This is a genomic window from Corynebacterium sp. HMSC069E04, assembly GCF_001813175.1.
GTDB lineage: Bacteria > Actinomycetota > Actinomycetes > Mycobacteriales > Mycobacteriaceae > Corynebacterium > Corynebacterium aurimucosum.
The window spans coordinates 1-57,479 of record NZ_KV811642.1 but is presented as its reverse complement, the minus strand read 5'-3'; the positions used below and the strand labels follow the sequence as shown (position 1 = coordinate 57,479).

Below are 57,479 nucleotides of genomic sequence, written 5' to 3'. Positions count from 1 at the left end.
GGCTGTTCTTCCTTCTACCGTACATGGGCAAAGAGAAAGGAGAGAGGATATATCCTCTCTCCTTAAAAGACGCGTAAGACCTAGTGGAGGTCGCGGTCAATCACGTTGCGAGCAACGCGCTGCTGCTGGGTGATCTCCAGATTGCCGCGGTCGCGCGAGAAGGCGTTGAGCAGCCAGTGCAGCGCAACGAGGGTGCGGCTGCGGAAGCCAACGATGTAGAAGATGTGCAGACCAAGCCAGGAAATCCAAGCCGGGAAACCAGCGAACTCAGTCTTGCCCAGCTTGACCACTGCGTTGAAGCGGGAAATGACGGCCATGGAGCCCTTGTCGAAGTACTCAAACGGCTCGGCCTCGTTAGCGGTGGACTCTTCATCGATCTTGGCCTCGATGAGCTTGCCCACGTGGTTGCCACCTTGGATGGCCACCTGGGCCACACCCGGAAGGCGGTTGAGGGAAATCATGTCGCCGACGATGTAGACGTTCTTGTACTCACCAACCGTGAGGTCCTCGTTGACAGAGACGCGGCCGGCACGGTCCGCCTCCACGCCTGCCTGGTCAGCGATAAGCTTGCCCAGCGGGGAAGCAGCGACGCCGGCAGACCAGATCTTGGTCGCGGCCTCGATGCTGACCTCTTCCTCGGTCTTCATGTTCTTGTAGGTGACGGCGTCAGCGGTGACGTCGGTAACCATGGCGTTGAGGCGCACGTCAACGCCCAGCTTCTCCAGGGTGCGCTGAGCCTTGCGGCCGAGGCGCTTGCCAAACGGAGGAAGGACCTGCGGGGCACCATCCAGCAGGTAAATCTTGGCGGAGGAAGAACCGAAGTTGGAGTATTCGCCAGCAAACGTACGCTGTGCCAGCTCAGCAATCTGGCCGGTGAGCTCAACACCAGTCGGGCCAGCTCCGACGATGACGAAGGTCAGCAGCTTCTCACGCTTGGCAGGATCTTCTTCCAACTCAGCCTTCTCGAAGGCGGAGATGATGCGGGAGCGGATCTCGAAGGCGTCGTCAAGCGTCTTCATGCCCGGTGCGTGCTCGGCAAAGTGGTCGTTGCCGAAGTAGGATTGACCAGCGCCGGCGGCGACGATGAGGGAGTCGTAGCCGTAGGTGCGAACCGCGCCGTCAAGTTCTGCGGTGACGGTCTGATCCTTGATGTTGACGTCGGTAACCTCACCGTTGACGAAGTTGACGTTGTCCTGGTGGCGCAGGATCTGACGCGTGGACGGGGCGATCTCACCGGCGGAGATGACGCCGGTGGCGACCTGGTAAAGCATCGGCTGGAAGAGGTGGTGGTTCTTCTTGTCGATCAGGGTGATCTCAACATCCGCGTCCTTGAGCTTCTTAACGGCGTTGATGCCGCCGAAGCCGGCACCGATAACAACGACGTGGTGGCGGCCGTTACTAGGACGGTAGGGGGTGTGCGCCATGGTGATTGAATACCTTCCTTAAGAAAGCTAGATTATTTTACCCGAGTTAGTCTAAACCTTTCTAGCGGTACATGCATACTTTATGGGTTATTAACTGGCTTTTTAGGCCGCGCCTCCACCTGTTCGTGGCCCGCCCGTTTTAGTCTAAGAAAATACGTGTGTGCGATGAGGAAGGCTGGCTAGAGCGTGTATTCCCACTTGGCTTCGATTGACGCTGCGGCGTGGCCGGGCGTGGCCACCGTACCTTCTTCACGCCTGCTGCGTTTCAAAAGCGACCGGTCGGAGGCGGAATTTGCGCAGGCGTGTTCCAAAGCTGGGGTCGAGTTGGACGGCGAGGACCCAGATCTAGCCGTGCTTCACGACGCCCTCTTCTCCCGCATCGCCGATTCTGGCTGGCTGGGCTTAGCCGAGTCTTATATGGCAGGGGAGTGGACGACGCCCGATTCCGATCGTTTGGTCAACGTTCTCCTGCGGCTGCTGGGGGTGGGCTACCGGCCGAAGGCGAAAGAGCTTGCGGTGGAGACTTCGAGCCCGGGCGAGCTGCCTCTTGATGTGGTGAAACTGTATGCGGGTGATTCCCTCAGCCATTCGGGCGGCATCTTTGCTAGCGGCGTTCCCACAACGGTGCGTGAAGCGGTGCGCAGCTATAGTGCGCGGGTGGGGAGCAAAGAACCCAAAGAGCACTTCGTCGATGTGACAAGTGTGACCGAGCCGACGCACACCGACCGTGAGGACTTGGGCGATGCGCAGCGCCGCGCTGCACAGTGGCTTCTCGACGCCACCCGCACCGGCGCCGGCACACATCTTCTGGTTTATCCGGCGACTGGTCTGCAGGTAGCAATTCAAGCCGTTGCCCGGCGCGCCACCGTTGACGTCCTTACGGGGGATGCTGAGCAGCAGGCGCTGTTCGACGAACAACTACTCCTTGAGGGAGCCGCTGATTCTGTCCATGTGCAGGGCATCGAAACGGCGTTGCCCAATCCGAAGCAGTGGCGCGGGCGCTATGACGCGATAGTGAGCGTGGAGAAGCTAGAGACGCTATCGGCTCCCGAGCGCCGGCGCTATGTGCAGATGCTGGATCGCTCGCTGGTCAGCGGTGGGCGAGTGGCCATGGGATCGCTCTTTGCTACCGAGGCGATGACTCCGGCCGCCCAGTCCGCGATTCAGGTTCTGCGAGCTTATATATGGCCTGGCCTGGATTACCCGACGCTGGAGGAGACCCACCGACTCTTCGATAGGCGCTCCAACCTGCGCATCATCGCTCAGACCCACACCGGAACCCACTACCTGGAAACGCTTCGTTACCAGCGCAGCTTCTTCGACGGGCGGCACCGCGAAGCTGCGGCAGCGGGCTTCGACCAGGTTTTCCGCCGCCTTTGGACGTTCCAGTTTGCTCTCCGCGAGGCGCTGCTCACCTTAGGGATGCTGGATGCGGTGCACGTGGTGGCGACCCACCGCAACCGCGGAGGCCGCCGTTAGCGGTCTACACTGGGCGGCGCCAGAAGCACAACCACTTTGCGGCTCGGAGGAAGAGAGTATGGCAGACCGCACAGGTATTATCGCGCACCGAGGTTATAACGGGTGGTACCCGGAGAACACGTACCGTGCCTTCGAGAAGGCTCTCAAGCTTGATGTGGCCGGTGTGGAGTGTGACGTCAACCTGACCAAGGACGGGGAGGTTGTGGTTATCCACGACCAGACTGTGGATCGCACGTCGGATGGCACCGGCTCTGTCGGTGACATGACACTGGAGGAGCTGCGCGGACTCAACTTTGGTACCCACGAGGATCCTCAACGCATCCTGCTTCTCGACGAACTTGTGGACCTCATCGAGTCATACCCCGGAAAGCAGCTGCTTATCGAGACGAAGCACCCGTCTCCTTTCGGGGCGCGACTCGAAGAGTCGGTGGCCGAAGTCCTGCGCAACCGACATCTCGATGCCGATCCACGGTTCAGCCTGATTTCCTTTAACCCTGAAGCAATTGCGCGCTTCCGAAGCCTATTGCCATCCCTGCGATCCTTTCTTCTCTTGGAACCGGATGCGGGACTACCAGATTCTCTCGAGGGCGCTTCGGGCTTCGGGCCTTCCATTCGCCAGGCGCGGTTGGAAGCTGATTTCTTTGCAGGCGTCGACAGTCAGTCCTACGTATGGACGGTGAATTTACCGAAGGACATGGAGTGGTGTCGTAACAACGGGGTAGAGCTCATGGCAACGGACTTGCCAGAGCTAGCACTCGACGTTGTGCGCGCAGCGAGTTAGCGCCAAGCTACGCTCGGAGCCGTTGTGTTCATGGCCGCAAAGGTCTAGCTATATCGACGGTGGCACTCCCGTATTCAGGAGTTTCTATAGATTCCTCTCCTGTGCGTTTATGTGATGTAACCCACGCGTATGGGGTGCTTTTGTGGGTGCGGCCCCGGGAATTTTCTTTTTGTTTATTCAATCAAAACGTCGAGTAAACTTTTTGTTTACTGACTTGGTCTAGTTTTTTCTGCATGGCAAAAACCATCCCCGCGAGCGGGCGAACGGCTACGATCCCTCCTGTTACCGAGAAGCCGATCGTCTCCGAGGAGTACGCGCGCCACCCACGCAAGCGAAAGCTCGACTGGCGCCAGATCGGCCTAGCGGCATTGCTGATTGGCCCGAACCTTCTCCTTCTCATTCTTTTCACCTATCGACCACTGGTCGATAACATCCGCATCTCTTTCTTTAACTGGAATATTTCATCGCCGACGATGACTTTCGTCGGTCTGCAGAACTACATCGACTGGTTCCAAGCGCCAGATACGGGACGCGTGGTGTTCAACACTGTCGTCTTCACCTTCTTCGCGGTGGTCGGTTCGATGGTGCTGGGGCTAGCGCTGGCATTGCTTCTGGACCAGAAACTGTTTGGCCGCGCGGCGGTGCGCTCAATTGTTTTCGCGCCCTATGTCATCGCGGGCGCGGCGATTGGCGTTGCCTTTCAGTTCGTCTTCGATCCCAACTACGGTCTTATCCAATACTTCCTGGGCTTAATCGGGGTCGATGTGCCGAACTTCTACCAGCAGCAGAACTGGGCATTGTTCATGATTACGGTGACCTACGTGTGGAAGAACGTCGGCTACGTTTTCGTCATCTATCTTGCTGCTCTGCAGGGGCGCCGGCGCGACCTCGATGAGGCTTCGGAGATTGACGGCACTCCGGCCGCGCGCCATTTCTTCCGTGTGGTCCTGCCGCAGCTTCGCGGCACCACGTTTTTCTTGTTAATCACCGTGCTGCTCAATTCCTTCCAAGTCTTCGACATTATCAACGCGATGACCGGCGGTGGACCGTTTGGTTATGGAACCTCCACGATGGTTTTCCAGGTGTACCAAGAGACGTTCATCAACAACCGTGCCGGCTATGGCGCTGCCGTGGCCACCATCATGTTCCTCGTCGTGCTTGTCATTACGGTGCTGCAGATCAAGTTGCAGGAAAGGATGGATAAGTAAATGTCCGAAAAACGCGCAATTCCGGCTTCCATCAAGGTGGGGCTCCCGCAAGCGAAAGGTGAGCTTCCACCGGTTCCTGGTTCGCAGTCCCTCGCAGCCCCAGTCATCACCGAGGCCCAGCGCAACCGTAAAGGTGAGCCGGCTGATCACGGCCATCCAGCAACGAAGGTCGTCGGCTATATTGCCTTGGTTCTGACAGTGCTGATGATTGTGGTGCCGCTGTACTTCATCTTCATCACCAGCTTTAAGTCCTTCCAGGATGTGTACTCGGATCCGATTTCTTTCTGGCCTAATCCTTTCAAGGAAGAAAACTATTCCTATGTCTGGCAGACCTCTGGCTTCTCGAGTTATCTGAGAAATTCCATCATCATCACGCTGATTCTCACGGTGGTGGAGGTAGTCCTCGGAGTGCTGACTGCCTATGCCTTCGCTTTCATTCGCTTCCCCGGCCGGAATCTGTTGTTTTTGCTCATCATCGCCTCGTTGATGGTGCCCAACCAGATCACCATTATTTCGAACTACTCGTTGGTTGCGTCATGGGGTTGGAGAGACACCTACGCTGGAGTCATCATCCCGTTGGCGGGCGTGGCGTTCGGTGCCTTCCTCATGCGCAATCACTTCCAATCGTTGCCGCCGGAGATTCTCGAGGCCGCGCGCATGGACGGGGCAGGATTCTTCACCACCTTGTTCCGAGTGGTCCTGCCCATGTCGTGGCCAACGCTGTCCGCGTTCGTCCTGATCACCGTGGTCAATGAGTGGAACCAATACCTGTGGCCCTTCCTGATTACGGATACACCGGCTGCAGCCACCCTTCCGGTGGGCCTGACCCGCTTGCAGGATGCGGAAGGCGTGACCAACTGGGCGCCGGTGATGGCCGGCACAGTGCTGACAACCCTGCCCATGATCATCATCTTCCTCATACTCCAGAAGCCGATGATTAAGGGCCTGACTGCTGGAGCAGTCAAGGGCTAGCCTGCCTGCCATCCCGAGGCCCAACTCGAACAAGTCCACCCAACTCTTCACTTCTCAAGGAGAACCTCCCCATGTCTCATAAAATTTCTACTCGCATCGTTGCCGCTTGCGCGGCGCTTGTCACCACCATGTCCTTGACCGCCTGTGCAGGTGGTTCGACCACCGCAGGGAACGACTCAAAAGACGGCGGCGACGCCAACACCATCACCTTCTGGTCCAACCACCCGGGTTCCTCCCGTGACATAGAGCAAGAGCTCATTGATGAATTCGAGAAGGAGAACCCAGATCTGAAGGTCGAACTGGTCACCGCAGGCTCCAACTACGAAGAAGTTGCACAGCGCTTTAACGCTGCCCTCGCAGGTGGCGACCTTCCCGACGTTCTCGTTGCTTCTGACGTCACGTGGTTCAACTTCGCACTGAATGAAGCCACGACGCCTCTCGATGAACTCTGGGAGATGAACAACATCAACTATGAGAGCTACGTCGACACCCTGCGCGAAGACTACAAGTACAACGACAAGCACTACGGCGTTCCGTATTCCCGCTCCACGAACCTGATGTACTGGAACACCGATGACCTCAAGGCGGCTGGCCTTCCCACCGACCGTGGCCCGAAGGACTGGGAAGAATTCGACGAGTGGGCCACCAAAATCAAGGACAAGCTCGACAAGCCGGCCGTCACCGTCCCGGATGGCTCTAGCTATCTCGACTGGTACTTCCAAGGCATGATTTGGGCCTTTGGCGGTTCTTACTCTGATGAGTGGGAACCGAACTTTACCTCGAAGGAGTCCATCGAAGCCGGCAAGTTCTTGCAGGACCAGGTCAAGGCCGGTCACATCGAAATCTCCACCGACCCGACTGTAGCCTTCGGCTCTGGCAAGGCCTCTGGATTGCTGGAGTCCACCGGTTCCCTGGGCGGCCTGAAGGAGACGGCGACGATTCCATTCATCACCACCTACTTGCCAGGCCCCGGTCCTTCGGCAGCCACCGGTGGTGCTGGTCTGGCCGTGCCTGCTGGAATTTCTGACGAGCGCAAGGCTAACGCGGTCAAGTTCATTGACTTCCTGACGAACACCGAGAACACCATCAAGTTCTCCCAGAAGACGGGTTACATGCCGGTGCGCAAGGACGCCCTGGATGATCCAGAGGAGAAGAAGTTCTTGGAGGAGAACCCGAACGCCCAGACGGCAATCGAGCAGCTCAACGAGAACACCAAGCCGCAGGATTACGCTCGCGTCTTCGTACCGGGTGGTGGACAGCGCATCGGTGGCGTTCTTGATCGCATCACTGTGGGCAATGAGGACGTGGAGTCCGCATTCGGTGACCTGCAAAAGGAGACGCAGAGCGTTATCGACCGCGACATCACCCCGAAGCTCAAGTAACACTTCGGATCGTTTGAAAGGACACCATGGCTACTGTTGAATTCCGCCAAGCTTCCAGGATTTATGATCCGAAGAAGCCCCCGGCGGTCAGCCGCATTAACCTCGATATCAAAGACGGCGAGTTCCTAGTACTCGTCGGACCGTCTGGTTGCGGCAAGTCTACGACGTTGCGTATGCTCGCTGGGCTTGAGCCGATCGACGAAGGCCAGATCTTCATCGACGGGGCCGACGTTACCGAGACCCGCTCGCGGGACCGCGATGTAGCCATGGTGTTCCAGTCCTATGCGCTGTACCCCAACATGACAGCGCGCCAGAACATGGCGTTTGCATTGCAAAATGCCAAGGTGGATAAGGCAACCATCGAAGAGCGCGTGAGCTTCGCTGCGAAAATGCTGGAGCTGGAGGACCTTATTGATCGCAAGCCCTCCGCAATGTCGGGTGGTCAGCGCCAGCGTGTGGCCATGGGACGCGCTATCGTGCGCCAGCCCAAGGTCTTTCTCATGGATGAGCCCCTCTCCAACCTGGATGCGAAGCTCCGCGTATCCACGCGTGCGCAGATCCTTCAATTGCAGCGCGAGCTCAACACCACCACGGTCTATGTCACCCACGACCAAACTGAGGCAATGACCATGGGTGATCGCGTGTGTGTCCTCAAACAGGGCATTATTCAGCAAGTCGACGCGCCTAAAAAACTGTATGAGAACCCCGGTAATTCCTTCGTCGCGACGTTCATCGGTTCGCCGGCTATGACTCTCATCGACAATGTACCTTTCGTTGACGGCCGTGTTGTCAGCGGCAAAGATCATGCGTTGGACTATTACATGCCACGGGAGCAGGCCGCGAAGGTGGGAGCGGAGCACGTCCTCGTTGGTGTTCGCCCAGAGAATTGGGAAATCATTGGCGTCAACCAGCCAGGTGAACAGTATGGGATACTGGTTCGGGTCGGTATTGTGGAGCACTTAGGCTCCGAGCTGTACGTCTATGGTGCGCGCGAAGAGTCGGCCAATGACGGAACCGTGGTCCGCGGTGGCCGGATCACAGTGAAGGTGCCGCGCGGCATTGACGTGCACCAGGGCGACACGATCTACCTGCGCCCAATGAAGGGCGGGTGCGTGTTTTTCGCCCCGGACACCGAAATCAATTACGACTATCTCTAACCCGGCTCCACCACATCTGTTGCGCCGGTGGCAGAGCTCCCGACGAGGAGTATTGCCACCGGCGCGTTGCTATGGAGTGACGACCGGACGGGAGGCCCGCTCCAGCAGCACTGCGATTGATTCATAGGTCCGCCCGGAGATCATCTCCAGGCCCATTTCGCAGGTGCGGTTATCGGAGACGAAGGCGTCGAAGTGTTCCGCGTCGAGAGAAACGCGCTCCTCGCGTGTGGCGGACTCGACAAGCTCCGGGTGCAGCATGACACGGTCACCGGCGGAGCCACAGCACATCGCGCCCTCCGGGACTTTGGCAGAGCCGCAGAGGTTTGCCAGGTCAACGAGCGCTTGGCTCATACCCATGTGGTCAGTCGAGCAGGTTGGGTGTACGGCGATGCTGCCCATGTTTTTCACGATGGGCAGGTGTGGGGCGATTTCATCGCGCAGCCATTCCACGACATCGAGGATGCGCAGATCCTCCCAAAGCTTGCGGTCAGCAGGGGAGAGCACCTCAGGAACGGAATCTAGCAACCCGTGGGTGCAGCTGGCAGCATCGACCACGATGGGCAGCTGGCCGTGCTCCGACCAATGCCAGAGGTCGCGCACGATCTTTTGAGCCTGGTACTCAAATCCTTCCTTGTAGCCCTTGGACGACCACGGTGTACCACAGCAATCGCCCGCGACGTCCTCCGGAATCCACACTGGCTGGCCAGCGCGGCGTCCTAGTTCCACGATGGCGCGCGGGAGGTCGACTGAATCCTTGGCCGCGCCGGCTGGGCGGCCGAAGATGCGGTTGATGCAGGCAGGGAAGTAGAGTGCGCCAGCGCCCTCGCGCGGGGTTTCCGGCAGACGCGATGCGGCCTTCGGAAGCGGCCCCGGGACGGTGGGCAGCAAGTCGGGAGCTACCACGTTGCGAGCCATGTTGGCGCCCAGCTCGAGGGGCTTGTGGGGAATCTTGTTGGCGGAGATGATGCCAGCGCGGGCAAGCTTTTCCACCAGTTCCCAGCGCTGCGCCGTCGTCAGTGCCACCTTCTCGCGGGCCGGGGTAGCCTGTTGCGCGCGCAGCTGCTTCATGACCGCACCTGTATCGATGCTAATCGGGCAGGGGATAGAACAGGTGCCGTCTGCGGCGCACATGTCGACTGCGTCGTACTGGTACTCCTTCTGTAGCTGCGCCAGCACCTCCGAGCCTTCTTGCTGCCGGGCCATCTCGCGGCGCAGCACGATGCGCTGGCGTGGGGTCACCGTGGCGTGGCGCGAGGGGCAGACAGGCTCGCAGAAGCCGCACTCCACACACGGGTTGATTTCATTCTCGACCTTCGGGAAGGACTTGAAGTTGCGCAGGTGGATGGTTTGGTCGCGTGTAAGCTTCACGTTCGGCGCCAGGATGCCCTTGGGATCGATCATGTTCTTGACTTCCCAGAACAGCTCGAAGGCCTCTGTGCCCCACTCGTGCTCCAGGAAGGGAGCCATGTTTACGCCGGTGCCGTGCTCGGCCTTCATTGAGCCCTGGTACTTATCAATGACCAGCTCGGCCAGATCATCCAAGAACGCGGCATAGGACTCGCGCTCTTCCTCGACATCAAAACGCGGGGTGAAGAAGAAGTGCAGGTTGCCAAAAGCAGCGTGCCCCATGACGGATTCCGGGTAGCCGTACTTAGCCTGCAAGTCCAACAGGTCTGCTGCGGCTTCGCCAACCTGAGAGGGCGGGAAGCAGACATCCTCGGTGATGTACGCCGTGCCGTTCGGGCGGTCTGCGCCCAGCAGGCCATAGAGGCCGTTGCGCAGCTCCCACGCACCGCGCATACCTTCCGCGGTGGTGAGGAATTCGAGGGGGCGGAGTAGTGGGGCGTCGGCAAGCACGGTGCGTAGGCGATCCATGGCCTTGTCCAAATCTGCCTCGTCGCTGCCGCCCACCTCGACGAGAAGTGCCGCGGCATCATCATCAAGGTTGCGCCAGGATTCCGGCGCATGCGCATAGTGCTCGGCGGAGCGGCGCATCACGGGGGCGACGAGAAGCTCGCAGGCTTCCGCGCCGGTTTCCATGATGGGGTGCACGTAGTTTGCGGCATCACGCAGGTTGGGCAGCTCGACCCACGTCGTGGCCTTCACACGCGGTAGCTTCACCGTGCGGATGACGGATTCCGTGATGGCGCCGAAGATGCCCTCGGAACCGATGAGCAGGCGCTTGAGGATGTGCACGGGTTCGTCTTCATCGAGGAAGGCGTCAATTCGCAGCCCATTGGTGTTGCGGATGGAGAACTTAGTGCGCAGGAAGTCCACCATCTCGGTATTAGCGCGCAGCTTGTCGCGGAAGGCCAGTAGATCGGCGTGGAGCTTTGGCTCCTGCTTGCGGAAGGCCTCGTCCCCACGGGACGTATCCACGATGGTGCCCGAAGGTAGGACGAAGATGAGCTCTTCAATGCTGTGGTAGCTATCGCGCTCTAAAGAGCAGCGCATGCCGCCGGAGTTATCGGCCAGCACGCCACCGATGGTGCACACGGACGTGGATCCCGGGTCCGGCCCCAGCATGAAGCCGTGGCGGGAGAGTACCGCCTGGGCATCGCCCAAGATGACGCCGGGGCGGGACCACAGCTTGCGGCCTTCTTCGCGCACCTCCATGCCGCCGAAGTGGGTTTTGACATCGACGAGGATGTCATCGCCCATGGCCTGGCCGTTCAGCGACGTTCCTGCTGCGCGGAAGGTCATGTGGCGATCGTGAGTATCGCAGTACTTCATCAGCGCAGCGAGGTCCGTGGCGTTGCGCGGGGAGACCACGATGTTCGGGATGGAGCGGTAAGGGCCGGCATCAGAGGAGAAGCGCACGAGGTCGCTGAGACGTCCGTGCACGTTCTCGTGACCAACGATGGCTTCCATGTCCGCCACCAGCTCGGCGGGGGAGCCGTTCTTGTAGTGTGCAGAAACCGCGTCGGCCTGGCTCGTGGTGCCGGCTGGGCGGGAGAAACGAGAGGAATCGGGGCTTAAAAGCTTGGACATATTTCTAATCTATCGCGTGACAGTAAATCTGGACCAAAACGGGTACGTGAGGTTCATCATATGGGATACTCAATTCATCTAGTGAGACATACTCTGGAAAGGAAACACCATGACGAACCCGCGTACAGAGGGGGAGACCGGCGAGAAACTCGCCGTCTACATCTTTCCCATCGTTATTATTGCCTGCGCCATTGTCGCCTTTGTGAGTCCCAGTACCTTTGAACCGGTGGGGCAGTACACCTCGCAGTTGCTCATGGTCATCATGTTTTCCATGGGCCTTACCCTGACTATTCCGGACCTGGCCCTAGTGGCGAAGCGCCCGCTGCCCATCTTCTTGGGCGTTATTTGTCAATTTGCCATCATGCCGACGAGTGCTGTGCTCGTGGCGAAAATGCTAGGGCTTTCCGACGCCGCCACTGTCGGCCTCATCCTCCTCGGGTCTGTGCCCGGCGGTACTGCCTCCAATGTGATGGCTTACCTGGCTAAGGGCGATGTAGCGTTGTCGGTGGCGATGACTTCGGTGTCAACCCTCGTCTCGCCGATCATGACGCCGGTGCTCATGCTGTGGTTGGCGGGACAAACCGCAGAGGTTGACGGTGCCGGCATGGTGTGGTCGCTGGTCCAGACCGTCCTCATTCCGGTGGGCCTGGGCCTGTTGCTGCGCGTGATTGCTACTAAAGCTGTGGACAAGGTTCTGCCGGCCTTGCCGTGGGTGGCCATCGCTGGCATCGGCGGCGTGGTCATGGCGGTGGTGTCAAAGTCCCAGGACAAGCTCGTGACCGTGGGGCTCGTGGTATTCGTGGGCGTGGCTATCCAGAATCTCATCGGATTTCTTTTCGGCTACTATCTGGCGAAAATTGCTCGCCAGCGCGAGGCAGCGGCACGCACCACGGCAATTGAAGTGGCGACCCAGAACTCCGGTCTGGCCTCGGCATTGGCGCTGCAGTTCTTCACTCCGGAGGCGGCGATTCCGGGTGTGGTCGCCGCGGTGTGGGCAAATATTACTGGTGCGCTCTTCTCCGCCATCGTGCGCCGTAAACCCATCGAGGAAGATGCGAAGGCTGCTGAAGCTGCTGTTACTGCGTAGTTTCTAGGCAGGCTGAGTAGATTAAGGGCTCGTGATAGGTGGTTGGCACTTTTGGCAGCAGTGGGGCACAACCACCTATGAATGGCGCCCGCAGGCGGTGTCAGGTGAAGCGTGACGTGAGTAGAGCCCGCAACGCCGCAATAAAAATCTCCCCGACCTTGGTGCTTCAGACCAGAAAGAGTCGGGGAGATGTTTGTATTTAAAGACCTAAACCTGGGACAGGTCCTGATCCTTTAGCTCCTACATCATGAGGATGGCGATGAGGGAGATGAAGCAAACGATAACCAGGTAGTAGCCCACGTAGCTCACGTTGTATGTGCTTACGAGCCACGTTGCGATGAACGGGGCCACGGCGGCGCCGAGGATAGAGGACACGTTGTACGCGATGCCGGAGCCGGTGTAGCGCACGTTGGTGGGGAAGAGCTCTGGGAGAACGGCGGACATAGGGCCGAAGATGAGGCCCATGATGAACATGCCAACGACCAGGAACCCAAGGACGGAGTTGCGGTCAGCGTGCGCAATGCCCAAGAAGTACGGGAAGCTGAAGCCGAAGGCAATCATGATAAGCGAGGTTATGGTCAAGATCGGCTTGCGTCCGTACTTGTCCGAGAGCATGGAGGACACCGGAATGCCGATGATGAACATGAAGATAGAGATCAGTTGGATCTCCAGGAACTCCAGGTAGGGGATGCCCAAACCCAGCTCCTTGGTCTTATCGCCAATACCGTAGGAAAGGATCCAGGTGGTGACCAGGTAAAATAGGGTGTAGCAAGAGACCATCACGAAGGTACCAATGATCATCGGCTTCCATGCTGTGCGGAAAGCCTCCACCATAGGGGTCTTGACCTTCTTGCCTTCATCAACGGCCTGCTGGAAAACCGGTGTTTCTTCCAGGCGCAAGCGGACGTAGAGACCGATGAGCACCATCACAGCAGAGGCGAGGAAGGGCAGGCGCCAGCCCCATTCCATGAAGGTGCCGGTGGTATCGCCGCGCGAGTAATCCATGGTGGCTACGAGCGTCAGGAAGAAGCCATTGGCCAGTAGGAAGCCGAAGGGTGCGCCAAACTGCGGCCACATGGCGGCAAAAGCTCGTTTACCTTCCTTCGCGGTCTCGGAGGCCAGCAAAGCTGCACCGGACCATTCGCCGCCCAGGCCCAAACCTTGGCAGAAGCGCATCAGGGCCAGCAGGGCCGGCGCGATAATGCCTGCGGTTTGGTAGGTAGGCAGGATACCAATGATAAAGGTGGCAATGCCCATCGTCAGGAGTGCGCCAACGAGCGTGGCTTTGCGGCCGATGCGATCGCCGAAGTGCCCAAAGAGCAGTGAGCCCAGTGGTCGAGCGATAAAGGCAAGGCCGAAGGTTGCAAAGGACTGCAGCAGGGCAACGGTCGGATCCTCAGTCTTCGGGAAGAAGAGGAAAGGAAAGACGGCTACGGCTGCCGTGGCATAAATGTAGAAATCATAGAACTCGATGGTCGTGCCAATAGTTGAAGCCACGGCCACACGCACACGGTCACGTTTGGTGAGCTGCTGTGCTGGGGCCGCTGCGTTTGGCGGTGTTGTGCTGACGGCGGTCATGTGAGAGGCGCCCTCCTTGATTATTTCGATAGGTCGATTGGTTGTGAGGGAAACACTACCGTTCCACGCAATGAAATAAAAGTCTCAATGGGTGAAAAATTTTTCTTGGGTAAGTTTTTGCATTGGGCGGGAAGTGGGCACGTCGATTATCTGACATAATGTACATTATCGGACAATGTTTAAAGCAGTGGGCCAAGCGTGGTCTTTTAGCTAAACCTGGCCGGGTCCAGTGCGGGCCTTGACCGTGAGGTGTCGGTGTCCGTGGATTGTTGTGGCGCTGTGACGGGTGTGCTGTCCCCATCTTGCCGCCGTTCGGTGCTTAGGTGTCGAGACGTCCGCCTTGCAGTTTCTGGAATGCTTACTGTTCCTATATTGCGCTGTTGTTGTGGCATGACACTTTTCTGCTGATGCGCGGCTTCCTGCTTTTGTCAGTTTCCGGGCAGTCCATTTGCGTGCTCTTTATTGGCCTCAAGCAATGCACTGTACGCGTACGGGGTTAACCGCTGACAGCTCGTGACGTTCCCAATTTGCATCCCCTGTTTGCCGTGCGGCCGAGTCCCCTTATCGCCCAAATATAGTCACAGTTACGTAATTGGCCTATGTTCCTCTGTGGCTGTACCGAGTGCGAGTTTTAGCGCTGACGGTAGGCGATCACCAGCTGTACCGCCGTAAGGACTACGAGTAGCACTGAGAAGGCAGCGAGGAGCTTCATGTCTTGGGTCCAAATGAAGATGCTGAAGCCTGCGAGCACGACGAGCCGGATCCACAGGACTGGAATGAGATGGCGAGATTTCATAAGGAACCGTAGCTATTTCTTCTCAAAAGTTACGCGGACATTGATCTCGCCGGTTTCCGAGATTCGTGCGGCGATCATCTCTGGAGTCTCAATTCCGTAGTCGAGACGGTTAACCGGAATATCGCCGCCCAGGATGATGGTGCCACCATCGCGAACCACCTGGAAGTCCTGCGTCACGCTCTTGGTTTGACCGTGGATGGTGAGGTCACCTGTGAGTGGGATGGTAACCAGTGAGCCGTCGTCAGGCACGGCGGAGACATCAGCCGGCTCGGTCAACGTAAAGGTGGATTCTGGATACTTTGAGACCTCAAAGAGCTTCGTCTTCATGTTTTGGTCGCGCACCTTTTTATCCGTGGTCAAGGAGGACATGTCCACGGCGATGCGCGCCTTCTCGACGATGCCGTGCTGAATGGTAGCCTGCCCGGTGACGTGCTTGGTGGAACCAGACGTCGTGCGCTTATCTGCCGGGAGGATTTCGTCGATAGTAAACCCTGCTGAGGTGTGGTTATGTGCCGAACCTTGCGCCACCTGCCATTCGCCGTCGATGTCCGTTGTTGCGGCTTGGACCTTATCCGCGTTGATCGGCTCGGTCTGGACGCCACGGCCCATGATCAAAGAGAACGCTAGCGGTCCAAGGGCCAGTGCCGTTGAGGCCACAATCAGGATCACGAAGATGCTGACAATCAGTTTGCGGTTGCCTAGTACAGATTTCATGTGCTATCTCAATTCCTCAAGCTTGCGAGCCAATGTGACCAGTTCGGCACACAGTTCTTCCATTTCTTCAGCGCTGGCGCTTTCCGACGCCGCCGTGGCGACGTCCTCGGCACAGCATCGAAGCTCGAAGAGGCCGTCACGAAGTCGGTCGGCCTTCTCCGGAGTCAAGATGACAGCGTTGGCTGGAATAGGCGTCCCTGCGACGTTATGGCGCTGTTCGTACGCGCGTTGCTTGCACGAGGGCGAGCAAAACTTGCGAGGCCTTCCTCGGCCGCCCTGGGCGATCTCTTTGCCGCACCACTGGCAGGTAGCCGAGCCGCGCCTTGTTGGCTTTCCGGGCTGCGGATCCTGTGTACCAATCACCTCACACACCTTAGCCCATTAAACCGAGGGTGGGAACAAAGGCAGTGGGCCGTTCGTTATAATGATTGTTCTCTGGGTGATATGGGTCGACCCTGATCACTTCCCTACCTCAACACGTGAAAAGGATGATGTTGCATGGCAGATCGCGTACTCCGTGGCAGCCGCATGGGCGCAGTGAGTTACGAAACCGACCGCGACCACGACTTGGCCCCACGCCAAATGGTGAAGTACCGCACCGAAGACGGCGACATCTATGAGGTGCCCTTCGCTGACGATGCGGAGATCCCCGAGGAGTGGATGTGTAAGAACGGAAAACTCGGCACCCTGGTTGAAGGCGAAGGCGTCGAGTCCAAGCCCGTGAAGCCACCGCGGACCCACTGGGACATGCTGCGCGAGCGCCGCTCCATTGAGGAGTTGGATGAACTTTTGACCGAGCGCATTGAGAATCTTCGTTCTCGTCGCCGCGCGGCCGCCCGTCTGCTCAAGGAACAGAAGGCGCAGGAAGAAGGCGAAGCTTAGAGGGCTTCTAGGAAGCCCACAAAGACCACAGGGTAGCGGATCCACGATGATGTGGATACCGCTACCCTATTTTCGGCTTTAGGCCAGCTGGCGCGCACCGCGTTAGGAAGAAGAGCTATCGGGTGATTGCGAATTGAGTTCGGGCCATTGCAGCACTAGCTCGGCGAGATAGACCGCGAGAGCTGGGCCCAGCACCGCGAGGAAGAACAGGTAGCCTCCCCACTGCGCTGGGAAAAAGACGGGATACAGAACAAGCACTATGCCAGGCAATACTGCCAATAGAGTACGCGGTAGGTGCCCTACCGCCTTCATTATGGCCTGTGTGCTTCTTTGACGGAATCCGAGCCCCGGCGCATCGAGATGGAAGAACCATACGCTGACACAGCCCAATACGATAAGCCCCGAGATCAAGGCTGCACGCAGTATCAGGCCCATTGAACCCAGATCTGCCTTGGCAATAATGGCGAATTCATACGCGGCTAAGGCGGCGACGGCGAGGCAAATCAACCACCATGCGGTGTTGACCCCGGGACGCGTCAGAAGGCCCCGAACGAAGGCTGAGCCGCGGCGAGAACCTTCCTCCCGGACCATCTGCCCGGTCACCGCATGGGCGGTGCGCAAGGACATTCCCCCGGTGAACACGGGAAAGCACGTGATCACCAAGAGAACATTCACGATGACTAGGTCAGCGAAGAGGCTCAGAGCAGCGTAGAACTTCGATTCGGGGCCGAGCATGCGATTCATGGTTTTCTAACCTATCGCACCGGTTTAACCCTTCACGGCACCGGCAGCCACACCTTCGATGATGTGCTTCTGCGTGGAGAAGTAGAAGATGACGATGGGGATGATGGCCAGTACCAGCATGGCCATCATGGCACCCATATCGCGGTTACCGTTGGAGCCAACGAAGGACTGGATGACCACCGGGATGGTCTTGTATCGCGTGGACAGACCGATGACCAAGTACGGCAGCAGGTAGTCGTTCCACACCCACATGGCGTTGAGAATGGCCACGGTAATGGCAGTCGGCTTGAGCATGGGCCACACCACACGGAAGTAGTTTTGGATCGGCCCACAACCGTCGATCATCGCGGCTTCCTCGACATCCAGAGGGATGGACTTGACGAAGCCCGCAAACATGAACACCGACAGACCGGAACCGAAACCGAGGTAAAGCACCACGATACCGATCGGGTTGTTGAGGTGAAGCATGTCTGCAATCTTGACCGTCGGGAACATGACCATCTGGAAGGGGATGATCATGGAGACCACGAAGAGGTAGTACAGAAGGTTTGTCCACCACGTCTTGACGCGCGTGATGTAGTAGGCGGTCATCGCGGAGAAGAACACGATGACGATGACGGACAGGATCGTGATGATGAAGGACCACAAGGTCGCTTCCAAGAATCCCTGCTTGGTCAAGCCCACCATGAAGTTCTCGAAGCCGACCCACGTTTCACCGATGGGAAGCGAGAAAGGATCGGAGGAGATAGCGAACTTGGACTTAAAGGAGTTGATGAAGATGAAGAGGATCGGCCCAAGGAAGACGATGGTGAAGAACACCAGAATGGCGTAGACCACGAACTTGGCGCCACCAGACATCCGAGTCTTATTATCCGAGGGAAGCTGGTGGTCCTTCTTCTTCGAGGCCGGAACGGCCTGCGCTGAAGTGCTGGTAGTCATAACTTAAGCCTCGATTTCCTTGGAGCGGGTCGCGCGCAGCTGGAAGTAAGCGATGACGACCACAACGACGACGAAGATGACAGCCTTGGCCTGGCCGACCCCCTCGACATTCATACGGTTAAAGAGCGTGTTGACGATGTTGAGCGCCACCATCTCAGTTTGCCCGCCAGGAGCGCCATTGGTCAGCGCCAAGTTCTGGTCGAAGAGCTTGAAGGAGTTCGACAAAGTCAAGAAGAGGCAGATGGTAATCGACGGCATGACCATCGGAATAGTGACGTGGCGCAGCATCTCCCACTTATTGACACCGTCGAGCTCGGCAGCCTCGATGAGCTCGGGCGGGACGTTCTGGAGGCCGGCGATATAAATGATCATCATGTAGCCGATCAGCTGCCAGTTAAGCAGCATGATGAGGCCGGCGTAGCCAAACTTCCAGTCCGCACTAATCGTTGTGGAATAGTGCGAGAGCACGGCGTTGATCATGGTCTGCCAGGTATAACCCAGCACGATGCCGCCGATGAGGTTCGGCATGAAGAAGACTGTGCGGAAAAAATTGGTACCGCGAAGTTTGCGGGTCAGCATCCACGCCAGGAGGAAGGCGAAGACATTGACGGTGATCACGGAGACAATGACCACGAGGACAGTGAAACCGAAGGCTGAAACGAAACCTTCGCGTTGGGAGAAAGCTTTGGCGTAGTTGTCGATGCCAACCCACTTGGCGTTGGTGATGGTGGTGAACTTCGTAAAGGAAAGGAAGAAACCCACGATGAACGGCACCAAGAAGGCAATCATGAATGCCAGAAGGGTGGGCAAGACAAAGACTGGGAAGTACTTCTTCAGCGTTGCTTGCATGGTGGTGAAACCTTAATTTCTGGTGGTGCCACACGTGTCCTAGCGGGAAGGCGGCGAGGAGAGGAGGCTGAGGATGCGGAGAACCAGTCGCGCACGTGCTACCGGCGTGGGCCACAATCCCCACCTACTCCCCTCCCCGCCCTCCATTGCCGGAAGACGTTTGGCGAGGGGATTGGGACTTTAAAGATTTAGCCCCAGTTGGATTCCTTCTCAGCAGCCCAGTTGTCCTTGAACTGCTTGACGACGTCCTCCCACTTCAGCGTTCCGGAGGCGTATTGCGACAAGGCCTGGCCGAAGTCATCCTTGAATTGCTGCGACGGGAAGTACTGGAAATTCCACGGGTAGGTGGTCAGATCCTCGTTAGCGATAGCTTCCGCGACCTGCTCAGCAAGGGGATCATTCGGGGTGTCTTCAGCGGTGTAGCTTTCGAACGGTGCGATGAAGCCCAGGTCCTTCACCACGTGCTCCTTGCCAGCATCAGAGGTAAACAGCCAATCCACGAAGTCCTTAGTGGCTTGCTGGTCGACCTCAGAGGCCTCAGAGTTCACGCCCAAGTAGTTCTCGGTGCCGACGTTGATGCCGTACTTTTCTTCGTCTGGCAGACCCATGTACATCGGCAAGAACTTGATCTTGTCTTCCTTGACCACGTTGCCAGAGGTCTCGGAAATCTGGGACCATGCCCAGTTACCGTTCTGAACCATGGCGGCCTTACCCTGCGCAAACTCAGCCATGGAATCAGACACCGTCTTAGAAGGTGCAAGAGACTTTTCTACGGTGGAGTTATCAAGGTAGAGGTCGAAGAGATTCTTGTACTCCTTGTTGTAGGAGAACTCGATATCGTTGGTGTCCTCGACGTTCTTGTCCTGGTACTCCTGCCAGATCGGAGCGTTAGCCAAGTGGGTCTGCCAACGCCAGTCTTCACCGGAGGTCAGTGAGGTGGAGGCGAAGGCGCCCTCGATACCGAGCTCGTCCTTCTTTGCCTGCATATCCTCGGCGACTTCCTTGAGCTTTTGGTAGCTCTTGATTTCATCCGTGGACTTGATCTTCGCGCCGGAGGTGGCGATGTACTTGTCGAAGATCTCGTCGTTGTAGATGATGCCGAAGCCTTCGACGGCGAACGGGACGCCGCGTACCTCTCCGTCCTCGGTGGTTAGCGGTGGGATGTCGTCGGTGAGCTGCTTAGCTACCTCAGTGTCCGACATATCCGCCATGTAGTCTTGCCAGGTGATGAAGCCAGCAGGTCCGTTGACCTGGAAGAGAGTCGGGGCTTCATCCTTACCGATTTCCGCCTTGAGGGTCTGCTCATAAGAGCCGGAGGCGGCGGTAACGACCTTGACCTTGACACCGGTTTCTTCAGTGTAGGCCTTTGCGATTTCCTGGTATGCCGCGTCCTGTTCAGGCTTGAAGTTCAGGAAGTAAACATCGCCTTCCTCGTCGGTGGAGCCTGAGCATGCGACGAGACTTGCGGCGGCGAGCATGGATGCCATGCTGATGGATGCGATGCGAGTAAGACGCTTCATGAGGTCCTCATCTTTCTTGATGAAAAGCGGGATGGTGGGCCAGGGATAGATACCCGGCTCGTATTCGGTTGTGTCTGGGAGACCTCCCGTAACGAAGGCTTCTTCCCAGCGCCACCAAGTGCTTCATAGCGGATCGCAGTCCGACTATGAACTGGTTAGCCTGCCCTCCATCTTAGTGAGGTAGTCCACATATTCAAAAGAATTCGGACATAAAACACCCGATTGTGACCATATCCATATTCGGGCATGGAAACCCTCCCCATTTATGGGGCAATCGGGCTTAAAACTTACAAAAACATATAAAAAGCAGTTGAAAAAGTCTGGTTGGATTTGAGATTGCGGGCGTTGTTGGGACACGCGAGAGGTTATGACAAGTCTTCGTCTGCCGGGGGCGTGTTGAGGAGCCGGGCCTCAGCACGGCGGGCTGGTAGTACAGACGCCAGATAGGATGCCGTGGCCTCCGCGAGCGTGACGGCCTCTCCCCTTTCCTGGGCGAGGAACCAACGGTGATCGACTATCTCGTGGAAGATTTGTGCCGGCTCAAGCTTGTCTAGCATCTCTTCGGGCACGGCAGCGATAGTCGGCTCATACTCATGCGTCATCCACAAGTGCGCGGCCTGGGTAAGGCCGACGTGAGGCCCACATTCCACGGCCTGGTAGGCCTGGATGGAGCCCAGAAGGCGTTGGGCTTGATGCTCTTCGACGCTGAGTCCAGTTAAGCTCAACAGCTCTGCACGATAGTGACCCGGATCCACCACTACGGGCCGGATTCGTACTACCTGCCGAGAATCGTCCTTGGTTACCTTGAGCTCCCCTACATCAAAGCCCAGTTGGTTGAGGCGGTCGATTCTCTCGGAGACGCGCCAGTACTCACTGGCATCCACGGCCTCCTCAGCGGTGAGTTCTGTCCACAGCTCAAGATAGGAACTCTCGACAAGGCTGCCTAGTGTAATGACATCGATAGACCCATCCAAGCATTCACCCGCCTGTAGGTCCATGAGCTCGCCGATGATGTTGACGCGGGCAATGTCGACGTCGTAAAGCCTGCGTGATTCGGAGAGGTTGGGTTGGAACTCGCCCGTCTCGGCATCGACAAGATAGGCGGAATAGGTCTCAGCATCGCGCCGAAAGAGAGTGTTGGACAGTGACACATCGCCCCAGTAGAAGTTGAGCAGATGCATCCGCACCAACAGCACGGACAGGGCGCGGATGAGCTTCTCCGCTTCCACGACCGTGAGGTGCCGAGAGAAGATCTCGCGATAGGGCAGGGAGAACTCCAAGTGCTCGGTTACCAAAGCTGCGGTGAGTTCCCCGTAGTCTTCCTCTGCCGGATGGCGGCCGGTGATCACGGCTACGGGGCGCACACTGGGGGCGCCAAGGCGCTGCAGTTCACGCAGCATCTTGTACTCGTGGTGGGCGGTACGCGCACCAATTTCTTTGACCGCGACGATGCCACGGTTGATCCCCACGAACCGCACGATATGCCGGGAAATACCCCTGGGCAATGCGGCGATGAGAGCATCGGGCCACTGCTCTAAGGGTGTGTCCCAGGGCAGCGTCAGCAGTGCCGACGCGTACGTCGACGAGGTGATGCTCATGGACTCTTTCATGGTGAATCACTCCACCTTTTCTGCTGACTATGGCTGAAACTGTCCTATTCATTACGTGCCGCGGGGCAGCCGGCACGGGGCTTAAGGAAGGCGCTTGCCGGTCGACGCCGAGAAGTTGTGCTGGCCACCCTCCACGATGCGCGCGTGGAAAATGCTGCCCGGGGCCGGCGCGGTGTTCGGCGCAGCGCGGACGACGATTTGGCCGGACTCGGGGACGTCCTCGCTTGAGGAACCAAGGTCGCCCTCGCCCACCAGCTTGCCGTAGAGGAAGGAATCAGAACCAAGTTCCTCCACGAAGTCGAGCTTGATCGGGATGGAAAGATCTGTGGACTCGCCCTCCGGAATGATCTCCAGTGCTTCCGGGCGGAAACCGATGGTGATGCGGTCATTATCCTCGGGCGTCATCGCGGCAAGGGTTTCCGGGGAAAGCTCGATGCGAGCGTGGCCAGAGGTGGCGTCACCATCCTTGACTGAGAAGGTGCCCAAGTTCATGGCTGGGGAGCCGATGAAGCCCGCGACGAAGACGTTGGCGGGGCGGTCATAAAGCTCGCGGGGCGCGCCAACCTGCTGCAGGTAGCCATCCTTCAGCACCGCGATACGGTCACCCATGGTCAAGGCCTCCGTCTGGTCGTGGGTGACGTAGACGGTGGTAACTCCAAGCTTGCGCTGCAGGGCTGCAATCTGGGTACGCGTCTGAACACGCAGCTTGGCATCGAGGTTAGACAGCGGCTCATCCATGAGGAAGACCTGCGGGTTACGAACAATGGCGCGGCCCATGGCCACACGCTGGCGCTGACCACCGGACAGGGCCTTCGGCTTGCGCTCCAAGAATTCGGTCAGGCCCAAGGTAGCGGCTGCTTCGTCGACGCGCTTATTGATCTCGTCTTGGGACTTGCCGGCGATCTTCAGTGCGAAGCCCATGTTCTCGCGCACGGTCATGTGTGGGTAGAGAGCATAGTTCTGGAAAACCATGGCGATGTCACGGTCACGCGGTGCAACGTGGGTGACGTCCTTGTCTCCGATGTAAATGGCACCGTCAGTAACGTTTTCCAAACCGGCCAGCATGCGCAGTGTGGTGGATTTACCACAGCCGGAAGGGCCGACGAGGACGAGGAACTCGCCATCAGCGATTTCCAGGTTGAATTTCTTGACGGTGGGTTCCTTTGCTCCCGGGTAGGTCAGGGATGCATCTTTGAACGTTACGGTTGCCATAGCAAAATCTCCTCCATCGACAGGTACGTGCCGAACGATCCGTAGTGTGAGAAACAGTGAAGTAAATCACTGCGCACCAGCTACAGTGCTATTTACGACATTAGCACTAGTACTGGTAACTACGGCAAAAGCCCGGAAACCATAACGGGCTTCCGGGCTGGTTCTTATTCCTCACGCGCGTGTATGAGGCGCCATGAGCATCAAATTAACGCTTGAGGGTGCCTTTCACCAGGTTGGAGACTTCGGAAACAAAGTCGGCCACGGCATTCTTTGCCGTGTTGACTTTCGGGCCAAGCTCCAGGTCCTTGACCGTGCGGGAGCCGATCTTCGAAACCTCCGAGGTGAAATCGCTGATCTGCTCGGAGCGGTGAGCCACGCCCCACTTGGTTACTTCGAGCAGGGAATCCTTGACAAAGGAGCCGTCCAGCTTGGATTCGCCAAGCTCGCGCTCGGTAAAGGTGATTGGAACCTCGCGGACATCGAAGCCATCCTTAATGGCGCGGAAGGCAACGTCCACCTGGAAGATATATCCGGCGTTGGAGAGCTCTTCAAAGTCGAGGTGTTCAAGCAGCTCGCGCCGGAAAGCACGGTAGCCAGCAGTCATGTCATTGATTCCGGCACCCAGGGCAACCGAAATGTACTTGTTGCCCAAGCGGGAAAGCAGCTCGCGGTTGGCAGGCCAGTTCACTGTCTCTCCGCCCGGTACGTAGCGAGAGCCAATGACCAGATCTGCGCCCTTCTCGATTTCCTCAAGCAAGAGGTGGAGCTGCTCCGGCGCGTGGGAGCCGTCGGCGTCCATTTCGCACAGAACCTGGTAATCCTTCTCCAGTCCCCACTCGAAGCCGGCGATATAAGCGCCAAGAAGGCCGCCCTTGCCTTCACGGTGTAGAACGTGCAGGTGAGAATCCTCAGCGGCCAGCTTGTCTGCGGCCTCTCCGGTGCCATCCGGGGAATTATCGTCCACGATCAGGATGTGAACCTCGGGAGTGGCCTTGCGCACGCGGCCGGTGATCAGCGGCAGGTTCTCAATCTCGTTGTAGGTGGGGATGATGACCAGAGTAGATTCGTGGGTCGAGCTCACTAGTTCCTTGCTCCTTTAGGTTTCTGCTTTAAGACGCGCTGCGTCTTCCGGACAAGCGGGTGGAATAGATCGCAAGCAGCGCGCAGACCGTTCCAATAATAGTCATGAGCCACTGCAGGAGCGAACCATAACGCACCGCAAATGTACGCCCTTCTCGCAGCGGAAGTTCCTCTTCGAGATAAGCCGGTTCAAAGATACCGCTGTCTTGGCTCACTGAACCATCGGGGTGCACGATGGCTGAGACTCCAGATGTGGCGGCCACAACCACGGCTCGGTCCGCTTCTATCGCGCGCAGGCGGCTCATGGCCAGCTGCTGGTAGGTCATGTCAGAATCACTGAACGTGGCGTTATTTGTCGGCGTCGTGAGAATCTGTGCGCCGTTATCGATTGCCGTTCGGAACGCCTGGTCAAAGCTGACCTCATAGCACGTAGCAACGCCCACTGCAGTCCCGGCCATGGTCACCACGCCTGACCCGTCACCGGGCTTCATATCGCCCGCTAGGTCTACCAGATCAGTGATCTTCCTAAAGAAATCGCGCATCGGCATCGTCTCACCAAAGGGCTGCAAGTACTTCTTGTAGTGGTGTTGCCCCACCGAGCCGTCCGGGTTGAATACCTGCATAGTATTGCGCGCGCCGACCTCATCTCGGGTGAGAGTTCCGACCAAGATGGGGGCGTCGATGTCGTGGGCGGCGCCGTCGATAAGCGCCCGTGCGTCCTCGTTGGCAAAAGGATTGATGTCGGAGGAGTTCTCAGGCCAAATGACGATGTCTGGCTCAGCGCCATCCTGGGCTGCCTGCTCAGTGACGCGGACGTGGTTATCCAACACTGCGCGGCGTTGCGCTGCAAAGTCAAGGCCCAGCCGCGGGACGTTTCCCTGGACGGCGGCTACCGTGACCGTGCCTGTCGTGTGCTTAGGTCGATTCACGCCTTGCGCTGCGATGAGCCCTGCAAGAAGCGGCACCGCCAGCAAGGCACAGGCCAACCGTGGTGCGCGCGCAAGTCCCACCACACCCGCGGCGACGCAGACGACCGCAAAGCTAATGAGCGCAGGCCCACCCCATGGGGCAAGGTTGGCAAGCGGCCCTTCAATCTGTCCCCACGCCAGACGTACCCAGGAAAACCCTCCAAAGGGCACGGAGGAGCGCAGCATTTCCACCGCCACATAAAAGAAGGGAAAAAGTGCGAAGCCATAATTCAGGCGCAGCAACGCTGCCCCGCCGACGCCGAGGAGGATGCTGTACAAGGACAGGAAGATAGCGAGCGCAATATAGGGCATGTTGCCCACGAGCTCACCAATCCACGGCAGGGTGAATAGATACAAGACAGCGCTATGGACCACAGCGATGAGCGCCGCCCACCCTAAATGCAGGGGCTTTCGCCAAGGAGATAACGCAGCCACCAACATGGCCACCCCAATGATTCCCGCAGCCCACCAGCCGCGCGGCTCCACCGACAGATACGTGACCGCGCCCGAAAGAGCTGCGAGGACAAGCCGGGCACACACAGCGAGCACTATTTATTTCCGTCCTCAAAGTCTTCGGGCTTGACGTGTTGGGTCCATGTGCGGATTTCATCTTCATCGAGGACTTCGTGCGTTTGGTCCGCTTGTCCCCTGCTTCCCATGGCGCTGCCGGCAGCGCCCGCACCGAAGTTTCCAAAGGATCCATAGGAGTCGCGGTGCTGCGCCATGGGTGAGGCCTCGTAAACGCGCACGCCCATGTCTTCGATTTTCCGGAACATCGACGCAGCAAGAAGCGTGCGGATGATGGAACGCGTTGGCGCAAAAATGAGCAGAACCCCGATGATCGTGGAGACGAAGCCGGGCAGCGAAAGCAGGATTCCGCCCACCATAGTCAGGCCGACGTTGCCGGCTGTTTTACCTGGAGTGGGATCCTCCATTACATAGACTCCGTCTTCGGTTTGGCGGATGCGGCTGACCATCATGCGGCGAACTTCCCAGCTGGCTATCGTCATACCGAAGAGCATGGTCAGCGCCAAAGCGAGCAGCGCCCACAGCACACCAATCCACTCGGCAACTGCCCAGAAAGCCAGGGTTTCGAGGAGGATGTACGCGATGAACAGAAGAAACGGCATGCAGCCCACCATACTTGCTGGACCTGCCGGTTCGCTGGAGACCCTCCCGGAGCGATTAGACTGACCTACCATGTCCCTCCCCGAGTCGAAGCATCCCGAATCCGATACCTTGCGCTTCCATCCCGCCGGCGGTGTTGTCACCCCCGAGCAGTGGCTTGCCCTAGGCCAGGCCGCCAGGGAATGTGGCGATGGCCATGTGTACCTTGAGGAGCACAGCGTCATCAGCCTGCGCGGCATCCGCGATGAGCAGGTGCTTGGCGACGTCCCCCTGCCCACCACCGACGCCCACGTGCTGGCCTCTCCCCTCTCCCTTCATGCACGCCGTGTGGCGCAGCGCGTTGCTGATGTCCTGGCCGAAGCTGAAGGAGCCTCCGCCGCTCTCGACCAGGATGCAGTCTTTGGTATCGATGGTGGCGCGGGCGATCTCATCTCACACGGTGTGGCGGCTGGGCTCCAACTATCCGGTGCTAGCACTGGAGAAGACGAGGACGCCAGCTCCGCGCGCCTCATCCGAGAGGGGGCGGTTACCGGTCCGGTCCTAGAACTAGACGATGCGATTTCTCAGCTCGTCGACTACGTGCTCGAGCTATCTGCTCAGCGCCCTGAAGCCATCGATGGCTTCCCCTCACCGACGCGTGCTGCCTTTGCCGCGCCGACCTTGCCCATCGGCTGGCTGACCGAACACACTGAGCCCGGCCGCGTCGATCTGGGTGCGGGCCTGCAGGATGGCGTGCTGCCTGGGGAGTACGCAGGACTCATCGCCCAGCTGGACGCGTCGATTTCAGTAACGCCGTGGCGGGGTTTGGTCATCCACGATTTGCCCGAAGGCGATGCTGACGTCGTCTTGCGAGTCCTTGCCCCGCGCGGCTTCATCTTTGACGCTAACTCTCCCGCCCTCAACTCTCCCGCCCTCGGGCATCACTAGCGCGGCATGTGCCGCCAGATTGGCCGTGGGACCAGCTTCATGATCCAAGCCAACACCTGAAGCCTCCGAGGGATCCATAGCGTGCGGGAGACCGGCCGTGAATCCGACGGGGACCCGGTACCCGACGAGGACTCGATGGCCTTCACCACAGCTTGTGCCACGACGTCTGGGGTCACCGACAAGGGCGCGGGTTTCATCCCCTCAGTCATGGATCCGATGACGAACCCGGGGCGCGCGGTGATCAGGGCTAGGTCGCTGCCCTGCAGCCGATCCGCCAAACCCTGGCAGAAAGCATCCAGGCCTGCCTTGGTCGAGCCATAGACATAGTTGGCTCTGCGCGCACGCCAGCCGGCAATGGACGAAAAGGCCACGATGTGGCCCGTGGTCATGACATCAGCGAGCACGGTGAGCATGGATACCTGTGCTGCATAGTCCACCAGTGCTATGTCGAAGGCGTGGGCCTCGTCGTGCTCGGCGCGTTCCTGATCACCCAGGATTCCGAAGGCGACGACTGCTGTTGTAATGTCCTCACCCGCGAGTGCTGAGGCTTGTTCGATGACCGCGCGGTGGGAGGAGACATCCGCAGCGTCGAAAGATAGCGTGTGCACGGAAACCGCCCCTCTGCGGAGAAGCTCTGTGGTGAGTTCCTCCATACCGTGCTCACCCCGTGCGGCAAGTACCACTGGGCGGCCTGCGCACAGCCGACGCGCAAGCTCGCCGCCGATATCGCTGCGCCCGCCAAGAATCAACAGCGCACCAGTGCGTCTCATTAGCGTAACCCCCGCGGTGCCTGGTTCAGGGACTCACACCCGGATTCAGTGGTCACCACGATGTCTTCCAGACGCATGCCCCACTTACCCGGCACGTAGATACCCGGCTCAATAGAAAAGGCCATGGACTGGGAAAGCTCCAGCTCATTTCCCTCCATGATGAAGGGCTCCTCGTGCGTGGACAAGCCAATGCCGTGCCCAGTGCGGTGCGTGAAATACTCGCCCCACCCAGCATCATCGATCACCTTGCGCGTGGCGCGGTCAATATCCTGGGCGCTCGCCCCCGGGCGTGCGGCAGCTCGTCCGGCAGCCTGGGCCTTTTCCAACACCGCGTAGGCCTCCTGGAAATCGGCGGGTGCCGCAGAGGGGGCTGCCCCCACCACATAGGTGCGGGTGCAGTCAGAGTGATAACCGGACGGCAGCGTCCCTCCGATATCCACCACCACGGGATCGCCCGCGCCAAGTTCTCTGTCCCCATAGTCGTAGTGCGGGTTCGCCCCGTTTGGGCCGGAACCAACAATGATGAAGTCCACCTCTCGGTGCTCGCGCAAAATGAGTTCCCGCAAATCAGACGCTACCTCGGCCTCAGTGCGTCCCGGTTCTAAAAGACGCGGGACCTCGGCGTGCACGGCATCGATAGCCGCCGCGGCAGCGCGTAGCTCCGCCACCTCGTCTGGGTCTTTGCGACTAAAGAGCTCAGCCAGTGCCTCAGTAGCTAGAAGGTATTCCACGTGCGCTACATCCGGCGAGGACGGATCTAGCTGGCTTCGAATTGCGGACTGGAAACGCAATACGTGATCGGCGGTCAGCGAGGAGCCCAAGGCAACGATATTGGGGCGCACGCCTTCCAAAGCCAGCGCATAGGGATCCTTCCCATCGCTCCATCCCACTAGGTGGGCTGCAACGCCCTGAAGCGACTCAATGTCGGTGTTGGGGGCGACGATTACCGGTTCGGCATCGGGGCGGATAACCAAGCAGGTCAGGCGCTCGTGGGAGGAAACCCACGAACCGGTGAGGTACGCGAATTCGGCACCTGTCCCCACTAACAGGATGTCGATGCCCTTAGCAGCGGCGATAGTGCGGGAGCGGCTCAGTCGGGACGCATAATCAGTCATGACAGTTAGCCTACCGCCCGCCTTCGTCCGGTTAAGCTGGGAGGCGTGAATTCCCATCGCGCTGCCGTCAAGATCCGTAATCGCTCAAGCTATTGCTCGGGAGTGCTCATCGATGCGTCCTTAGGCCCCCGCACCCAGCAGGCAACCCGGTTGGTTCTGACCTGCGCGCACTTTTTCCGCAGCGGCCTTGACAGAGGGGAACACTACAAGGTGAGTGGCGGGTTCAAGCGGCGCGTGGCCGCCGTGCGCACGATTGACGGGACCGACATGGCGCTGTGCTTGCTAGACCGGCCGGCCCCTCCCCGGGACCTTCCTGGGCTTGCAAAAAGCACCCCACCATTCCGCGCCCCAGTCACCACCTGGGGATACGGCGGAAAAGCTCGCCGTGCCCAGCAACGCAGTGGGCTTTTTCTCCTTCCCTTCTTCCGCACCTGGTCCATTGACTTCCGCACCACTGTCTCCCCCGCCGGATTTGTTTTCAACACGATTCCGGCAGTCAAAGGTGACTCGGGCGGTCCAGCTGTAGTCGATGACGCCGTCATCGGTACGCAAGCCCTCATACTTAACCCGCTGGGGCGCAACCTCAAGCTCGCCACTGTGGCACTCGTTGCGCCCCACCGCCAAGCACTCGCGGCGGCAGCCACGGCACTGCTTCGCGGTGGCTCCGAAAACCAGGCGCTAGGCCTAGGCGCCGATGGCGACGACGCCGCGCTGGATCGCGTCAATGGCGCGCCGGGCATTTCGGCGAATCTCGTCCTCGTAGCCGGTCTTGGCCACCTGCTGGAGCAGGTCGATGACCTGTCGACACCAGCGGACAAAGTCACCGGGGGTGAGTTCCGCGCCGGATTCGTTTGCCGCGGCCATGCAATAAGCCAAGGGGGCGCCCGCGGTCCACTGGTGGATGGCGAGCGCAAAGGCAGGTTCCGGTTCACGGGTCTGCGGCAGGTTATGGCGCTTCTCATCAGCAACAAGCTCTCCGTAGATGCGCCAGGTTGCGTTCATGGCGTCCGCCATCTCGTCGGTTGCTGCGCCAGGTTCGCCGCGGGTGGCCTTGCGGTTTTCGAAGACACAGAGCGAAGCCACACCAGCGAGCTCCGCCGGGTCAAGCTCGTTCCAGATACCGCGCTTGAGGCATTGTGCAACCAGGAGGTCGGATTCGGAATGGATCTTGGCCAAGCGCTCGCCTTCGTCCGTGATGACCGGTTCGCGGTTCTCGCCATAGCCTTCGAACTCCACGTAGTCCATCTCTGCCAACAGGTCCACGATGCGCTCAAACGTGCGGCCAAGCGTATCTGTGGCGCGCTCTACCTTGGCCTCTAGTCGCGCCAGTTCTCTCTCGCGGCGCGCCAGCTTTTGTGCCACACCGGCCAATTGCTCGCGGTCGGTCGCCGGCCAATGGTGCACCGGATGTTCGCGGAGGGCATCGCGCAACTGCGCGATCTTCTTGTTGGGGCGATTGCGCGGCTCGGTGCGCATCTTCTTCGGCCGCTTGTAGTAGTCACGCTTAAAGGCATCCTGCACATACCGGGTATGACGGCGCGGATTCTTTTGTGCTGCGCGCGGTAGCTTCATGTGGCCGACGACGATTGGCGGATTATCAATACCGGCCGAATCGATGCGACCAGACCACCCCGTCTCTGTGGTAACCCAGGGGCGCGGATCAGCAGTCTGGTTTGCCGGGGTAATGACGACGGCCAGCGTTGGGCGCTTCTTCGTGGCGATAGCGATGACCTCACCGACCTGCAGCCGGGCAAGGACCGCTGCGACCTCCTTGTGCCGCTCCTCCTTCTTGGAGGCCCGTGCTGACTTTTCCTCCTCAGTTAGTGCGCGGCGCAGCCGCATGTAGTCCATGAGGATCTCAGCTGGGTCCTCGCCATCGGTGACCGGCGGAGCCAAATTATCCACGGCCTCATCCAACTGCGTGCGAAGCTCGCGGACGCGGTGCTCGGCACGCTCAATCTCGCGGGTTTCCTCCACAACGGATCCATCCGCCTGGAACTGGGCGAAAGACTTTTCTAACAGGCGCAGCGAGTCATCAAAGCCGAGCATGCCCAGCAGGTTAATGGCCATGTTGTAGCCAGGTTCGAAAGTAGAAATGAGCGGATATGTACGTGTCGAAGCAAGACCAGCCACCGCGGTGGGATCCATAGCTGGTGCCCACTGCACGACGGCATTGCCCAGGGTATCGATGCCACGCCTGCCTGCTCGACCGGTGAGCTGCGTGTACTGGCCGGGAGTGAGGTCCACGTGTGCCTCGCCGTTGAACTTCACTAGCTTCTCCAGCACCACGGTGCGCGCCGGCATATTGATGCCTAGGGCAAGGGTTTCGGTGGCGAAGACTGCCCGAACTAGGCCTTTCACGAAGAGCTCCTCCACGATGTGCCGAAAGGCCGGAAGCATGCCTGCGTGGTGAGCAGCAAAGCCGCGCGAGAGTGCCTCGCGCCAACGCTTGAAGTCAAGGACCTTGAGGTCCTCTTCCGGGATGCCTTCCACGCCTTTATCGACGATGGCCTTAATCTCGGTGGCCTCCTCCGGGGAGGTCAACACCATGCGGGAGCGCAAACACTGATACAGCGCACCATCGCAGCCTGCGCGGGAAAAAATGAAGGTAATCGCCGGCAGCATCTCCATGGCCTGCAGCTCTTTGAGCACCTCCGGCCTGCCAAGCGGACGGTAGCGGTCCTGCGCACGGGGCGCGCCGCTGCGCCGATCACTGTGCCGGTCGTGGCGCCCGCCGCCTTTGTGACGGGCGCGGGCGCGGAAGCTCGCACGGTTCTGGGCATAGTCTGCGCGGCCATTATCGGTATCGCCGGTCTCCAGGCGTTGGATGCGCCGCGCCAGTTCAGTGTTTACCTGTCCGCCTGAGTCGGGTTCGAAGAGCGGATAGATTTTGCGGCCGACCATCATCCACTGATCCAGCGGTACGGGGCGTTTTTCGGTGACGATGACCTTGGTGTCACCACGTACGGTGGTCAGCCACCGGCCGAATTCCTCGGAGTTGGATACCGTTGCGGATAGACCAATGATGGAGACGTGCTCCTCCAGGTTGAGGATGACTTCTTCCCATACTGCGCCGCGTGAGGCGTCGGCCAAGAAGTGGATCTCATCCATCACCACGTGGGTCAAGCGGTCCAGTGCGCCTGAACCCGCATAAATCATGTTGCGCAGGACCTCAGTGGTCATCACGAGGATGTCCGCGGAGGAGTTGATGGAGACATCACCGGTCAGCAGGCCGACCGCATCCTCACCGTGTGCGTCAACCAGGTCGTGGTATTTCTGGTTACTCAGCGCCTTGATGGGTGTGGTGTAGAAACAGCGGGTCCCTTGGCGCAGTGCCAAGGACACGGCGAACTCACCCACCACGGTTTTACCCGCGCCGGTGGGCGCGCAGACCAGAACGCCGTGGCCGGCTTCGACGGCTTGGCATCCTTGGATTTGGAAATCATCCAGTGAGTACGGAAGTGCTTGGGTGAACTCGTCCAGATGCGTCAGTGTCATAAGTCCCCAGGGTACCTGTCAGACACCGCCTGCTAATACGCCGGTCCCTGGTGTCAAGCGGGAACGTGAACAAGTTCCCTAAGAAGGCCGACAAGTCTACAGAACGTCGTCGAAAAAGCCGCTCTGCGGGGGCTGCGTGTTCGTTGGTTGAGGCTTCGACACCCGAGCTTCACCGGTCGAAGCCGGGGATACAGGCCTCGAAGATACTGGCCGCGAAGAAGCGGAAACGCTTGTGGATGCAGATACAGGAGTTGGTGCGCCTATGGTACCCGGGCCTTCATCCAAGGACGAGGCAGTTTCGTCATCGAGGTCAAGCCAGTCAGGGCGCTCGCGCTTCTGGCGCTTATCGTTGATGCGGCAGAATTGGAAGGCTATCTCGACAAGGATTACGAGGGCACCGGCCAAGACCAACATTGAGAAGGGCTCTTGGCCCGGTGTGACAACCGCCGCGAAAATCATGATGGCGACAATGATGATGCGACGCTTGTCCTTGACGTGGTCATATTCCAATACACCAATGAGGTTGAGGCAGACCACGAGTAATGGGATCTCAAAGCTCACGCCGAAAATCAGGAGCAACGCTAGCAAGAAGTAGAAGTATCGCTCACCCGTCAGTGCCGCAGTCTGGTATTCGGAGCCCATTCCCATGAGGAACTCTAAGCCCACGGAAAGGATGACGTAGGCAAGAACCGCGCCGAGGACGAAAAGCAGAACCGCTGTCGAGACAAACAAGAAGGTAAAGCGGCGTTCGTTCTTGTGGAGGCCAGGCACGATGAAGGCCCAGATTTGGTAGAGCCAGACCGGTGAGGACAATACGGCGCCAGCCAACGCACCGACCTTGAGGCGCAATAACAGCATTTCGAACGGGCTGGTGGCAAGCAGGCGGCACTCACCATCGGAGGTGAAAGAAACACGCTTTTCCTCAGGAAGCGAACAATAAGGACCGCGCAGGATTTCGCCCAGCGGTGACGTGCCAAACGGGGCGTTTTGGTACCAAATAAAACCAATGATGGCTCCAACCACCAAAGCGAGGAGAGAAATGACGATGCGTCGGCGCAGCTCCTGGAGGTGCTGGACGAGGGTCATCTCCCCCGTCGGATTCTTGGGCTTGCGGCGTAGCTTTGCGCCCCATTTTTGTTTCCGCGCGTTAGAACCAGCATTAGACGGTGTGCTCGCGGCACTCACAGCAAGACCTCCACAGAAAAGCCCACGGTGGCAGGCAAGGCCCTAGTGCTCCGAAAAACTCAGAGCGCGGCCTGCTTGCCGAGAAAAGATTATTAGTTCTGGTTTCCGTCAGCCGGCTTAGAAGCACGCGGCTGCATTTCCGGGCTATTCCAGAAGTCTTCGTCATTCTTCTTGGAAGCAGCAATCTGGGCCTGCTGCTCAGGAGTGTTGTTCTCCTCCTTCATTTCTTTTACTTCAGACTTGAAGATGCGCATGGACCGGCCCATAGAGCGAGCTAGCTCTGGCAGCTTCTTTGCGCCGAACAACAGCACGATAACGAGGACGACAAGGCCGATTTCCAAAGGTCCCACGGTCATTGAGGGTGCCCCTTCTTTCTAGGTCGATAAAGCGTACGGTTCCACACAACGAAGTGCTGCACGGGGCGCACGCAGGAGAGCTCTTAGTCTGGCAGTTGAGTATAACGCTCCAGCGCCCGATTTCTATGCTCCGAAATGGCCTCGACAAGCTTCTGGGGCCCCACGACCCGCAAACGGTCAGCTTGCCCGAGGGCGAAACGACTAAACCATGTCTCGGATCCGACGGGCATCTGCGCAGCTATGAACCCATTTTCAAGTGTTTCGCCTAGAGTGATGTCGTAGTGTTCTGCTAGCCAGGTGAATTCTTGGTTAATCTCCAGCTCCGCAACAAGAGTGTGATCTAGACCAAAGGGTGAGTCTGGGTTGAAATCCAGCTCTCGTACGTGCGGGGTAGCGGAAGCTTCGAGTACCTCGACATCACTCATGCGGTCGAGGCGGAAGGTGCGGTGGTCCCCCACTGAGTCATCCCATGCCACGAGGTAGGGCTCGCCATCCACGATGAAGATGCGGGCCGGATGCACGGTACGCTCGCTGGTCCGGTTGGAGGACATACTCCAGTAGGTAAAACGCACTTGCTGGCGCTTGTCGACGGCCCCCGCTAGTGCTGCTTGTACCTGCGATTCTTCGGGATCAATCGTGGCCAGGGAGTCATAGATGGCGGCGGTCTTTACATCCATGATTCCGCGCAGCTTGGCGGCGGCGGAATGGACCGCGGAGACGTCGACAAGCCCCGGCATCGCTTCTAAAGACTCAAGGGTGAGCAATAGTGCACCGGCCTCGGTGGGGGTCAGACGCAGTGCCTGGGTGAGGCCTTGGTCGTTGTAAATCTCGATGCCATCGCGGTAGCTAAAGCTTAAGTCGATGAGGTCTTCGGTATTGCGGCCCACCCCGGAGCAGAAGAGCCGGTCGATGGCGTCCTTGAGCTCCACCGGGGTCATCCCCAAATCCTCCGCGGCCTCCATCGGGGTCAACCCCGGGTGGTTACGCAGGTAAGGGATGAGGTTGAGGGAACGAACCAGCGATTGCAGCTTGCGAGGTTGATCAGCCACGGTGGGCCTCCTCTGTCGGTGCCTTTGTCGTCCCCGTGGTCTCAGCCACCATCGCACCGGTACCGCCGATACTTAAGAGTGTGATGATGTCGGCACGCACTTCTGCCGGTTCAACCACGACCACGTCCGGGGCATAACCGGCCGCCGTGCGCACCAGCCAATCCCGCCGCACGGCGGTGAGTTCTACGAGGTTGTCCTCGCGCCTGCGTCCGGCGTCGACAAGTTCGACAGCTTGCCCCTCTGGTACGTCAAGGAGAGCGTCCACGGTATCGCCACGGTTTAGTGCCTCCACAACGAGATCTTGCAGTGGTGCGGTGGGCTCGAGGTGTGTGGCTGCATGACGCGAACGCTTGACGTTGTCCACGCGGGTGGCACGGAAAGTCCGAGGTGCCTGGCGGTCCACGTCCCAGCCGACAAGGTAGACGCGATCTCGGTGGTTGACCAGCCCCCAGGGATCCATGTGGCGGCGAACTGCTTCGGCAGAGGGCGTAGCGTAATAATCAAAGGATATGCGCAGCCCTGCACGCACGGCGGTAATCACCGCGGTGACGAGCTCCGGGCTCAGCCTGGTCATGTCGTTGACAGCGGTGTAGACGGGCGCTCCGCTCAAATCGCGGGAGGCGCCCGAGGCAGCCAGCTTGGTCCACGCGGACAAGCTGAAATCGCTTAAGCCTCCCGGTGTGCCAATGCCGCCGGCTACGCCCAACACCATGGCCTCCTGTGGCGTGAAATCGACGGGAGGTAGCTGGTAGCTTTCGGGATCGAGCCGGTACAGCGAACCTTCTGCCCCACTGCTATGCACTACCGGAACACCAGCGCGCTGCAGGGTCACAATGTCGCGGGAAAGTTGTTTCTGAAAAGCCTCGTCGCTGCGAGACTGGTAGCCCTCGACGTGGCTGCGAATCCAGGCTGCGCTGCGGTCAGGAACCCCGCCTTGGTGCGCGGCGCCATGCAGCGCAAAGGTGAGGTTGGTGAGCCTTTCGATAGCGCGGTCTCTGACCGGCGTCCGGGCTGCAGTGCGATCTGCTGAAGGCATAGTGGCAGGTTCCTTGATCAGCTCTACGGCTCTACGAGCCTGGGTGCGAACGCATGTAGTCTAACAACCCATCTAGGCGCGGATCTTCGGATACGAAGGGATCGGAGAATTCCTCGGTCATGGGCTCCGGGCGGTTGACCTTCATCCGCGTCCAATCCACCGTTACCGCGGCGTCGAGCTCGCGGGCAACAGCGAGAAACTCCCCGCGCAGCTTGGCGCGGGTGGTTGGCGGGGCGGTGTCGACGGCGGCATCGATTGCAGCATCGTCGATCCATCGCTTCACCATGCCGCGCTGCTCCAATACGCTGTAGAGGCCACGGCCGGGACGGATGTCGTGGTAGGTCAGGTCAATCTGTGCCAGCTTGGGATGCGCCCAATCCCCGCCTAAGCGTTCGCGGTAGCGCTCCAGCAGGCTGCGCTTGATGACCCAGTCGATCTCGCGGTCAACATCGGAGAAATCCTGAGTGTCGATGGCCGCAAGGGTGCGCTTCCACAAGTCCACGACACGGGCCAGCTCAGCCGTTGGCGTGCCTGTGTCCTCGCGGTGTTCCAGCCAACGCTCAGCGGCGGTACAGAGCTCTTGCTGCATGGCGAGCGCGGTGGTGCTGCCGCCTCCCTCAAGCGGGAGCTGGGTGCGACCGGTCGGGTCGAGCGCGATGGCGCGGATGTGTTGAATAGGTTCGAGAACCGAGAGGTTCGGCACCTCAAAACCGGCCTCCAGCATCTCCAGCATGAGCAGCGTGGAGCCAACTTTGACGGCCATCGTGGGCTCAGCCATATTGGAGTCGCCGACGATAACGTGCATGCGACGGAAACGCTTCGAATCCCCGTGTGGTTCATCGCGGGTATTGATGATGGGCCGCGAGCGAGTCGTCGCGGAGGACACACCTTCCCAGACTTGGTCGGCACGCTGTGAGAGCACGAAACGCGCCGGTTCCTCACCCTTAGCAGGTCTAATCATCCCCGCGCCACAGATGAGCTGCCGGGTGATCATGAATGGCAGGAGAGCTTTGCCGAGGTCCTTGAGCACCACGTGGCGGCCGATGAGGTAGTTCTCGTGGCAGCCGTAGGAATTGCCCGCAGAATCGACGTTGTTCTTGAACAGATAGACGGCGCGCTTCTCCCCCTCGTCCGCTAGGGCTTCCTCCGCCTGCACGGCCATGCGGTTGACCATGGCATCGCCGGCGCGCTCATAGGCAATGAGCTGGCTCAGGCTATCGCACTCGGCGGTAGCGATCTCCGGGTGGGAGCCGACGTCGAGGTAGAGGCGGGAGGCGTTGGGGCTAAAGATATTCGAGGAGGAGTACGTCGACACGATGGGCCGGAAAAGTACGCGGGCGATCTCATCCGGGGACATCACCCGCTGTCCATCGCTTGCGCTCGCAGTGATGCCGTACTCGGTTTCGATGCCCATAATCCGCCGTGCATAAACGGGGGCGCTACCGGAGGGCTGCTCCACCTTTATTCGCCGCCCTTTTGGACGTAGGAGCGCACAAACTCCTCGGCGTTGGATTCCAGGAGGCCGTCAATCTCATCGAGAAGATCATCGGTACCCGCGCTGTTGATGCTGACTTGTCCGGCATCGAATTCCGAGGAATCACCTCCCTGCCCGTTACCGCCACCGGCATTAATCTGGGACTGCTGTCCGCTCATGGTGAGAGCTCCTTTCGCGAGTGGAGAATGCTGCGCTAATACAGTGTAGGGTACTCGATTCGCACCCCGAGCTGGCGCAAACTATCAACGAAGTCGGCGGCACTGCCCGCAGATTCCAGTAGAGCGCCCACCTCGTCTTGCCCGAGTCTTGTGGTGTCGTCGAGCGCCACGCAGGCGGTTCCAGAATTGGCTCCCTCGGCCTCACCGATGCGGAAGGTCAGTGACTGCCAGGACGCAGCCAGGACATCCTCCCCGAACTTTCGGGTAGCGTGGCCGCGCAGGTAGGCGCGGGTGTCGCTGGGCGGCGTCTCTGCTGCCGCTGCGATCTCTTCCTCACTGACCAGGGTGCGCATCTGTCCCTTGCGCACGAGCGCATGGTAAAGGGATTTTGCGGGGTCGATGTCTGTGTACTGCAAATCGATCAGAGCCAGCTTCGGATCATCGGCCGCGACGCCGCGGTCAAGGTAGCCTTTAATCAAGCGATACTTGGCCACCCAATCCAGCAGGTGGGCGGCCTTGAGCGGATTATCAGCCAAAAGCGCGACAACCTCATCCCAGGCGGCGAGCACCTTTTCATCCGCCTCAGTGGTGGCGGTGACCCTCTCCCGGTAGACGGCGAGGATGTCGAGGGCGGTGAGGTGGCGGCCGTCGCGAAGCGCCAGCTTATGAGTCACAGTGAGGTCGCGGCTCACCCGCTGCACCTCCTCCACCGGCTCTGCTAGGCGCAGGTCACTAAAGTCCACGCCGCTCTCGATGGCATCGAGTACCAGCGAGGTCATGCCCAGCTTGAGCAGCGTCGAGGTATGGGACATCGTGGCATCACCGATGATGACGTGCAGGCGACCGAAGTCCTCGGCGACCGCATGTGGTTCATCACGGGTGTTGATGATGCCGCGGTTGAGGGTGGTTTCCAGGGAGATCTCCTGCTCGATATAGTCCGCGCGTTGTGAGATCTGGAAACCAGGTTCTTCACCATCAGCACCCAATCCCACGCGTCCGGCACCGGTGACCACCTGGCGAGCGACGAAGAAAGGAATCAATCCCTGGGCAATGTCATCGAAGTCAGTATCCCTGGAGTACTGGTAGTTTTCGTGGCTGCCATAGGAAGCCCCCTTACCGTCCACGTTGTTCTTGTAGAACTTCAGCGGTGGGCAGGGATCATGCGTGGCCAACACGGACGTGCCCTGAGCGGTCAGCGATGCTACGGCCTCCCCTGCGCGACGAAGGATCAGGTCGCCGGAGGCGTCGTAAAGCATGGCATCCCAGGCATTCGTGCACTCCGGCGAGGAGTACTCCGGATGGGCGTGATCGACGTAGAAACGCGCGCCATTAGCGCTCACCACGTTGGCCACACCCAAGGCATTCGGGTCCACCACGGGCACCGTGTGGTAGCGCTTGAGATCGAAGCCGCGGCTATCGCGCAGTGGGTGCTCCTCCCGAAAATCCCAGCGGGAGCGCGCACCGGTATGCAGGGCGGCATAAGCCACAACAGCATGGGTGGAGGTCACAATCGGTGATAACGCCGGGTTGGACGGCGTGGAGATTCCATATTCAGTTTCGGTTCCTAGAACACGGCTCACGGTTGTACTCCCATCAATTCGACCCCGGTGACATGCGCGCCAGCGGAGGTACCGGCGACGATCTTCGCCCACTCCTCCGGGTTGGCAGAAGTCGGTACGTATTCAGATTCTGCCTGCTCGGCCGCGATGGCCTGGTGCAGGTGCGCGGCGGTGATACCTGCGGGCTGCGCTCCCCCAGCAGAGTTTGTTGCGTCCAACGCTTCCTTAATCGCTAGCTTCTTGGCACGGGAGACGATGTTGGCAATCATGGCGCCAGACACGAAGTCCCGGTAGTGCAGCACGCGCGGATCCGCGTTAGCGAAGTGCAGAGTGAGAAAGGGCCGCTCGGCGTAGAGAGCGTCCACCGCGGTATCGATGAGCTGTGAAAGATCACCCTCGTGGGGGACGGATTCCGGGAAGTGACGGGCGAAAATTTCGCGTGCGCCCTGTTTGGTCGGGCGGTTGATGCGGATCTTGATGTCGAGGCGCCCCGGGCGCATGATGGCGGGGTCGATGAGTTCCTCACGGTTGGTGGCACCGATGACGATGACGTTGCTGAGCTTTTCCACACCGTCCAGCTCCGTCAACAGCTGCGGGACGACGGTGGTTTCCATATCGGAGGACACGCCGGAACCACGGGTGCGGAAGATGGACTCCATCTCATCGAAGAAGATGATGACCGGGCGCTGGCTGCCATCCTCGGTGGGCTCGGAGGCTAGCTCGCGGGCGCGCTCGAAGATGAGGCGGATGCGGCGCTCAGTCTCGCCCACGAACTTGTTGAGCAGTTCTGGGCCCTTCACATTGAGGAAGTAGCTGGGGGCACTAGCTCCCAGCGACGCGGACAGCGAATGCGCCACCGCCTTGGCGATAAGCGTCTTTCCGCAGCCCGGCGGGCCGTAGAGCAGTACGCCCTTGGGCGGCTGGAGATCGTACTGGCGGTAGAGCTCCGGGTGCAGGAAAGGCAGCTCGACGGAGTCACGGATGAGGGAGATCTGCTCATCCAAACCGCCGATGTCCTCGTAGGAGACGTCAGGAACTTCCTCCAGCGTGAGCTGTGCTACCTCAGTCTTGTGCACGCGTTCGGTGGCTACACCAGATTTGGGCTCAACCAAGAGGGTATCGCCGGCGCGCACGGTATCCCGCAACGCTGCAGCGAGGAGAACAACCTGCTCTTCACCAGAGGAATTGATGACCACGGCGCGGTCGGTGCCGAGACGTTCTTGGATCGTCGCCAGCGCGCCCGTATTTACCGGGGCGCAGGCCTCCACGACGACGAAGCCCTCGCCCAAGCGCACCTGCTGCCCTACTTTCAGGGAGCCGGGCTCCAGGTTCGGCGAAATCTTGACCCGCATGGCTCGGCCATTGGTATAAACTTCGGCGTCACGGCGTGAATCATGCGCGCGCCCGGAATAGCCCAGAAAGACACCGTATGTGGAGGCAGGCTCCGCAAGGGCGTCAACCTCCGCGAGCATCTGCTGAAGCTTCGTGCGCGCATCTTTCAACAGGGCAGCAAGCTTGGCATTGCGTTCAGCGAGCTGCTCTATCTGGCGACGCTGCTGGCCAAGTTCCTGGGAATGAGTGGCATCGTTCATAGAGTCCACCCTAGCGCGCAGTGCGCCACGTTTAACCTCGGGGCTTATTTTCGCGCGCGGCGCTGCGGGCGGGGTGGAGTGACGCCGTCGGCAAGCCGGCGCGTCCAGATCAGAAACGCGGTGTGCGCGTTCATGCGATGCTCCGGGCGGGTGGCCAAACCTTCCACCTTCCATTCACGCACGAGGGACTCCCAGGCCCGCGGCTCCGTAAAGCACTTGAGCTCGCGGATGCCCTCCATGACCTTCATCAGCTGCGGCACGGTGGCCACATAGGTCATGAAAACGCCGCCCGGGATGAGGATGTCGCGTACCTTCTCAAGGTGCTCCCAGGGCTCGAGCATGTCTAGGATGACGCGGTCCACGGGGCCGCCCAGCTCCTCGACGGTGACATCGGCCAGGTCTCCCAGACGCGGGCTCCACCATTCGGGCTGTTTACCGAAGTATTCGGTGACGTTATCCACGGCGTATTCCAAGTGGTCATCGCGCACCTCATAGGAGAAAACGTGGCCTTCCGGCCCCACGGCGCGCAACAGCGTCATCGAGAGCGCGCCGGAACCGGCGCCGGCCTCGAGCACGCGCGCGCCCATGAAGATATCGCCTTCGACCAGAATCTGCGCGGAGTCTTTGGGATAGATCACCGCGGCACCCCGTGGCATCGACAGGACATGGTCCACCATGAGATGGCGGAACAGGAGGAAGGAGCTACCCAGAGTCGAATCGATGACGGAGCCTTCATCCATGCCGACGACATCATCGTGGTTGATGATGCCCTTGTGCGAATGGAACTGGCCTCCCTCCTCGAGGACGATGGTGTAGTGACGCCGCTTGGCATCGGTGAGCTGCACGCGGTCGCCGTAGCGGAAGGGGCCGGAATAAGCCATGGCGTGGGAACCTTTCACATAGTTGAAGGTGGCAAGGATTAACCCACCAAGTATGCCTCAAGGGCGTTACCAAGCCATAGTTGGTCGCGCTCGCCCACCAGCTCGCGGGCCGAGTGCATGGACAGCATTGGGACTCCCACGTCGACGGTGGGGATGCCCAAACGGGTGGCGGAAATCGGTCCGATGGTGGAGCCACAGGGCACGTCGTTATTTCCCACGAATCGCTGGACCGGAACGTCCGCACGGCGGCAGGCGGATTCCCACAGGGCCACGGTATTAGCGTCGGAAGCATAGCGCTGGTTGCCGTTGATCTTGGTCACCGGGCCGTGGCCGATGATTGGGTGATGCGTGGGATCGTGCTTTTCGGCGTAGTTGGGGTGCACGGAGTGCGCGGCGTCGGCCGAGACACAGCTGGAGCGCGCAAACATCTGGAAACGCTGCTCCTCGTTCGCGCCGAGGGCACGGGCGGTGCGGGTCAGGATATCCCCCAGGATCGGGCCGCCTGCGCCGTAGCGCGAAGAGGAGCCCACCTCTTCGTGATCAAAGGCCGCCATGACGAGGACGTCCTTGTGCTCGATGGAGTCGGCGTACTTTGCAGCAGCGAGCAGGGCACGCAGCGAAGCATGAACGGAAGAAAGGTTGTCCATGCGCCCGGCAGCGATGAGCTTTTCGCCGGCGCCAAAGACCTCACCGCGCTGGGCATCCGCGGTAATCAGGTTGAAGGAAGCGATATCCTCTGGGTCTACGCCAAGCTGCTTGCCGACGACCCCCATCACCGACGTCTCCGGGGTACCCACGGAGAGCACCGGCTGCATGTGGCGCTGGCGATCCGGCTTGAACTCATCTTTGCGGTAGAGGTGGATCGCCAAGGAAGGCAAGCGCAGCAAGGGGCCGGTATTGACCAAGTGGCGGCTGCCATCCTTCGTGATGACCTGGCCGCCGACGGTGAGCTCGCGGTCGAACCAGCTGTGGAGAAGCACCCCGCCATAGACCTCGACGGCTACCTGCTGCCACCCTGCGGAATCGAAGTCCGGGGTGGGCTTGAGAGCCAGGCCAGGTGAATCGGTGTGGGAGCCGATAATGCGGAAGCCGGAATCCGGGCCGGCGCCTTCGGGGACATACCATGCCATGACCGCACCACCCCGGACCATGACGTGACCACCTGGTGCAGCTGACCATTCGGCAGACTCATCTTGGCGGCTAAAACCGGCGGCGACGAGCGTGCGCGCCACCTCTTCAGCTGCGTGATAGGACGAGGGGCTGGCTGCGATGAAATCAAGAAAATCGTGCGTAGTGCTCATGCCATCTAGCTTGCCACGGACGGTCGGGAGATGCGGGAAGGTTTGCGGTGGGCTATGCGCTAGGCTGAGAAACACTATGCCGAAAAGACTAGCCCTCTCCCCTTCCCGTGCCTCCGATTACAAGCAATGCCCTCTGCTCTATCGCTTCCGGGCCATTGACAAGCTGCCTGAACCTAAGACACAAGCCCAGGTCAAGGGAACGCTGGTCCACGCTGTGCTGGAGAAGATGCACCAGCTACCCCGTGAGCAACGTGAGTACCCGGCCGCGGTGAAGATGATCAAGCCGGAATGGGCGGTGATGCTCGACTCCGATCCGGAGCTGCGTGAATTGGTACCCGAGCCCGAGGAGCTGGATTTCTTCGTCGAAGCACGCCAGCTCATCAAGGGCTATTTCCAGATGGAAAACCCCCAAGGTTTCGACGCCCACGAGTGCGAGATGTACGTCGATACCGTCTTGCCAAACGGTGTGCCTGTCCGTGGGTTCATCGACCGCGTAGACGTTGCCCCCACTGGCGAGGTGCGCGTGGTGGACTATAAGACGGGAAAGAAGCCGCTTCCCCGGTATTCCCAGGACGCGCAATTCCAAATGAATTTCTACGCGCTGGTGTACTGGCGGCTTCTCGGCACCATCCCCACGCAGCTGCGGCTGATGTACCTCAAGGTCTTGGATTCAATGTTCCTCACGCCTGGGCCAGAAGAGCTCGAGTACTTCGAGCGTGACCTAGGCGAGCTCTGGGCCAAAATCGAAGGCGATGGCAAGGCCGGAGATTTCAGGCCGAAGACGTCAAAGCTGTGTGGTTGGTGCTCGTTCCAAGACCTCTGCCCGGCTTTTGGCGCTACGCCACCCGAGTATCCCGGGTGGCCCGACCAGGCCTCGTAGACCGTCGCGCTGCGTAAGACCGTGCCGCGGCTTAGAACAAGCCGGAGATCGAACCGTCAGCGGCAACGTCGATGTTGTTCGCTGCGGGCTTCTTTGGCAGGCCCGGCATGGTCATGACGTCACCGGTTAGGGCAACGATGAAACCAGCGCCGGTGCGCGGCTGCAGTTCGCGGACGTGGAGGACGTGGCCTTCCGGAGCGCCGAGCTGGCTCGGATCATCCGAGAAGGAGTACTGGGTCTTGGAAATGACGACTGGGAACTGCTCCCAACCATTGTCCTTGATGTACTTCAAGTCCTTGAGAGCCTTGGAAGAATACTCCACCCGCTCGGCGCGGTAGATTTCCTTGGCGATAGTGTCGATGGAGCTCTCAATTCCTTCAGCGGGGTCGTAGAGCTGGCGGGAGGAGCCTTGGGAGAGGTTGTCCAGAAGGCGCTCAGCCAGCGCAGTCGCCCCTGCACCACCCTTCGCCCACACCTCTGCTTCTTCAAGAGCCACGTCGAAGTCGGCCGCCCACTGACGCATGAACTCGCGCTCGGCCTCGGTATCGCTCCCAAAGAGGTTGAGAGCGACCACTGGCTGAAGCCCGAACTTTCGCAGGTTCTCCACGTGGCGCTCGAGGTTGACCACGCCCTTCTTCAGGGCTTCCAGGTTCTCCGTGGTGAGCTCCTCGCGCGGCTGCCCGCCGTTGTACTTCTGGGAGCGGATCGTTGCCACGACGACCGCGCCAGCGACATCAAGCTCACCAAAGCGGGACTTGATGTCCATGAATTTCTCGCCACCGAGGTCCGCCCCGAAACCTGCTTCCGTGAGGACGATATCGCCGAAGCGCATAGCAGTTTGGGTGGCCAACAGTGTGTTGCAGCCATGAGCGATGTTGGCGAAAGGACCGCCGTGGACGAAAGCCGGCGTACCGCCCAGGGTCTGGACTAAGTTGGGGTTCAGCGCATCGCGCATCAGGGCGGTGAGTGCGCCCTCTGCGCCCAAGTCGCGGGCGGTTACCGGTTGCTGGTCATAGGTGTAGCCCACAGTGATATCACCGAGGCGTTTCTTCAGGTCTGCCAAATCGGTAGCGAGACCGAGGATGGCCATGATTTCCGACGCCGCAGTAATGGTGAATCCGGTCTCCCCCGGCACTCCGTGCGCTGGGCCGCCAAGACCGGTGACGACGTTGCGCAGAGCGCGGTCATTGACGTCAACGCAGCGCTGCCAGGTGATGCGGCGCGGATCGATGTTGAGGGCGTTGCCTTGGTGGATGTGGTTATCGATGATGGCGGCCAAGGTGTTGGTGGCCGCGGCGATAGCGTGGAAGTCACCGGTGAAATGAAGGTTGATATCCTCCATCGGCACAACCTGCGAGTAGCCGCCGCCCGCAGCGCCGCCCTTGATACCCATGACGGGGCCTTGAGAAGGTTCGCGAAGCGCGACGATTGCCTTCTTACCAAGCTGTGTGAGGGCATCGGTCAAACCGATAAGTACGGTGGACTTTCCCTCGCCGGCTGGTGTCGGAGAGACGCCAGTGACGAGTACCAGCTTGCCATCGGCGGGGGCATCCCCAACCTGGGTGATATCCACCTTGGCTTTGTTCTGCCCATAAGGGATGAGGGCGGGCGCTGGGATTCCAGCGCGGGCGGCAATATCTGTGATGGGTTCGAGCTGGTGGGCTTGGGCAATGTCAACATCAGAAGGTTGCGTAGTCATGCCCACCAGCTTAGCGCTCTAAAGAAGCCTCTTGAGCAACATTAGATAATTTCTCGATGATGCTAAAGCAGGACCGCACCGAAGGCGTAGCACAGGAGGACAGACAAGGCGATGCTGACGGTGCCGGGGATGATGAACGGGTGATTGAAGACAGCTTTGCCGATGCGCGTCGAGCCGGTGTCATCCATCTCAACGGCTGCCAACAGGGTCGGGTAGGTCGGCAGGATGAACAGAGCGGATACCGCAGGGAAGGCAGCCACAGCGGTCAGTGGGTTGACGCCGAGGGCCAGAGCAGCCGGCATGAGAGCCTTGGTGGTCGCGGCTTGCGAGTACAGCAGCGCCGCAGCAAAGAAGAGCACGACGGCCAGCAGCCAAGGGGCGGATTCGATGACGGAGCCGGAGATGGCCTGAATGTCCTCCATGTAGTGGTTAATGAGCGTGGTGCCCAACCAGGCCACACCAAGCACACAGATACAGGCGGACATGCCCGACTTGAACACTGGCGTATTAAGTACGTCGCCAGCGGAGATCTTGGTGATCATCACGATAAGGGTTGCGGCAGTGAGCATCACCGTCATGATGGCCTCATTGCGGGGCAGAGTCGGCTCTTCGATGAGTCCCACCTGAGAAGATGTCAGGGTGGCCCACAGCATAACGATGACGATGGCAACGAGGAAGATGATGACGGAGGTCTTAGCGCCCTGTACCGGGCTGTAATTGTGGGAGCCCTGCGGCATCTTTACCAGGCCTTGGGTCTTGCGTTCCTGGTATACGGGATCATCTTCTAGCTCCGCCCCGGAACGGTTGGCAATCCACGCGGCAGGGAAAATGGAAAGAAATGTCGCCGGAATGAGCACAGCGAGGATCTGCAAGTAGCCCACGTTCATCGGCTCCAAGAGGGAGGCTAGCAACACCACGGCGGCGGAAATGGGCGAGGCACAGATGGCCATTTGTGAGGCCACCACAGAGATGGACAGCGGACGGGATGGGCGAACCTTGCCTTCCTTGGCCACCTCAACGATGACGGGAAGCGTAGAAAATGCCGTGTGGCCGGTACCCGCCAGAACGGTCATAAGCCAGGTCACGACAGGGGCATAGAACGTGATCTTCTTAGGATTCTTGCGAAGGAATTTCTCGGCGAGGTAGACCAGATAGTCCATGCCGCCGGCGCGTTGCATAGCAGCAATGGCCGCGATAACAGTCATGATGATGCCGATGACATCGAAAGGAATGTCTTCGCGTGTAACGGGAACGCCGCTCAGGCCGAGAAGCAGGACACCCAAGCCGCCGGCCATGCCAATGCCGATCGAACCAATTCGGGCACCGAGATAAATCGCCGCGAGGACGATAATGATGTGCACAACAACCATTATGTAACTCCAATATGTGCAGGTGATCTGCAGTATGGGGTGAATCGCGCGACGGTCCGCACACGACCTGGGCGCGAGAACTGACAGTCTCTATTCTGCCCTACTTATGTGGCATTAGCGAGATTCCAGGCCCGATTGTGTCCGTTTACACACCCCCTTCGCTCGAAGGAGGGCCGAGGGGCTTGAGAGATGGACAGCCACTGAAAGAAAACGACGCGCCCGCGCTGCCTCGTTGAAGGTAGCGCGGGCGCGTGGCGTGCAGCATCAGCGTTTCTATACGCTAGTGCTGTGGCACAGCTTTATTCGTCGATGTAGAGCTGACCGCGGAATTCTGGGTGCATGAGGTTCTCTACAGACAGAACCTTGTTGAGAGTCTCTTCGTCGAGCAGGCCCTTCTCCAGAACTAGGTCCTTGACTCCCTTGCCGGTCTTGAGGGACTCCTTAGCAATCATGTCACCGTTGTGGTGGCCGATGAACGGGTTCAGGTAAGTGACGATACCAATGGAGTTCTCCACGTAAGCGCGGCACACATCAGCGTTTGCGGTGATGCCCGTGACGCACTTCTCGCGCAGGGTATCGACGGCGTTGCCCATAATGCGGATGGACTGGAACAGTGCCTCACCGATGACCGGCTCCATGACGTTGAGCTGCAGCTGGCCAGCCTCAGCCGCCATGGTGACCACGTGGTCATTACCGAAGATCTTGAAGCAGACCTGGTTAACAACCTCCGGGATAACCGGGTTGACCTTACCCGGCATGATGGAGGAACCAGCCTGACGCGGCGGCAGGTTGATCTCTGCCAGGCCCGCGCGCGGACCAGAAGACAGCAGGCGCAAGTCGTTAGAAATCTTGGCCAGCTTCATTGCCGCACGCTTGATGGTGGAGTGCAGCAGTACATAAGCACCACAGTCAGAGGTTGCTTCAATGAGATCGCGGGCGGTCTTAATCTCCAGACCAGTGACCTCGGACAGTGCGGCGGTGACCTGGTGGCGGTAGCCGGCCGGGGTGTTCACGCCAGTGCCGATAGCGGTTGCGCCGAGGTTGATCTCCAGCAGACGCTTCTGGGCGTCGCGCAGGATGGCCTGCTCTTCCGCAAGGTTGTGCGCAAAGGCCTTGAATTCATCACCAAGGGTCATCGGAACGGCATCCTGCAACTGGGTGCGGCCCATCTTCAGGATGTCAACGAACTCATTGCCCTTGGCGTGGAATGCTGCCTGCAGGGCATCGATGCGCTCGATGAGGTCCTCCATGGCGTAGTAGATGCCCAAGCGGAAGCCGGTTGGGTACGCGTCATTGGTGGACTGGGACATGTTGACATCATCGTTTGGGTTGATGACGTCGTAGGAACCCTTTTCCTCACCGAGGTACTCGAGCGCCAGGTTGGCTACAACCTCGTTGGTGTTCATGTTGAGGGAGGTACCAGCACCGCCCTGGAAGACATCCAGCGGGAACTGGTCCATGCAGCGGCCTTCTTCCAGGATCTGGTCACAAGCCCAGATGATTGCCTCTGCTTTCTTCTTAGGAAGGACGTGCAGACGGCGGTTAGCCATCGCGGTGGCCTTCTTGACCTGCACCATACCGCGGATGAAATCCGGGATGGTGTTGATGGTCACGTAGGAAATCTGGAAGTTCTCGATAGCGCGCAGCGTGTGAACGCCGTAGTACGCATCACTCGGAACCTCCACGGAGCCGAGAAGATCAGTCTCAGTACGCGTCTTCTTGCTAGACGGGGCCTTCGAAGACTTGTTAGTGGCCTTTTCCTCGACCTGAGACTTCACGTCCTTGGTCTCCTTGGCCTCTGGCTGAGCATCCTTCTTTGTTGTCTTTGCCATCGGGGCTGACTCCTTGCATAAAAATCGAAGAACGATGATGGTCAGCCACCATAGTAGCTAGGTGCGCGAATAAAATGTTTGGAATATCCCCCTAAAAGCGGGCAATGCGCAGATCTGAAGCGAGAATCGCTTCTGCTCCGAGCCCTTCGAGGCTGTCCATAACTTGATTCGCCAACTTGCGGGGAACCATGACGCGCACAGCGACCCAGCCTTCCCGGGCCAAAGGAGAGATGGTCGGTCCCGTCAGACCAGGAGTCACTGCTTCGACCTCAGGCAGCTTTTCCTCTGCCACGTTGTAGTCGAGCATGACGAAGTGGCGTGCATTGAGGATTCCGCGGATGCGGCTGAGCACAACGTTCTCATCTGCAGTGACGTCTTCGCCTTCGCGCTTAATCACCACAGCCTCCGAAGTCACGATGGGCTCACCGAAGGGCTCAAGGCCCTGCTGGCGCAGTGTGGTGCCTGTGGAAACCACATCGGCAATGACATCTGCGACACCAAGGTGAATCGAAATCTCGACCGCACCGTCAAGGCGGATGACTTGCGCGTCGATGCCATTGGCTGCGAGGTTATCACGAACCACGTTGGGATAAGACGTGGCAATACGCTTGCCCTGCAGCTTGGCGACGTCCCACTCCTCCCCCGCCGGTGCGGCATAGCGGAAGGTGGAGCCGCCAAAATTCAGGGCTAGAACTTCGTTGAACTTTGCGCGGGAATCCAGTGCCAAATCACGGCCGGTGATGCCCAGATCCAGGACGCCCTGCGCCACGTAGATGGCAATATCCTTTGGGCGCAGGAAGAAGAACTCGACTCCGTTCTCCTCATCCACGACGTTGAGTGACTTGTTGTGTCCACGGCCTTTGTATCCAGCTTCCTTCAGGATTTCGAGGGCGGCCTCGGACAGGGACCCCTTGTTGGGGACGGCAATTTTGATCATTGGTGTGCGGTACTTTCTACGCTGACTGCGATGTTGGCTGTGTACTAGGACGGCAAGGGGCCGACTAAAGGTAGGAATAAATATCCTCGAGCTTCAGGCCGCGCTTATGCGCCATAACCTGGAGCCAGTACAGCAGTTGCGACATCTCCTCAGCGAGTTCCTCATCGGACTGGTACTCGGCCGCAATCCACACTTCGCCAGCCTCTTCGATGATTTTCTTGCCCAAGTGGTGGATTCCTTTATCGAAGGCTTCCACGGTGCCGGAGCCTTCGGGGCGTTCGGCGATCTTCTGGGACAGTTCCTCAAACAGGCTTTCAAAATTCTTCACAAAGGAATATTCTTCCACACCGCTGCATAAAATTCTGCACCCCGGCCGAAATTCTCCGGCTACAGTGAGCGCAAGCGCTGATACCACTCATAAATATCGCGCGCCGTCGCACCTTCCAGGTGGCGGTGCCCGCTGCCTCGCAGTTCGGCGATGACAGTGACCTCGTCTGGGACTGTAACGTGCTCCCCTTCCGGCAGGCCAATGACGGAGCAGCCAGCGGCGACCGCCGCGCGCATACCTGCCGCCGAATCCTCGAATACGAGGCAATCCTGGGGTCGAGCACCTACCCGGCGGGCAGCCTCGGCATACATATCAGGAGCTGGTTTGCCGTGGGGAACCTCGTCGCCGCAGATCGTGTCAACGAAATAGTCTCGGCCCAACGCCGCGATTGCGGAATCCGCCACGTAGCGCTCAGTGTTCGTGGTCACCATCATCGGCATTCCCGCATCCTTGAGCTCACCAAGAAGCTCCGAAATTCCCGGGAATATCTCGAGATGATCGGAAAAAAGCGACTTTACGTAGTCGAACATGAGCATGCGGTAGCGTTCGCTATCACCAGACTGGAGCTCGACGCCGGCTTTGTCAGCGCAGATCGCGAGCGTGTCCTCGAAGGTCGAGCCGACCGTCGCCAAACGCTCAGTAGGTGTCAGCCGGCGCCCCAACGTTTCGGAGAGGTAAAAGGTGGCCTCTTCCCATAAAGGTTCAGAGTTAGTGAGTGTGCCGTCCATGTCCCAGAAGATCGCGGCGGGACGACAGGTATGTGCGGTCTGATCGGTATCAGTCAATTAGAAATCCAGCTCCGGTAGCTGCGCGAGGGCTTCATCATCTGCACCTGTTGCTGCGGAGGCCAAGTGAATAAACTCGGTGAGCTCCTCCTTCTCCTCCGGCTCAAGTACAGCGTCGGCGTTCTTGCGGTTGAAAGCTGCGAGCTTCTCGACGGAAGGACGCACCGCAGCTCCCAGGAGACCACCATCTGGATCATCTGGAAGTTTATCCAGGTCCTCGAGGAAGGACTCCAAGATAGAGCGGAGGTCTGGGAGCACCGAAGCATCAAACGGTGCCTCCCAGAACTCCTTCTCCTCTTCCTTGAGGTAATCCCCGGTAGCGAAGGACTGCAGGTTGGACATGAACTCATCAACGGTGGGCTGGAATTCTGCACGAATCGTCATGAGCTAAATCATGCCTGAAGTTTCCTAGAGGCGCACGCCCAGCAAGGAATTAACTGCAGTGCGCAGAACGTTAGATGCTTCTTCGGACGCTTCCGCTGCCCCTGGGGCATTCTCAGCCCACTGATCAAGAACCGCAATAGCGCGTGGGGTATCCACATCGTCTGCCAACGCTTGGCGCACGTTGTGGACAACGTCCTTGATCTCTTCCACGGTTCCTGGGTTTCGGGAGGCCGTGCGCCAGCGCTCCAAACGCTCCTGCGCGGTGTGCAGGACCTCGTCGGACCAGTCCCGGTCCTCACGGTAGTGGCTGGAGAATACTCCAAGGCGAATCGCAGAGGGATCAACGCCTGCCTCCACTAGCTTGTGGACGAAGACCAGGTTACCCAAAGACTTGGACATCTTGGTGCCCTCCAAGCCAATCATGCCGGTGTGCACATAGGACTGGGCCATGCGTTTGACACCACGGGCGGCCTCAGCATGCGCCGCAGAAAACTCGTGGTGCGGAAACTTGAGATCCGAACCTCCACCCTGAATATCGAAGCTGGAGCCGAGCCGGTTGGTCGCGATGGCAGAACACTCAATGTGCCAGCCCGGACGCCCCGGACCAAAAGGAGATTCCCAGGCGGGTTCGCCCTCGCGGTGGGCACGCCAAATCAAGGCATCTAGCGGATCACGCTTACCGGGGCGGTCCGGGTCACCGCCGCGCTCGGCAAAGAAGGTCTCCATCTGCTCCCGGGAATAATTCGATTCGTAGCCGAAGTTCTTCGTGGCCTCGATGGATGCGTAGACGTCCGGATAGTCGGGGTCATCGACGACGTAGGCTGCACCTGCGTCGAGAAGCGCCTGCACCATCTCCGTGATCTCATCGATGGCTTCCATCGCCCCAACGAAGTGCTGCGGAGGAAACACAGAGAGCAGTTCCATGTCGGAGCGGAAAAGATTGATCTGCGAGGTACCCAACTCGCGCCAATCCACGCCATCGCGCTCGGCGCGTTCGAAGAGCGGATCATCCACGTCGGTGATGTTCTGGGCGTAATTCACCTTGTAGCCGTTATCCAGCAGCTGGCGGTAGATCAGATCAAAGGTGAGATAGGTCGCCGCATGGCCCAGGTGGGTGGAATCATACGGGGTAATGCCACAGACATACATGGTGGCGGTCTCCCCCTCGATGTTGAGCTTTTTTACCTCTTCATCAGCGGAATCATAGAGGTGAAGCGGCGACGGGGCGCCAGGTACGGAATCGATGTGCGGGACAGGCCAAGAGTGCATGGGCACCATCCTAACGTGTACTGACTCCGCAACTGGCGCATGCCCGGTTATTAAGGGGCGAGCACCCCGAGGCCCAGCAAGAGCATGACGAGGAGCCCGACAGGGATGCGGTAGGCCGCAAACCACTCGAAGGAGTGGTTACCCACGAACTTCAGCAGCCACGCAATAGACGCATAACCGACGACGAAAGCGATGAGCGTGCCGACGAGCAGTTGGGCGCCGGTGGCAGATTGCCCCACGGTGGGGCCGAAGGCGTCGCCAAGCGAAAACAGGCCCGAAGCCATAACCGCAGGAATGGCGAGGAGGAAGCTAAAGCGCGTCGCCACCTCGCGATCCAAGCCCAAAAAGAGGCCGCCCGAAATCGTGCCTCCCGAGCGCGAGACACCTGGGATGAGAGCTAAGCACTGGCATAGGCCCATGACGATGGCATCGCGCATCGTCAAGTCCTCGAAGCTGCGCTCCTTTTTGCCCACCCTCTCAGCGATGATGAAGACAACGGAGAAAAGCACGAGCATGGATGCTGTAATCCACAGGTTGCGCAAGTTATCCCTGATCAGGTCCTTGCCCAGGACGCCTAGGATGCCAATCGGGATTGAGCCGACGATGACCATCCACCCCATGCGGTAGTCCTGGCCACGCTGCTGCTTGTGCACGAGACCTATGAACCACCCTTTGAGGATCTGCCAGATCATTCCCGCGAAGTACACAATCACTGCTAACTCAGTGCCGAGCTGGATAACGGCAGTAAAGGAGGCGCCGGCGTCCTGCCCCCAAAAGAGCGTGGAGACGATGCGTAGGTGCCCCGAAGAGCTCACGGGCAGGAATTCGGTGAGGCCTTGGACAAGAGACAAGACGATGACCTGTACCCATGTCATGGCGTCAGTTGTAGCTGTTGTAGTCACCCGCGACAGCCTACTAGCGCGCTCCATGGCTTCCGGTTTCCACCACGCTGACTGCTAGGATGAGGGATCGTGAAAATGCGTCGAGTCCTGCTTTCTTCTGCCCTTCTTGCCAGCACATGCGCCCTTGCCGCCTGCAATCCCACGGAAGGGGTTGGCGGGGACCCCAACTCGGCGGTCTATGGCAAGGCCGAACCCGCTTCTTCCCCAGAGTCATCGAAGCCAGTGGGCACCGTCGTGCCCTACGCTGCCGTGACTGACCTCGCGGCGGTGGGTGATACCCTCGCCGTGCGCACCGAGGACTCCCTCGCTGTAGGTTCGGCTGCGGACTTTGAGGAAGAAAAGGCCACGCAGATTTCCGTCGATCAGAAGTGCGGCGACCTGACCGCTTCTGACAAGCATTTCCTCCTCGCGTGTGGGAAAAAAGTCTTGCTTGTTGATCCGTCTCAGCCGGATTCCCCACAGGAATTGGCAGTGGATGAGGAGCAGCCCGTAACGGTAGCCGCGGAGGCTTCCAGCGGTGAAGTATTCGTTGGTTCAAAGGACTCGACCACCGTCGGCGTGTACCGCGACGGGGAACGCAGCACCGGCATCACGGTGGAGGCCGGTTCGGATCAGCTCATTTCCGTTCCCGTTTCTGAGGGTGCGGACGGCATCGTCCGCGTCTTAAGGGAAGACTCGACGATTCAATCTCTCGATTGGGAAAAGGACCGTGCGGGCGGGCGTCTGCGTGTAGGCCAGGGCGTCGGCCAGATCTCCGGCGGCGAAGGGGCCGTGGTCGTGGCATCGGACACCGTAGGCAAACGCGTGGCTATCTACACTGCCAGCGACGTTATTCGCCTGCACCAATACGGCAACACCGACGGCACACCGTGGGGCGTGGCTTGGGATGCCGGCCGCACACTGGCGTGGGTAACCACCACCGATAACAACCATCTCCACGCCTATACCGTTTCCGCGGGCGTCCCAGAAAACGTTGGCACCATGGACACTGTGGCTGATGCACGCACTATTGCTGTGCTGGGCGACGGCACCCTCGTCACCGCCTCCGCATCCGGTGAAGGCCTCCAGTTCATCACCGATCCGCAACTCGACACATCACCGCGCTAGCATCCGGTCTCAAAGACCTCATTCGCAACCTCAGCTAAGGACACTTCATGCAGTACTCCGCTCTTGACCGCGCCCGCCATGCTGCCTACCAGGCAGCATTGAAGGGAATGTTTAAACTCGACCCAGAGCGAATCCACGGAATCATCAACGGCGGGCTCGCTATCTTCCAAGCCGGTGGCCCGCTCAATCGCGCGCTGGGAAAGGTGGTACCGGTTAATGATCCGGTATTGGAACAGGAAGTCTTTGGGGTGCGCTTCCCACGTCCGCTAGGGTTGGCGGCCGGCTTCGACAAGAACGCGGCGGCTGCTGATGTCTGGACCCCCGTTGGCTTCGGCTATGCCGAGCTGGGCACCATCACCCCGAAGGCGCAGCCCGGAAACCCTACTCCCCGCCTGTTCCGACTCAAGGCGGACAAGGCGATCCTAAACCGCATGGGCTTTAACAATGAGGGTGCGCTGGCCGCCGCGCGCAATCTACGCAAGCGCCGCTACAACGATGTCGTGGGCATCAACATTGGCAAGAACAAGGTCACCGACGCCGAGCATGCTGTGGATGATTACCGTCAGTGCGCATCTGTGCTGGGGGATCTGGCCGATTATGTCGTGGTTAATGTGTCCTCCCCTAATACCCCAGGATTGCGTGACCTGCAGGCAGTGGAGTCCCTCCGCCCCATCATGGAAGCCGTGGTGGAATCGACTTCCTCGCCGGTCTTGGTCAAGATTGCTCCCGATCTCAGCGATGAAGATATTGATGCCGTGGCGGATATGGCCGTGGAAGTTGGCTTGGCCGGGATCGTGGCTACCAACACCACTATTTCCCGTGAGGGGTTGAATACCCCGGCCGACGAGGTTGCTGCCATGGGCGCGGGTGGCGTGTCGGGTCCCCCGGTGGCTGAGCGTTCGATGGAAGTGCTCAAGCGACTTCACGCCCGCGTAGGCGATGAACTGGTGCTGGTTTCGGCGGGCGGAATTTCCACGCCGGAGCAGGCATGGGAACGTATTACTGCCGGTGCCTCGCTGCTGCAGGGCTACACCGGACTGATTTATGGTGGACCGGATTGGATTCGCGACATTCACCGCGGCATTGCCCAGCAGATTCGCGCGCACGGCCTCAGTAACATCTCGGAGGCAGTTGGCTCCGGTCTGGGATGGATCGACTAAGCCCCCGAAGAGTCTTCGAGGGGGCTTAGCCCTGTCGATGAAGAGAAGCACGGATGAGGGGCTTCCGCGCTTCATGCGTTTCACTTAACGCAGTGTGCGGCGGATAATGACCGCGCACAGGCCTGCAGCCACGGCGTAGAGGAAAACCACGTACTGCCCCATCGTGGTGAGGACCGTACTGGGCAGTGCGCGGCTAGCGATGATGAGCACCAGCGCTAGGACTAGCGCAATGATTTGCTCGCGGCTGCCGCGCTGATCGCGGCGTTGGGTGCTGAATGCACCGACGAGCAGCGCCGCGCCAACGATGGCGAGGTGGCGCCATGTCCATTCAAAGGTGGCGCCCCAGCCGTCGGTGAAAATCGATACGAGCCCAAATAGTGCTAACACGGCGGCCAGCAACATGAAAGCGCCGCCCACGCGCAGGGCGGCGGGGATATCTACTCCGTCAGTCGTGGGGTTAGTATCCGAATTCCTAGTCATTGTGCCGAGTCTAATGGGCCGTATTAGTGGGCCTCGTACCAGCCCCACGTAATCGCACGGCCGAGGGTGTGGAAGAAAAGGTTAAACCCAAGGACCGTCGGCGTTGCCTCCGGGTCGATGTCGAGGCGCTCAACGTCGACGGCGTGGACCGCAAAGAGGTAGCGGTGCGGGGCATGACCAGCTGGCGGCTGGGGCCCGTAATAAACGCGCTGGCCGGAGTCTCCGCGCAAGCTGATGACACCTTCATGTCCAAGGTCTTCCGCGGAGCCTGCTCCCGTAGGAAGCTCACGTACGTCAGCCGGAATATTGAACGCAGCCCAGTGCCAGAAACCGGAACCCGTCGGAGCGTCCGGGTCAAAGCAGGTGACAGCGAAGGACTTGGTTCCCTCGGGTACGTCCGACCACGAGAGTTGCGGTGAGATGTTCTCAGGAGCGCGGAAGCGCTCTGCGATTTCCGCCCCCTCTTCAATATCAGCGGACGTTACGGTGAATGCGGGGACATGCCCCAGTGGTGCATAAGGGTCCGGGCCGGGAAAGCGGGAATCGGTGGCGTAGCTCTCAACGGAATCTGAAGTGTTCTTAGTCATAGATTCATTTGTACCGGAAAGCCAAAACCCATGCCGACGAATGGTCTTCTGCCCTAGACAGCGGCAGTAAGCGCTCGGTTGGGGCGAGCGAGTTTCATCGTTGTGTTTTCAGCACACTGCACGAGCCTAAAACATCGCGTGAGGTGCTGATTTGTGAAGTTATGCCCATTCGGGATACAGTATGCGAGTGCCCAGCCGAGAGGCTGAACAAACACCCTAGCCCGGGTGGCGGAATGGCAGACGCGCTAGCTTGAGGTGCTAGTGTCCTATTAACGGACGTGGGGGTTCAAGTCCCCCCTCGGGCACAGTGTGAAGTCTCGAGACATCGTTCCGGTC

The 57,479-nt window shown here is 59.4% G+C and carries 51 protein-coding genes and 1 tRNA gene; 13 read left to right on the top strand and 39 right to left on the bottom strand.

Going from position 1 to position 57,479, the window contains the following annotated elements; translation table 11 throughout:
• Positions 1-80 precede the first annotated feature (80 nt).
• Positions 81-1,424 carry an NAD(P)/FAD-dependent oxidoreductase gene (locus tag HMPREF2896_RS03645; RefSeq protein WP_070643616.1) on the bottom strand — a complete coding sequence of 448 codons (1,344 nt, stop codon included), beginning with the start codon at positions 1,422-1,424 and terminating at the stop codon, positions 81-83.
• Positions 1,425-1,610: 186 nt separating this feature from the next.
• Between HMPREF2896_RS03645 and HMPREF2896_RS03640 the strand changes: the two genes are divergently transcribed.
• From HMPREF2896_RS03640 to HMPREF2896_RS03615, 6 genes are all read left to right on the top strand, one after another.
• The gene (locus HMPREF2896_RS03640; protein ID WP_070717811.1) at positions 1,611-2,903 is read left to right on the top strand and encodes a class I SAM-dependent methyltransferase; all 1,293 of its coding nucleotides are present in this window, start codon (positions 1,611-1,613) and stop codon (positions 2,901-2,903) included.
• Between the two features lie 58 nt (positions 2,904-2,961).
• A complete protein-coding gene (locus HMPREF2896_RS03635) occupies positions 2,962-3,684 on the top strand; it encodes a glycerophosphodiester phosphodiesterase (protein WP_070717808.1) in 723 nt (240 codons plus the stop codon).
• A 233-nt stretch (positions 3,685-3,917) separates the two neighbouring features.
• Complete coding sequence (locus HMPREF2896_RS03630) at positions 3,918-4,892, top strand: carbohydrate ABC transporter permease (RefSeq protein WP_070717805.1); 975 nt, start codon at positions 3,918-3,920, stop codon at positions 4,890-4,892.
• Positions 4,893-5,864 carry a carbohydrate ABC transporter permease gene (locus HMPREF2896_RS03625; protein WP_070717804.1) on the top strand — a complete coding sequence of 324 codons (972 nt, stop codon included), beginning with the start codon at positions 4,893-4,895 and terminating at the stop codon, positions 5,862-5,864.
• 71 nt (positions 5,865-5,935) lie between these two features.
• Positions 5,936-7,246: an ABC transporter substrate-binding protein gene (locus HMPREF2896_RS03620; RefSeq protein ID WP_070717802.1), complete on the top strand. Its 1,311-nt coding sequence runs from the start codon at positions 5,936-5,938 to the stop codon at positions 7,244-7,246.
• A 26-nt stretch (positions 7,247-7,272) separates the two neighbouring features.
• A complete protein-coding gene (locus HMPREF2896_RS03615) occupies positions 7,273-8,403 on the top strand; it encodes an ABC transporter ATP-binding protein (protein WP_070717801.1) in 1,131 nt (376 codons plus the stop codon).
• Between the two features lie 69 nt (positions 8,404-8,472).
• On the opposite strand, the gene HMPREF2896_RS03610 is transcribed toward HMPREF2896_RS03615, so the two are convergent.
• A complete protein-coding gene (locus tag HMPREF2896_RS03610) occupies positions 8,473-11,394 on the bottom strand; it encodes an FAD-binding and (Fe-S)-binding domain-containing protein (protein ID WP_070717797.1) in 2,922 nt (973 codons plus the stop codon).
• A gap of 109 nt (positions 11,395-11,503) precedes the next feature.
• Between HMPREF2896_RS03610 and HMPREF2896_RS03605 the strand changes: the two genes are divergently transcribed.
• Positions 11,504-12,481 (top strand): bile acid:sodium symporter family protein, encoded by a 978-nt coding sequence (locus tag HMPREF2896_RS03605; RefSeq protein ID WP_070643609.1) that lies wholly within the window; start codon positions 11,504-11,506, stop codon positions 12,479-12,481.
• A gap of 240 nt (positions 12,482-12,721) precedes the next feature.
• Here HMPREF2896_RS03605 and HMPREF2896_RS03600 read toward each other — a convergent pair whose 3' ends face one another.
• The 4 genes from HMPREF2896_RS03600 to HMPREF2896_RS03590 all read right to left on the bottom strand — a co-directional run bounded on the left by HMPREF2896_RS03600 (position 12,722) and on the right by HMPREF2896_RS03590 (position 15,932).
• Positions 12,722-14,059: an MFS transporter gene (locus HMPREF2896_RS03600; protein WP_070717794.1), complete on the bottom strand. Its 1,338-nt coding sequence runs from the start codon at positions 14,057-14,059 to the stop codon at positions 12,722-12,724.
• 631 nt (positions 14,060-14,690) lie between these two features.
• Complete coding sequence (locus HMPREF2896_RS12810) at positions 14,691-14,855, bottom strand: hypothetical protein (RefSeq protein WP_168163667.1); 165 nt, start codon at positions 14,853-14,855, stop codon at positions 14,691-14,693.
• A 12-nt stretch (positions 14,856-14,867) separates the two neighbouring features.
• The gene (locus HMPREF2896_RS03595; RefSeq protein ID WP_070717793.1) at positions 14,868-15,569 is read right to left on the bottom strand and encodes a YceI family protein; all 702 of its coding nucleotides are present in this window, start codon (positions 15,567-15,569) and stop codon (positions 14,868-14,870) included.
• Positions 15,570-15,572: 3 nt separating this feature from the next.
• The gene (locus HMPREF2896_RS03590) at positions 15,573-15,932 is read right to left on the bottom strand and encodes a hypothetical protein (RefSeq protein ID WP_070643601.1); all 360 of its coding nucleotides are present in this window, start codon (positions 15,930-15,932) and stop codon (positions 15,573-15,575) included.
• A gap of 135 nt (positions 15,933-16,067) precedes the next feature.
• Between HMPREF2896_RS03590 and HMPREF2896_RS03585 the strand changes: the two genes are divergently transcribed.
• Positions 16,068-16,451 (top strand): RNA polymerase-binding protein RbpA, encoded by a 384-nt coding sequence (locus HMPREF2896_RS03585; protein WP_010186588.1) that lies wholly within the window; start codon positions 16,068-16,070, stop codon positions 16,449-16,451.
• Positions 16,452-16,553: 102 nt separating this feature from the next.
• Here HMPREF2896_RS03585 and musI read toward each other — a convergent pair whose 3' ends face one another.
• From musI to HMPREF2896_RS03540, 9 genes are all read right to left on the bottom strand, one after another.
• Positions 16,554-17,195 (bottom strand): ABC transport system MusEFGK2I component MusI, encoded by a 642-nt coding sequence (musI, locus tag HMPREF2896_RS03580; RefSeq protein ID WP_070511924.1) that lies wholly within the window; start codon positions 17,193-17,195, stop codon positions 16,554-16,556.
• A 24-nt stretch (positions 17,196-17,219) separates the two neighbouring features.
• Complete coding sequence (locus HMPREF2896_RS03575; protein ID WP_070643599.1) at positions 17,220-18,134, bottom strand: carbohydrate ABC transporter permease; 915 nt, start codon at positions 18,132-18,134, stop codon at positions 17,220-17,222.
• Between the two features lie 3 nt (positions 18,135-18,137).
• A complete protein-coding gene (locus HMPREF2896_RS03570; RefSeq protein ID WP_070511918.1) occupies positions 18,138-18,983 on the bottom strand; it encodes a carbohydrate ABC transporter permease in 846 nt (281 codons plus the stop codon).
• 188 nt (positions 18,984-19,171) lie between these two features.
• Positions 19,172-20,503, bottom strand: coding sequence for an ABC transporter substrate-binding protein (locus HMPREF2896_RS03565; RefSeq protein ID WP_070511914.1), 1,332 nt, complete (start codon positions 20,501-20,503; stop codon positions 19,172-19,174).
• A gap of 365 nt (positions 20,504-20,868) precedes the next feature.
• Positions 20,869-22,113 carry a DUF4032 domain-containing protein gene (locus HMPREF2896_RS03560; RefSeq protein ID WP_070717790.1) on the bottom strand — a complete coding sequence of 415 codons (1,245 nt, stop codon included), beginning with the start codon at positions 22,111-22,113 and terminating at the stop codon, positions 20,869-20,871.
• 81 nt (positions 22,114-22,194) lie between these two features.
• Positions 22,195-23,325: an ABC transporter ATP-binding protein gene (locus HMPREF2896_RS03555; protein WP_070643590.1), complete on the bottom strand. Its 1,131-nt coding sequence runs from the start codon at positions 23,323-23,325 to the stop codon at positions 22,195-22,197.
• Positions 23,326-23,530: 205 nt separating this feature from the next.
• Positions 23,531-24,406 carry a polyprenol monophosphomannose synthase gene (locus HMPREF2896_RS03550; protein ID WP_070643588.1) on the bottom strand — a complete coding sequence of 292 codons (876 nt, stop codon included), beginning with the start codon at positions 24,404-24,406 and terminating at the stop codon, positions 23,531-23,533.
• 28 nt (positions 24,407-24,434) lie between these two features.
• On the bottom strand, positions 24,435-25,922 hold the full coding sequence (lnt, locus tag HMPREF2896_RS03545) for an apolipoprotein N-acyltransferase (protein ID WP_070717786.1): 1,488 nt from the start codon (positions 25,920-25,922) through the stop codon (positions 24,435-24,437).
• A complete protein-coding gene (locus HMPREF2896_RS03540; protein WP_070710627.1) occupies positions 25,922-26,503 on the bottom strand; it encodes an FxsA family protein in 582 nt (193 codons plus the stop codon). The genes lnt and HMPREF2896_RS03540 overlap by 1 nt, the downstream gene beginning before the upstream one ends.
• A gap of 70 nt (positions 26,504-26,573) precedes the next feature.
• Here HMPREF2896_RS03540 and HMPREF2896_RS03535 point away from each other — a divergent pair, with 70 nt between their 5' ends.
• Positions 26,574-27,428, top strand: a complete 855-nt coding sequence (locus HMPREF2896_RS03535; RefSeq protein WP_070710626.1) for a cobalamin biosynthesis protein — start codon at positions 26,574-26,576, stop codon at positions 27,426-27,428.
• On the opposite strand, the gene HMPREF2896_RS03530 is transcribed toward HMPREF2896_RS03535, so the two are convergent.
• The 13 genes from HMPREF2896_RS03530 to HMPREF2896_RS03470 all read right to left on the bottom strand — a co-directional run bounded on the left by HMPREF2896_RS03530 (position 27,425) and on the right by HMPREF2896_RS03470 (position 43,423).
• Positions 27,425-28,198 (bottom strand): SDR family oxidoreductase, encoded by a 774-nt coding sequence (locus tag HMPREF2896_RS03530; protein ID WP_070710625.1) that lies wholly within the window; start codon positions 28,196-28,198, stop codon positions 27,425-27,427. The genes HMPREF2896_RS03535 and HMPREF2896_RS03530 overlap by 4 nt on opposite strands.
• On the bottom strand, positions 28,198-29,313 hold the full coding sequence (locus HMPREF2896_RS03525) for a M24 family metallopeptidase (protein ID WP_070717784.1): 1,116 nt from the start codon (positions 29,311-29,313) through the stop codon (positions 28,198-28,200). Before HMPREF2896_RS03525 ends, HMPREF2896_RS03530 begins: the two co-directional genes overlap by 1 nt.
• Before the next feature lie 684 nt (positions 29,314-29,997).
• A complete protein-coding gene (locus HMPREF2896_RS03520) occupies positions 29,998-32,811 on the bottom strand; it encodes a DEAD/DEAH box helicase (protein ID WP_070717780.1) in 2,814 nt (937 codons plus the stop codon).
• A gap of 96 nt (positions 32,812-32,907) precedes the next feature.
• Positions 32,908-33,897 carry a twin-arginine translocase subunit TatC gene (tatC, locus tag HMPREF2896_RS03515; protein WP_070717777.1) on the bottom strand — a complete coding sequence of 330 codons (990 nt, stop codon included), beginning with the start codon at positions 33,895-33,897 and terminating at the stop codon, positions 32,908-32,910.
• A 191-nt stretch (positions 33,898-34,088) separates the two neighbouring features.
• On the bottom strand, positions 34,089-34,352 hold the full coding sequence (gene tatA, locus HMPREF2896_RS03510) for a Sec-independent protein translocase subunit TatA (protein ID WP_070446624.1): 264 nt from the start codon (positions 34,350-34,352) through the stop codon (positions 34,089-34,091).
• Between the two features lie 83 nt (positions 34,353-34,435).
• The gene (locus HMPREF2896_RS03505; protein WP_070717774.1) at positions 34,436-35,401 is read right to left on the bottom strand and encodes a helix-turn-helix transcriptional regulator; all 966 of its coding nucleotides are present in this window, start codon (positions 35,399-35,401) and stop codon (positions 34,436-34,438) included.
• On the bottom strand, positions 35,394-36,437 hold the full coding sequence (locus tag HMPREF2896_RS03500; RefSeq protein ID WP_246823988.1) for a helix-turn-helix transcriptional regulator: 1,044 nt from the start codon (positions 36,435-36,437) through the stop codon (positions 35,394-35,396). The genes HMPREF2896_RS03505 and HMPREF2896_RS03500 overlap by 8 nt, the downstream gene beginning before the upstream one ends.
• A gap of 31 nt (positions 36,438-36,468) precedes the next feature.
• Entirely contained in the window at positions 36,469-37,851 is a 1,383-nt protein-coding gene (pafA, locus tag HMPREF2896_RS03495) for a Pup--protein ligase (RefSeq protein WP_070717771.1), read from the bottom strand.
• 47 nt (positions 37,852-37,898) lie between these two features.
• Positions 37,899-38,090, bottom strand: coding sequence for a ubiquitin-like protein Pup (locus HMPREF2896_RS03490; RefSeq protein ID WP_070446620.1), 192 nt, complete (start codon positions 38,088-38,090; stop codon positions 37,899-37,901).
• Between the two features lie 35 nt (positions 38,091-38,125).
• Entirely contained in the window at positions 38,126-39,670 is a 1,545-nt protein-coding gene (gene dop, locus HMPREF2896_RS03485) for a depupylase/deamidase Dop (protein ID WP_070717767.1), read from the bottom strand.
• Complete coding sequence (arc, locus tag HMPREF2896_RS03480; protein WP_070717763.1) at positions 39,667-41,241, bottom strand: proteasome ATPase; 1,575 nt, start codon at positions 41,239-41,241, stop codon at positions 39,667-39,669. Before arc ends, dop begins: the two co-directional genes overlap by 4 nt.
• Positions 41,242-41,285: 44 nt before the next feature.
• Complete coding sequence (locus tag HMPREF2896_RS03475) at positions 41,286-42,122, bottom strand: tRNA (adenine-N1)-methyltransferase (RefSeq protein ID WP_010186638.1); 837 nt, start codon at positions 42,120-42,122, stop codon at positions 41,286-41,288.
• A gap of 38 nt (positions 42,123-42,160) precedes the next feature.
• Complete coding sequence (locus HMPREF2896_RS03470; protein ID WP_070717816.1) at positions 42,161-43,423, bottom strand: M18 family aminopeptidase; 1,263 nt, start codon at positions 43,421-43,423, stop codon at positions 42,161-42,163.
• A gap of 76 nt (positions 43,424-43,499) precedes the next feature.
• Between HMPREF2896_RS03470 and HMPREF2896_RS03465 the strand changes: the two genes are divergently transcribed.
• Positions 43,500-44,303, top strand: a complete 804-nt coding sequence (locus tag HMPREF2896_RS03465; protein ID WP_070717760.1) for a RecB family exonuclease — start codon at positions 43,500-43,502, stop codon at positions 44,301-44,303.
• A gap of 31 nt (positions 44,304-44,334) precedes the next feature.
• Here the strand turns inward: HMPREF2896_RS03465 and HMPREF2896_RS03460 are convergent, their stop codons facing one another.
• From HMPREF2896_RS03460 to HMPREF2896_RS03420, 9 genes are all read right to left on the bottom strand, one after another.
• Positions 44,335-46,002, bottom strand: coding sequence for a formate--tetrahydrofolate ligase (locus HMPREF2896_RS03460; protein ID WP_070446614.1), 1,668 nt, complete (start codon positions 46,000-46,002; stop codon positions 44,335-44,337).
• A 62-nt stretch (positions 46,003-46,064) separates the two neighbouring features.
• Positions 46,065-47,372, bottom strand: coding sequence for an anaerobic C4-dicarboxylate transporter (locus tag HMPREF2896_RS03455; RefSeq protein WP_070446613.1), 1,308 nt, complete (start codon positions 47,370-47,372; stop codon positions 46,065-46,067).
• Positions 47,373-47,671: 299 nt separating this feature from the next.
• Positions 47,672-49,204, bottom strand: coding sequence for an aspartate ammonia-lyase (aspA, locus tag HMPREF2896_RS03450; protein WP_070717757.1), 1,533 nt, complete (start codon positions 49,202-49,204; stop codon positions 47,672-47,674).
• A 91-nt stretch (positions 49,205-49,295) separates the two neighbouring features.
• Positions 49,296-50,141 (bottom strand): ATP phosphoribosyltransferase, encoded by an 846-nt coding sequence (gene hisG, locus HMPREF2896_RS03445; RefSeq protein ID WP_070446611.1) that lies wholly within the window; start codon positions 50,139-50,141, stop codon positions 49,296-49,298.
• Positions 50,142-50,205: 64 nt separating this feature from the next.
• Entirely contained in the window at positions 50,206-50,469 is a 264-nt protein-coding gene (locus tag HMPREF2896_RS03440) for a phosphoribosyl-ATP diphosphatase (protein ID WP_010186658.1), read from the bottom strand.
• A gap of 59 nt (positions 50,470-50,528) precedes the next feature.
• Positions 50,529-51,254, bottom strand: a complete 726-nt coding sequence (locus tag HMPREF2896_RS03435) for an HAD family hydrolase (RefSeq protein ID WP_070717754.1) — start codon at positions 51,252-51,254, stop codon at positions 50,529-50,531.
• Positions 51,255-51,638: a hypothetical protein gene (locus tag HMPREF2896_RS03430; RefSeq protein ID WP_070717751.1), complete on the bottom strand. Its 384-nt coding sequence runs from the start codon at positions 51,636-51,638 to the stop codon at positions 51,255-51,257.
• A gap of 24 nt (positions 51,639-51,662) precedes the next feature.
• Positions 51,663-52,907, bottom strand: a complete 1,245-nt coding sequence (mshC, locus tag HMPREF2896_RS03425; protein ID WP_070717748.1) for a cysteine--1-D-myo-inosityl 2-amino-2-deoxy-alpha-D-glucopyranoside ligase — start codon at positions 52,905-52,907, stop codon at positions 51,663-51,665.
• A 50-nt stretch (positions 52,908-52,957) separates the two neighbouring features.
• Positions 52,958-53,809, bottom strand: a complete 852-nt coding sequence (locus HMPREF2896_RS03420) for an undecaprenyl-diphosphate phosphatase (RefSeq protein WP_210388737.1) — start codon at positions 53,807-53,809, stop codon at positions 52,958-52,960.
• Positions 53,810-53,884: 75 nt separating this feature from the next.
• Between HMPREF2896_RS03420 and HMPREF2896_RS03415 the strand changes: the two genes are divergently transcribed.
• Entirely contained in the window at positions 53,885-54,916 is a 1,032-nt protein-coding gene (locus HMPREF2896_RS03415) for an NHL repeat-containing protein (RefSeq protein WP_070643539.1), read from the top strand.
• A 47-nt stretch (positions 54,917-54,963) separates the two neighbouring features.
• Positions 54,964-56,076: a quinone-dependent dihydroorotate dehydrogenase gene (locus HMPREF2896_RS03410; protein WP_070643536.1), complete on the top strand. Its 1,113-nt coding sequence runs from the start codon at positions 54,964-54,966 to the stop codon at positions 56,074-56,076.
• An 84-nt stretch (positions 56,077-56,160) separates the two neighbouring features.
• On the opposite strand, the gene HMPREF2896_RS03405 is transcribed toward HMPREF2896_RS03410, so the two are convergent.
• Complete coding sequence (locus HMPREF2896_RS03405) at positions 56,161-56,556, bottom strand: hypothetical protein (protein WP_070446604.1); 396 nt, start codon at positions 56,554-56,556, stop codon at positions 56,161-56,163.
• Positions 56,557-56,579: 23 nt separating this feature from the next.
• Entirely contained in the window at positions 56,580-57,143 is a 564-nt protein-coding gene (locus HMPREF2896_RS03400; RefSeq protein ID WP_070717742.1) for a YbhB/YbcL family Raf kinase inhibitor-like protein, read from the bottom strand.
• A gap of 219 nt (positions 57,144-57,362) precedes the next feature.
• Between HMPREF2896_RS03400 and HMPREF2896_RS03395 the strand changes: the two genes are divergently transcribed.
• A tRNA-Leu gene (locus tag HMPREF2896_RS03395) sits at positions 57,363-57,448 on the top strand.
• Positions 57,449-57,479: the final 31 nt, after the last annotated feature.

Coding starts and splice junctions, on each gene's coding strand:
- HMPREF2896_RS03645 (WP_070643616.1), bottom strand. CDS start 1,424: ATGGCGCACACCCCCTACCGTCCTAGTAACGGCCGCCACCACGTCGTT.
- HMPREF2896_RS03635 (WP_070717808.1), top strand. CDS start 2,962: ATGGCAGACCGCACAGGTATTATCGCGCACCGAGGTTATAACGGGTGG.
- HMPREF2896_RS03630 (WP_070717805.1), top strand. CDS start 3,918: ATGGCAAAAACCATCCCCGCGAGCGGGCGAACGGCTACGATCCCTCCT.
- HMPREF2896_RS03625 (WP_070717804.1), top strand. CDS start 4,893: ATGTCCGAAAAACGCGCAATTCCGGCTTCCATCAAGGTGGGGCTCCCG.
- HMPREF2896_RS03620 (WP_070717802.1), top strand. CDS start 5,936: ATGTCTCATAAAATTTCTACTCGCATCGTTGCCGCTTGCGCGGCGCTT.
- HMPREF2896_RS03615 (WP_070717801.1), top strand. CDS start 7,273: ATGGCTACTGTTGAATTCCGCCAAGCTTCCAGGATTTATGATCCGAAG.
- HMPREF2896_RS03610 (WP_070717797.1), bottom strand. CDS start 11,394: ATGTCCAAGCTTTTAAGCCCCGATTCCTCTCGTTTCTCCCGCCCAGCC.
- HMPREF2896_RS03605 (WP_070643609.1), top strand. CDS start 11,504: ATGACGAACCCGCGTACAGAGGGGGAGACCGGCGAGAAACTCGCCGTC.
- HMPREF2896_RS03600 (WP_070717794.1), bottom strand. CDS start 14,059: ATGACCGCCGTCAGCACAACACCGCCAAACGCAGCGGCCCCAGCACAG.
- HMPREF2896_RS12810 (WP_168163667.1), bottom strand. CDS start 14,855: ATGAAATCTCGCCATCTCATTCCAGTCCTGTGGATCCGGCTCGTCGTG.
- HMPREF2896_RS03595 (WP_070717793.1), bottom strand. CDS start 15,569: ATGAAATCTGTACTAGGCAACCGCAAACTGATTGTCAGCATCTTCGTG.
- HMPREF2896_RS03585 (WP_010186588.1), top strand. CDS start 16,068: ATGGCAGATCGCGTACTCCGTGGCAGCCGCATGGGCGCAGTGAGTTAC.
- musI (WP_070511924.1), bottom strand. CDS start 17,195: ATGAATCGCATGCTCGGCCCCGAATCGAAGTTCTACGCTGCTCTGAGC.
- HMPREF2896_RS03575 (WP_070643599.1), bottom strand. CDS start 18,134: ATGACTACCAGCACTTCAGCGCAGGCCGTTCCGGCCTCGAAGAAGAAG.
- HMPREF2896_RS03570 (WP_070511918.1), bottom strand. CDS start 18,983: ATGCAAGCAACGCTGAAGAAGTACTTCCCAGTCTTTGTCTTGCCCACC.
- HMPREF2896_RS03565 (WP_070511914.1), bottom strand. CDS start 20,503: ATGAAGCGTCTTACTCGCATCGCATCCATCAGCATGGCATCCATGCTC.
- HMPREF2896_RS03560 (WP_070717790.1), bottom strand. CDS start 22,113: ATGAAAGAGTCCATGAGCATCACCTCGTCGACGTACGCGTCGGCACTG.
- HMPREF2896_RS03555 (WP_070643590.1), bottom strand. CDS start 23,325: ATGGCAACCGTAACGTTCAAAGATGCATCCCTGACCTACCCGGGAGCA.
- HMPREF2896_RS03540 (WP_070710627.1), bottom strand. CDS start 26,503: ATGCCGTTTCTTCTGTTCATCGCGTACATCCTCCTCGAAACCCTGGCT.
- HMPREF2896_RS03535 (WP_070710626.1), top strand. CDS start 26,574: ATGTCCCTCCCCGAGTCGAAGCATCCCGAATCCGATACCTTGCGCTTC.
- HMPREF2896_RS03530 (WP_070710625.1), bottom strand. CDS start 28,198: ATGAGACGCACTGGTGCGCTGTTGATTCTTGGCGGGCGCAGCGATATC.
- HMPREF2896_RS03525 (WP_070717784.1), bottom strand. CDS start 29,313: ATGACTGATTATGCGTCCCGACTGAGCCGCTCCCGCACTATCGCCGCT.
- HMPREF2896_RS03520 (WP_070717780.1), bottom strand. CDS start 32,811: ATGACACTGACGCATCTGGACGAGTTCACCCAAGCACTTCCGTACTCA.
- tatC (WP_070717777.1), bottom strand. CDS start 33,897: ATGACCCTCGTCCAGCACCTCCAGGAGCTGCGCCGACGCATCGTCATT.
- tatA (WP_070446624.1), bottom strand. CDS start 34,352: ATGACCGTGGGACCTTTGGAAATCGGCCTTGTCGTCCTCGTTATCGTG.
- HMPREF2896_RS03500 (WP_246823988.1), bottom strand. CDS start 36,437: ATGCCTTCAGCAGATCGCACTGCAGCCCGGACGCCGGTCAGAGACCGC.
- pafA (WP_070717771.1), bottom strand. CDS start 37,851: ATGGGCATCGAAACCGAGTACGGCATCACTGCGAGCGCAAGCGATGGA.
- HMPREF2896_RS03490 (WP_070446620.1), bottom strand. CDS start 38,090: ATGAGCGGACAGCAGTCCCAGATTAATGCCGGTGGCGGTAACGGGCAG.
- arc (WP_070717763.1), bottom strand. CDS start 41,241: ATGAACGATGCCACTCATTCCCAGGAACTTGGCCAGCAGCGTCGCCAG.
- HMPREF2896_RS03475 (WP_010186638.1), bottom strand. CDS start 42,122: ATGGCTTATTCCGGCCCCTTCCGCTACGGCGACCGCGTGCAGCTCACC.
- HMPREF2896_RS03470 (WP_070717816.1), bottom strand. CDS start 43,423: ATGAGCACTACGCACGATTTTCTTGATTTCATCGCAGCCAGCCCCTCG.
- HMPREF2896_RS03465 (WP_070717760.1), top strand. CDS start 43,500: ATGCCGAAAAGACTAGCCCTCTCCCCTTCCCGTGCCTCCGATTACAAG.
- HMPREF2896_RS03460 (WP_070446614.1), bottom strand. CDS start 46,002: ATGACTACGCAACCTTCTGATGTTGACATTGCCCAAGCCCACCAGCTC.
- HMPREF2896_RS03455 (WP_070446613.1), bottom strand. CDS start 47,372: ATGGTTGTTGTGCACATCATTATCGTCCTCGCGGCGATTTATCTCGGT.
- aspA (WP_070717757.1), bottom strand. CDS start 49,204: ATGGCAAAGACAACAAAGAAGGATGCTCAGCCAGAGGCCAAGGAGACC.
- hisG (WP_070446611.1), bottom strand. CDS start 50,141: ATGATCAAAATTGCCGTCCCCAACAAGGGGTCCCTGTCCGAGGCCGCC.
- HMPREF2896_RS03430 (WP_070717751.1), bottom strand. CDS start 51,638: ATGACGATTCGTGCAGAATTCCAGCCCACCGTTGATGAGTTCATGTCC.
- mshC (WP_070717748.1), bottom strand. CDS start 52,907: ATGCACTCTTGGCCTGTCCCGCACATCGATTCCGTACCTGGCGCCCCG.
- HMPREF2896_RS03415 (WP_070643539.1), top strand. CDS start 53,885: ATGCGTCGAGTCCTGCTTTCTTCTGCCCTTCTTGCCAGCACATGCGCC.
- HMPREF2896_RS03410 (WP_070643536.1), top strand. CDS start 54,964: ATGCAGTACTCCGCTCTTGACCGCGCCCGCCATGCTGCCTACCAGGCA.
- HMPREF2896_RS03405 (WP_070446604.1), bottom strand. CDS start 56,556: ATGACTAGGAATTCGGATACTAACCCCACGACTGACGGAGTAGATATC.
- HMPREF2896_RS03400 (WP_070717742.1), bottom strand. CDS start 57,143: ATGACTAAGAACACTTCAGATTCCGTTGAGAGCTACGCCACCGATTCC.